The 55,862-nt window shown below is 70.5% G+C and carries 54 protein-coding genes (1 of these 54 running past the window's edge); 34 read left to right on the top strand and 20 right to left on the bottom strand.

Annotation, left to right across the window (positions count from 1 at the left end; all coding sequences use genetic code 11):
* Both folP and ACFU6I_RS13480 read right to left on the bottom strand, forming a co-directional pair.
* Positions 1-787: the 5' portion of a dihydropteroate synthase gene (folP, locus tag ACFU6I_RS13485; protein WP_384032964.1), read on the bottom strand. 11 nt of this gene lie to the left of the window's left edge; 787 of the gene's 798 nt are visible here — the first part of the coding sequence; it begins with the start codon at positions 785-787; its stop codon lies beyond the left edge, outside the window.
* 93 nt (positions 788-880) lie between these two features.
* Positions 881-2,722 (bottom strand): phosphatidylglycerol lysyltransferase domain-containing protein, encoded by a 1,842-nt coding sequence (locus ACFU6I_RS13480; RefSeq protein WP_384364940.1) that lies wholly within the window; start codon positions 2,720-2,722, stop codon positions 881-883.
* A gap of 140 nt (positions 2,723-2,862) precedes the next feature.
* Between ACFU6I_RS13480 and ACFU6I_RS13475 the strand changes: the two genes are divergently transcribed.
* The gene (locus tag ACFU6I_RS13475; protein ID WP_384364937.1) at positions 2,863-3,984 is read left to right on the top strand and encodes an alpha/beta hydrolase; all 1,122 of its coding nucleotides are present in this window, start codon (positions 2,863-2,865) and stop codon (positions 3,982-3,984) included.
* Between the two features lie 45 nt (positions 3,985-4,029).
* Here ACFU6I_RS13475 and ACFU6I_RS13470 read toward each other — a convergent pair whose 3' ends face one another.
* The gene (locus tag ACFU6I_RS13470) at positions 4,030-5,208 is read right to left on the bottom strand and encodes a betaine/proline/choline family ABC transporter ATP-binding protein (RefSeq protein ID WP_384364934.1); all 1,179 of its coding nucleotides are present in this window, start codon (positions 5,206-5,208) and stop codon (positions 4,030-4,032) included.
* A 130-nt stretch (positions 5,209-5,338) separates the two neighbouring features.
* Here ACFU6I_RS13470 and ACFU6I_RS13465 point away from each other — a divergent pair, with 130 nt between their 5' ends.
* The 4 genes from ACFU6I_RS13465 to ACFU6I_RS13450 all read left to right on the top strand — a co-directional run bounded on the left by ACFU6I_RS13465 (position 5,339) and on the right by ACFU6I_RS13450 (position 8,876).
* Positions 5,339-6,052, top strand: coding sequence for an ABC transporter permease (locus ACFU6I_RS13465; protein ID WP_384364931.1), 714 nt, complete (start codon positions 5,339-5,341; stop codon positions 6,050-6,052).
* A gap of 3 nt (positions 6,053-6,055) precedes the next feature.
* Positions 6,056-6,730 carry an ABC transporter permease gene (locus ACFU6I_RS13460; RefSeq protein ID WP_384364928.1) on the top strand — a complete coding sequence of 225 codons (675 nt, stop codon included), beginning with the start codon at positions 6,056-6,058 and terminating at the stop codon, positions 6,728-6,730.
* Positions 6,731-6,790: 60 nt separating this feature from the next.
* On the top strand, positions 6,791-7,768 hold the full coding sequence (locus tag ACFU6I_RS13455) for an ABC transporter substrate-binding protein (RefSeq protein WP_384364925.1): 978 nt from the start codon (positions 6,791-6,793) through the stop codon (positions 7,766-7,768).
* 106 nt (positions 7,769-7,874) lie between these two features.
* A complete protein-coding gene (locus ACFU6I_RS13450; RefSeq protein ID WP_384364922.1) occupies positions 7,875-8,876 on the top strand; it encodes a hypothetical protein in 1,002 nt (333 codons plus the stop codon).
* Between the two features lie 70 nt (positions 8,877-8,946).
* Here ACFU6I_RS13450 and ACFU6I_RS13445 read toward each other — a convergent pair whose 3' ends face one another.
* Positions 8,947-10,089 carry an NADH-quinone oxidoreductase subunit D gene (locus ACFU6I_RS13445; RefSeq protein WP_327245706.1) on the bottom strand — a complete coding sequence of 381 codons (1,143 nt, stop codon included), beginning with the start codon at positions 10,087-10,089 and terminating at the stop codon, positions 8,947-8,949.
* A gap of 115 nt (positions 10,090-10,204) precedes the next feature.
* Positions 10,205-11,212 carry an SAM-dependent methyltransferase gene (locus ACFU6I_RS13440; RefSeq protein ID WP_384364919.1) on the bottom strand — a complete coding sequence of 336 codons (1,008 nt, stop codon included), beginning with the start codon at positions 11,210-11,212 and terminating at the stop codon, positions 10,205-10,207.
* A 96-nt stretch (positions 11,213-11,308) separates the two neighbouring features.
* Between ACFU6I_RS13440 and ACFU6I_RS13435 the strand changes: the two genes are divergently transcribed.
* Both ACFU6I_RS13435 and ACFU6I_RS13430 read left to right on the top strand, forming a co-directional pair.
* The gene (locus ACFU6I_RS13435; protein WP_384364916.1) at positions 11,309-12,508 is read left to right on the top strand and encodes a sensor histidine kinase; all 1,200 of its coding nucleotides are present in this window, start codon (positions 11,309-11,311) and stop codon (positions 12,506-12,508) included.
* A gap of 43 nt (positions 12,509-12,551) precedes the next feature.
* Positions 12,552-13,229: a response regulator gene (locus tag ACFU6I_RS13430; RefSeq protein ID WP_384364913.1), complete on the top strand. Its 678-nt coding sequence runs from the start codon at positions 12,552-12,554 to the stop codon at positions 13,227-13,229.
* 83 nt (positions 13,230-13,312) lie between these two features.
* Here ACFU6I_RS13430 and ACFU6I_RS13425 read toward each other — a convergent pair whose 3' ends face one another.
* Positions 13,313-14,425: a DUF5937 family protein gene (locus tag ACFU6I_RS13425; RefSeq protein WP_384364911.1), complete on the bottom strand. Its 1,113-nt coding sequence runs from the start codon at positions 14,423-14,425 to the stop codon at positions 13,313-13,315.
* Positions 14,426-14,529: 104 nt separating this feature from the next.
* Between ACFU6I_RS13425 and ACFU6I_RS13420 the strand changes: the two genes are divergently transcribed.
* Positions 14,530-14,796, top strand: a complete 267-nt coding sequence (locus ACFU6I_RS13420) for a hypothetical protein (RefSeq protein ID WP_384364908.1) — start codon at positions 14,530-14,532, stop codon at positions 14,794-14,796.
* A gap of 125 nt (positions 14,797-14,921) precedes the next feature.
* On the opposite strand, the gene ACFU6I_RS13415 is transcribed toward ACFU6I_RS13420, so the two are convergent.
* Positions 14,922-16,121, bottom strand: coding sequence for a threonine aldolase family protein (locus ACFU6I_RS13415; RefSeq protein ID WP_384364905.1), 1,200 nt, complete (start codon positions 16,119-16,121; stop codon positions 14,922-14,924).
* A 183-nt stretch (positions 16,122-16,304) separates the two neighbouring features.
* Between ACFU6I_RS13415 and ACFU6I_RS13410 the strand changes: the two genes are divergently transcribed.
* The 10 genes from ACFU6I_RS13410 (at position 16,305) to ACFU6I_RS13365 (ending at position 24,406) form a co-directional block, all read left to right on the top strand.
* Positions 16,305-17,255, top strand: coding sequence for a Rossmann-like and DUF2520 domain-containing protein (locus ACFU6I_RS13410; protein WP_384364902.1), 951 nt, complete (start codon positions 16,305-16,307; stop codon positions 17,253-17,255).
* Positions 17,252-18,265, top strand: a complete 1,014-nt coding sequence (panC, locus tag ACFU6I_RS13405) for a pantoate--beta-alanine ligase (RefSeq protein ID WP_384364899.1) — start codon at positions 17,252-17,254, stop codon at positions 18,263-18,265. The genes ACFU6I_RS13410 and panC overlap by 4 nt, the downstream gene beginning before the upstream one ends.
* On the top strand, positions 18,262-20,013 hold the full coding sequence (locus tag ACFU6I_RS13400) for an L-aspartate oxidase (RefSeq protein WP_384364896.1): 1,752 nt from the start codon (positions 18,262-18,264) through the stop codon (positions 20,011-20,013). Before panC ends, ACFU6I_RS13400 begins: the two co-directional genes overlap by 4 nt.
* 2 nt (positions 20,014-20,015) lie before the next feature.
* Positions 20,016-21,062 carry a carboxylating nicotinate-nucleotide diphosphorylase gene (gene nadC / locus ACFU6I_RS13395; RefSeq protein WP_384364893.1) on the top strand — a complete coding sequence of 349 codons (1,047 nt, stop codon included), beginning with the start codon at positions 20,016-20,018 and terminating at the stop codon, positions 21,060-21,062.
* Positions 21,062-21,859 (top strand): type III pantothenate kinase, encoded by a 798-nt coding sequence (locus ACFU6I_RS13390; RefSeq protein WP_266984380.1) that lies wholly within the window; start codon positions 21,062-21,064, stop codon positions 21,857-21,859. The genes nadC and ACFU6I_RS13390 overlap by 1 nt, the downstream gene beginning before the upstream one ends.
* Positions 21,860-21,997: 138 nt before the next feature.
* Complete coding sequence (locus tag ACFU6I_RS13385; protein WP_384365036.1) at positions 21,998-22,579, top strand: hypothetical protein; 582 nt, start codon at positions 21,998-22,000, stop codon at positions 22,577-22,579.
* A gap of 61 nt (positions 22,580-22,640) precedes the next feature.
* On the top strand, positions 22,641-22,820 hold the full coding sequence (locus ACFU6I_RS13380; protein WP_327245717.1) for a hypothetical protein: 180 nt from the start codon (positions 22,641-22,643) through the stop codon (positions 22,818-22,820).
* A gap of 122 nt (positions 22,821-22,942) precedes the next feature.
* Positions 22,943-23,359 (top strand): BlaI/MecI/CopY family transcriptional regulator, encoded by a 417-nt coding sequence (locus ACFU6I_RS13375; RefSeq protein WP_384364890.1) that lies wholly within the window; start codon positions 22,943-22,945, stop codon positions 23,357-23,359.
* A gap of 9 nt (positions 23,360-23,368) precedes the next feature.
* Positions 23,369-23,926 (top strand): amino-acid N-acetyltransferase, encoded by a 558-nt coding sequence (locus ACFU6I_RS13370; protein WP_266984385.1) that lies wholly within the window; start codon positions 23,369-23,371, stop codon positions 23,924-23,926.
* A gap of 144 nt (positions 23,927-24,070) precedes the next feature.
* Positions 24,071-24,406 carry an Lsr2 family protein gene (locus ACFU6I_RS13365; RefSeq protein WP_327245719.1) on the top strand — a complete coding sequence of 112 codons (336 nt, stop codon included), beginning with the start codon at positions 24,071-24,073 and terminating at the stop codon, positions 24,404-24,406.
* On the opposite strand, the gene ACFU6I_RS13360 is transcribed toward ACFU6I_RS13365, so the two are convergent.
* A complete protein-coding gene (locus tag ACFU6I_RS13360; protein WP_384364887.1) occupies positions 24,385-25,023 on the bottom strand; it encodes an SCO3374 family protein in 639 nt (212 codons plus the stop codon). The two genes, ACFU6I_RS13365 and ACFU6I_RS13360, sit on opposite strands and share 22 nt — an antisense overlap.
* Positions 25,024-25,453: 430 nt before the next feature.
* On the opposite strand from ACFU6I_RS13360, the gene ACFU6I_RS13355 reads away from it, so the two are divergent.
* Positions 25,454-27,982 carry an ATP-dependent Clp protease ATP-binding subunit gene (locus tag ACFU6I_RS13355; protein ID WP_384364884.1) on the top strand — a complete coding sequence of 843 codons (2,529 nt, stop codon included), beginning with the start codon at positions 25,454-25,456 and terminating at the stop codon, positions 27,980-27,982.
* Positions 27,983-28,064: 82 nt separating this feature from the next.
* Here ACFU6I_RS13355 and ACFU6I_RS13350 read toward each other — a convergent pair whose 3' ends face one another.
* Complete coding sequence (locus ACFU6I_RS13350; protein ID WP_384364881.1) at positions 28,065-28,376, bottom strand: hypothetical protein; 312 nt, start codon at positions 28,374-28,376, stop codon at positions 28,065-28,067.
* Between the two features lie 539 nt (positions 28,377-28,915).
* Here ACFU6I_RS13350 and ACFU6I_RS13345 point away from each other — a divergent pair.
* The gene (locus ACFU6I_RS13345) at positions 28,916-29,614 is read left to right on the top strand and encodes a M23 family metallopeptidase (RefSeq protein ID WP_384364878.1); all 699 of its coding nucleotides are present in this window, start codon (positions 28,916-28,918) and stop codon (positions 29,612-29,614) included.
* Positions 29,615-29,706: 92 nt separating this feature from the next.
* Here the strand turns inward: ACFU6I_RS13345 and ACFU6I_RS13340 are convergent, their stop codons facing one another.
* A complete protein-coding gene (locus ACFU6I_RS13340) occupies positions 29,707-30,291 on the bottom strand; it encodes a TetR/AcrR family transcriptional regulator (RefSeq protein ID WP_384364875.1) in 585 nt (194 codons plus the stop codon).
* A 124-nt stretch (positions 30,292-30,415) separates the two neighbouring features.
* Here ACFU6I_RS13340 and ACFU6I_RS13335 point away from each other — a divergent pair, with 124 nt between their 5' ends.
* Positions 30,416-32,059 carry an MDR family MFS transporter gene (locus tag ACFU6I_RS13335; RefSeq protein ID WP_384364872.1) on the top strand — a complete coding sequence of 548 codons (1,644 nt, stop codon included), beginning with the start codon at positions 30,416-30,418 and terminating at the stop codon, positions 32,057-32,059.
* A 73-nt stretch (positions 32,060-32,132) separates the two neighbouring features.
* Here ACFU6I_RS13335 and cseC read toward each other — a convergent pair whose 3' ends face one another.
* The 6 genes from cseC to ACFU6I_RS13305 all read right to left on the bottom strand — a co-directional run bounded on the left by cseC (position 32,133) and on the right by ACFU6I_RS13305 (position 37,630).
* Positions 32,133-33,512, bottom strand: coding sequence for a two-component system sensor histidine kinase CseC (cseC, locus tag ACFU6I_RS13330; RefSeq protein ID WP_384364869.1), 1,380 nt, complete (start codon positions 33,510-33,512; stop codon positions 32,133-32,135).
* Entirely contained in the window at positions 33,509-34,213 is a 705-nt protein-coding gene (cseB, locus tag ACFU6I_RS13325) for a two-component system response regulator CseB (protein WP_384052225.1), read from the bottom strand. Before cseB ends, cseC begins: the two co-directional genes overlap by 4 nt.
* Before the next feature lie 9 nt (positions 34,214-34,222).
* Positions 34,223-34,981 carry a hypothetical protein gene (locus ACFU6I_RS13320; RefSeq protein ID WP_384364866.1) on the bottom strand — a complete coding sequence of 253 codons (759 nt, stop codon included), beginning with the start codon at positions 34,979-34,981 and terminating at the stop codon, positions 34,223-34,225.
* The gene (locus tag ACFU6I_RS13315) at positions 34,969-35,619 is read right to left on the bottom strand and encodes a SigE family RNA polymerase sigma factor (protein ID WP_384364863.1); all 651 of its coding nucleotides are present in this window, start codon (positions 35,617-35,619) and stop codon (positions 34,969-34,971) included. Before ACFU6I_RS13315 ends, ACFU6I_RS13320 begins: the two co-directional genes overlap by 13 nt.
* Before the next feature lie 297 nt (positions 35,620-35,916).
* The gene (locus ACFU6I_RS13310) at positions 35,917-36,819 is read right to left on the bottom strand and encodes an A/G-specific adenine glycosylase (RefSeq protein ID WP_384364859.1); all 903 of its coding nucleotides are present in this window, start codon (positions 36,817-36,819) and stop codon (positions 35,917-35,919) included.
* A gap of 169 nt (positions 36,820-36,988) precedes the next feature.
* Positions 36,989-37,630 carry a phosphatase PAP2 family protein gene (locus ACFU6I_RS13305; RefSeq protein WP_384364856.1) on the bottom strand — a complete coding sequence of 214 codons (642 nt, stop codon included), beginning with the start codon at positions 37,628-37,630 and terminating at the stop codon, positions 36,989-36,991.
* 175 nt (positions 37,631-37,805) lie between these two features.
* Here ACFU6I_RS13305 and ACFU6I_RS13300 point away from each other — a divergent pair, with 175 nt between their 5' ends.
* Positions 37,806-38,600 carry a hypothetical protein gene (locus ACFU6I_RS13300; protein WP_384364853.1) on the top strand — a complete coding sequence of 265 codons (795 nt, stop codon included), beginning with the start codon at positions 37,806-37,808 and terminating at the stop codon, positions 38,598-38,600.
* Positions 38,601-38,846: 246 nt separating this feature from the next.
* Here ACFU6I_RS13300 and disA read toward each other — a convergent pair whose 3' ends face one another.
* Together disA and radA are read right to left on the bottom strand one after the other, a co-directional pair.
* Complete coding sequence (disA, locus tag ACFU6I_RS13295) at positions 38,847-39,971, bottom strand: DNA integrity scanning diadenylate cyclase DisA (protein ID WP_384364850.1); 1,125 nt, start codon at positions 39,969-39,971, stop codon at positions 38,847-38,849.
* Between the two features lie 80 nt (positions 39,972-40,051).
* Positions 40,052-41,464, bottom strand: coding sequence for a DNA repair protein RadA (gene radA / locus ACFU6I_RS13290; RefSeq protein WP_384364847.1), 1,413 nt, complete (start codon positions 41,462-41,464; stop codon positions 40,052-40,054).
* 195 nt (positions 41,465-41,659) lie between these two features.
* Between radA and ACFU6I_RS13285 the strand changes: the two genes are divergently transcribed.
* A complete protein-coding gene (locus ACFU6I_RS13285) occupies positions 41,660-43,444 on the top strand; it encodes a hypothetical protein (protein WP_384364844.1) in 1,785 nt (594 codons plus the stop codon).
* A gap of 32 nt (positions 43,445-43,476) precedes the next feature.
* On the opposite strand, the gene ACFU6I_RS13280 is transcribed toward ACFU6I_RS13285, so the two are convergent.
* Positions 43,477-44,358 (bottom strand): hypothetical protein, encoded by an 882-nt coding sequence (locus tag ACFU6I_RS13280; RefSeq protein ID WP_384364840.1) that lies wholly within the window; start codon positions 44,356-44,358, stop codon positions 43,477-43,479.
* A 40-nt stretch (positions 44,359-44,398) separates the two neighbouring features.
* Between ACFU6I_RS13280 and ACFU6I_RS13275 the strand changes: the two genes are divergently transcribed.
* The 10 genes from ACFU6I_RS13275 to proC all read left to right on the top strand — a co-directional run bounded on the left by ACFU6I_RS13275 (position 44,399) and on the right by proC (position 53,772).
* Positions 44,399-45,349, top strand: coding sequence for a Ppx/GppA family phosphatase (locus ACFU6I_RS13275; protein WP_384364837.1), 951 nt, complete (start codon positions 44,399-44,401; stop codon positions 45,347-45,349).
* A gap of 126 nt (positions 45,350-45,475) precedes the next feature.
* Positions 45,476-46,303 (top strand): sugar phosphate isomerase/epimerase family protein, encoded by an 828-nt coding sequence (locus ACFU6I_RS13270; protein ID WP_384364834.1) that lies wholly within the window; start codon positions 45,476-45,478, stop codon positions 46,301-46,303.
* Positions 46,300-46,962, top strand: coding sequence for a TetR family transcriptional regulator (locus tag ACFU6I_RS13265; RefSeq protein WP_384364831.1), 663 nt, complete (start codon positions 46,300-46,302; stop codon positions 46,960-46,962). Before ACFU6I_RS13270 ends, ACFU6I_RS13265 begins: the two co-directional genes overlap by 4 nt.
* Positions 46,963-47,197: 235 nt before the next feature.
* Positions 47,198-49,048 (top strand): dihydroxy-acid dehydratase, encoded by a 1,851-nt coding sequence (gene ilvD, locus ACFU6I_RS13260; RefSeq protein WP_384364828.1) that lies wholly within the window; start codon positions 47,198-47,200, stop codon positions 49,046-49,048.
* 154 nt (positions 49,049-49,202) lie between these two features.
* Positions 49,203-49,673 (top strand): acetyltransferase, encoded by a 471-nt coding sequence (locus tag ACFU6I_RS13255; RefSeq protein WP_384364825.1) that lies wholly within the window; start codon positions 49,203-49,205, stop codon positions 49,671-49,673.
* Between the two features lie 76 nt (positions 49,674-49,749).
* Entirely contained in the window at positions 49,750-50,298 is a 549-nt protein-coding gene (locus tag ACFU6I_RS13250) for a hypothetical protein (protein WP_384364822.1), read from the top strand.
* Positions 50,299-50,314: 16 nt separating this feature from the next.
* Positions 50,315-51,088 (top strand): class I SAM-dependent methyltransferase, encoded by a 774-nt coding sequence (locus ACFU6I_RS13245; protein ID WP_384364819.1) that lies wholly within the window; start codon positions 50,315-50,317, stop codon positions 51,086-51,088.
* A gap of 212 nt (positions 51,089-51,300) precedes the next feature.
* Positions 51,301-52,068 carry an ABC transporter ATP-binding protein gene (locus ACFU6I_RS13240; RefSeq protein WP_384364816.1) on the top strand — a complete coding sequence of 256 codons (768 nt, stop codon included), beginning with the start codon at positions 51,301-51,303 and terminating at the stop codon, positions 52,066-52,068.
* Complete coding sequence (locus ACFU6I_RS13235; protein WP_384364813.1) at positions 52,065-52,886, top strand: ABC transporter permease; 822 nt, start codon at positions 52,065-52,067, stop codon at positions 52,884-52,886. The genes ACFU6I_RS13240 and ACFU6I_RS13235 overlap by 4 nt, the downstream gene beginning before the upstream one ends.
* A 76-nt stretch (positions 52,887-52,962) precedes the next feature.
* Positions 52,963-53,772, top strand: coding sequence for a pyrroline-5-carboxylate reductase (gene proC, locus ACFU6I_RS13230; RefSeq protein WP_384364810.1), 810 nt, complete (start codon positions 52,963-52,965; stop codon positions 53,770-53,772).
* 3 nt (positions 53,773-53,775) lie between these two features.
* Here proC and ACFU6I_RS13225 read toward each other — a convergent pair whose 3' ends face one another.
* The gene (locus ACFU6I_RS13225) at positions 53,776-54,363 is read right to left on the bottom strand and encodes a cysteine hydrolase family protein (protein ID WP_384364807.1); all 588 of its coding nucleotides are present in this window, start codon (positions 54,361-54,363) and stop codon (positions 53,776-53,778) included.
* Between the two features lie 74 nt (positions 54,364-54,437).
* On the opposite strand from ACFU6I_RS13225, the gene ACFU6I_RS13220 reads away from it, so the two are divergent.
* Positions 54,438-55,454, top strand: coding sequence for a GlxA family transcriptional regulator (locus ACFU6I_RS13220; RefSeq protein WP_384364804.1), 1,017 nt, complete (start codon positions 54,438-54,440; stop codon positions 55,452-55,454).
* The last annotated feature ends 408 nt before the right edge of the window (positions 55,455-55,862 follow it).

Genomic DNA, 55,862 nt, shown 5'->3' with positions numbered 1-55,862 from the left:
CCTCGACGGCGCGGGCGACCCGGACGGCGTCGGCGGTCGCCCGGACCTCGTGGACCCGGACGGCCCAGGCGCCCGCCTGGGCGGAGAGGGCGGAGATCGCGGCGGTGGCCGCGTCCCGTTCCCGTGCGGGCGGCGGTGCGGCGCCCTCCCCGGCCAGCACATGGCCGAGGAACCGTTTGCGGGAGGCGGCGACCAGCAGGGGGCGGCCCAGCGCGCGCAGCTCGTCGAGATGGGCGACGAGGGAGAGATCGTGGGCGGCGTCCTTGGCGAAGCCCAGGCCGGGGTCGACCACGATCCGTTCGGGGGCGACCCCGCCCGCGACCACCGCGTCCATCCGCGTCCGCAGCTCCGCGACGACCTCGGCGACGACGTCCTCGTACACCGCACGGCTGTTCATCGACTCGCTGAAGCCACGCCAGTGCATGACCACGAACGGCGCCCCGGCGGCGGCGACGACCGGGATCATGTCCGGGTCGGCGAGCCCGCCGCTCACATCGTTGACCAGGGCCGCACCTGCGGCGACGGACTGTTCGGCGACCCGGGCCCGCATGGTGTCCACGGAGACCGTGACGCCTTCCTGGGCCAGCCCCCGGACGACCGGGATCACGCGCCGCAGCTCCTCGGCCTCGTCCACCCGGCTGGCGCCGGGACGGGTCGACTCGCCGCCGACATCGACCAGGTCGGCGCCTGCGGCGACCAGGTCGAGGCCGTGCTTGATCGCAGCCGTGGTGTCGAACCAGCGGCCTCCGTCGGAGAAGGAGTCGGGGGTCACATTGACGACACCCATGACCGCACAGCGGTCCCACTCCGGCAGACCCTGGACCGTGCCTCGTCCACGCAACGTACTCATGCGACCAGCGTAGGCCCGTACGGAGCGGTGTTATGCCGCGCTGGGACCGTGCTCCGGTCCGGGACCCGTTGCGTGGGCGCAGGGACGGGGCCGGGAGGGCGGGAATCGGCGGGCGAACGGACGGGGCAGGCCGACGTTGACGAACCCCTCGGCCTGCATCGCGGCGAACGAGATGCGGGGCAGGTCGCGGCTGGTGCGATAGACGACGAAGCGGGGCTCCCAGCGGGGCCGGAACTTGGCGTTGAACTTGTACAGCGACTCGATCTGGAACCAGCGCGACAGGAAGATGAGCAGCCCGCGCCAGCCCCGCAGCACCGGGCCCGCGCCCAGTTTCTCGCCGCGGGCGAGCGCCGAGCGGAACATCGCGAAGTTCAGCGAGACACGTTCGATGCCGAGCCGGGGCGCGTCGTGCAGGGAGGCGACGATCAGCAGCTCGTTCATCCCGGGGTCGGCGGCGCGGTCGCGGCGCATGAGTTCCAGGGACATGCCGTCCGTGCCCCACGGAACGAAGTGGAGCACGGCCTTGAGATCGCCGTACGGGGAGTCGGCGGTGTGCTCGTCGGCCTTGTGGGCGGTGGCGATGATGCAGTCGCCGTCGGCCGGGTCGCCGATCCGGCCGAGCGCCATGGAGAAGCCGCGCTCGGTGTCGGTGCCGCGCCAGTCGGCGGCGGCCCGCCGGATGCGGGCCAGCTCGGTCTCGCCGATGTCGCGGACGCGTCGCACCCGGGTCTCGTAACCGTTGCGCTCAATGCGCTTCACCATCTGGCGCACGTTGCGCATGGCGCGCCCGGCGAGTGAGAAATCCGCGACATCCACCACCGCCTCGTCGCCGAGCTCCAGCGCGTCGAGCCCGGTCTCGCGGGTCCAGACCTCGCCGCCCGTCTCACTGCAGCCCATCACCGCGGGGGTCCAGGAGTGCGCCTTGGCCTCGTCCATGAAGCGTTCGATGGCGCCCGGCCAGGCCTCCACGTCGCCGATCGGGTCGCCGCTGGCCAGCATCACCCCGGACACCACGCGGTAGCAGACGGCGGCCTTGCCGCTGGGGGAGAAGACGACGCCCTTGTCGCGACGGAGCGCGAAGTGGCCGAGCGAGTCGCGGCCGCCGTGCCTGTCGAGGAGGGCCCGCAGCCGGACCTCGTCCTCCTCGGTGAGCCTGGCGGCCGGATGTTCGGGGCGGAACGCGAGGTAGATCGTGGTGACGGCGGTCAGCAGACCGAGTGCGCCGAGCGAGTACGCCACGGTCCAGGAGGTGACTCCGGCGTACTCGACGGGCCCCTCGAAGCCGAAGAGCCCGTACAGGACGTGCTGGAGACGGTCGGCGATGGAGGGGTTGCCGACGACGTGGCCGGGGTGAACGGAGACGATGATCAGTCCCAGACCGAGCGAACCCGCTCCGAGGAGAACGAAGTTGGCCAGCGCCCTCCATCGGCTGCGCGGGTCGGGGAGCGCGGCGAATTCACTCCGGTGACGGACCAGCAGATAGCAGAGCGTGAGGGAGACGAGGGCGCCGAGGATCGAGTGCCGGTAGACGAACTGCGCTGCCGCGCCCGCCGGCAGCAGGACCACGGCTGCACGCCAGGCCCGCCGTTTGTGCCGCTTGAGGCCGTGGGCGAGGAGCAGCAGCAGGACGCCTGCGCTCAGCGACAGCGCGGCGGCGAAGGGGCCGAGGGCTCCTGGAAGGACTTCGGCGAGCGTGTGCATCCGGCTGTGCCGGAAGCGCGGGAACACCCCTGCGGCGACGTCGATCAGACCGACGAGGGTGCAGGAGGCGCCGACGAGCGCCGGTACGGATTCGGGGCGCGGTCCGCGTACGAACTTGCGTACAGCATTCGGAACCGATCCTGATTTATCCCCATCTAGCGTGATAGACATCGCTTCCCGTGGCTCCGCGAGAGATTCCTGAGTCCGGCGGCCGAAGCGGTCCGGACGATGTGCGACCTCTAGGACGAGGCTTCCGGGCGGTGGGTTCACCCGCATCCCGGAAAATTCCTGACAAGAAAGCTCACTCAACCATGGGGCTCACCAGCAAGACGGTTCTGACGCTGTCCACTGTGCCGGCCGTCGTCCTGTTCGCTGCCACGGTCTGGATCTGGCCGAGACTGGCGCGCCGCAGTGTGCCCGCGGTGTTCGGCCGCGTCGGCCTGCTGTTGGCGACCCAGGTGATGGTCTTCACCTCGGTCGGCCTGATTGCCAACAACTCCTTCCTGTTCTACGGCTCCTGGGCCGATCTCTTCGGTGGGCAGCAGGAACTGGGCGTCGTCACGGACAAAGCGGCGGGGACCCTGGCATCGAAGAACATCGTCCGGGTCGGGATGCAGCAGCCGGACGTTCCCGGTGGTTCGCGCCCCACGGCGGGCGGCCGGATCGACAAGATCGTCATCGCGGGGCGGCGGTCGAAGATCGAGAGTTCGGCGTATGTGTATCTTCCGCCGGAGTACTTCCAGCCGGAGTACGCCCACCGGAAGTTCCCCGCGGTCGTCGTCCTCACCGGCTATCCGGGCACCGCGGAGAACCTCCTGAAGAGGCTTGAGTATCCACGCACCGCACTCGATCAGGTGAAAGCCGGACGGGCACAGCCGATGATCCTGGTGCTGCTGAGGCCCACGGTCGCCCCGCCGCGGGACACCGAGTGCGTGGACATAGCGGGCGGGCCGCAGACCGAGACGTTCTTCGCGAAGGACCTGCCCGAGGCGGTCTCGGACTCGTACCGGATCGGGCAGCGGGCACGGAACTGGGGCATCATGGGCAACTCGACCGGTGGGTACTGCGCACTGAAGATCGGCCTGCACCACCCTGACAGGTTCGCGGCGAGCGCCGGTCTGTCCGCGTACTACAAGGCGGCCGAGGACCCGACGACCGGTGATCTCTTCCACGGGAACCGGGCGGAGCGCGAGCGCGCGAACCTGCTGTGGAGCCTGGACCATCTGCCCCAGCCCGACTCGTCGTTCCTGGTGACGACGTCACGGCAGGGCGAGGGGAACTACAGGAGTACCCGGAAGTTCATGGCGAAGGTGAAGGCGCCCGCCCAGGTCTCCTCGATCGTGCTGGACAGCGGCGGGCACAACTTCAACACCTGGCGGCGGGAGATCCCTTCGGCGCTGGAGTGGATGAGCAGCCGGCTGAGCGAGAACTGACCGGGTGCGGCAGGCTCGTGGAGGTGCCGGGCGCGTGCCCCCGGTTCAGATGGAGCCCGCCCGGGCCACCGTCTCCACGTTCACGTCGGCGCGCGGCAGGTCCTGGGCGTCCGCGTCGATCGAGCGGCGCAGCGCCTCATGGAGGCGGGCAGGGGTGAGCACCCCGAGGAACCGGCCGGCGCTGTCCTTGTCGATGACCGCGATCCAGCCCGCGTCGTGCTGCAGCATCGTGGCGAACGCCTGCTTGAGCGGGGCGCCGACGGGGAGCCACGCCTCCATGCGGCGGGCGTGTTCGCGGACCGTGCCCTTGGCCTCGGTGAGGGCGGTGCCGGCCGGGATCCAGCCGTGCAGATGGTCGTCGGCGTCCAGGACGACGGCCCAGCGCGCACCCTGGGCACGCAGCCGCTCGGTCGCCCGGGAGAGCGGGTCGTCCAGATGGACGACGGGCGGCTGGTCGAGGTCGCTCTCCTCGATGGGGGTCACGGAGAGCCGCTTGAGGCCGCGGTCGGCGCCGACGAAGTCCGCGACGTACGGGGTGGCGGGGGCACCGAGCACGGTCGCGGGGGTGTCGAACTGCTCGATGGAGCCCTGCCCGTAGACGGCGATGCGGTCGCCGAGCCGGACGGCTTCCTCGATGTCGTGCGTGACGAACAACACGGTTTTCCGGACCTGGGCCTGGAGTTTGAGGAATTCGTTCTGCAGCCGTTCGCGGACCACCGGGTCGACCGCGCCGAAAGGCTCGTCCATCAGCAGTACCGGCGGATCAGCGGCCAGCGCCCTTGCCACTCCCACGCGTTGGCGTTGACCACCGGAGAGCTGGTCCGGATATCGGTCGCCATAAACGGAAGGGTCAAGTCCGACGAGATCCAGGAGTTCGACGGCGCGCTCACGGCCCTTTCCCCGCTTCCAGCCCAGGAGATGAGGAACCGTCGCGGTGTTCTCCAGCACCGTCTTGTGCGGAAAAAGTCCGACCTGCTGGATCACATAGCCGATACGGCGGCGGAGCCGGACGGGGTCGATGGCCGATATGTCGTCCCCGTCGAGGAATATCCGCCCCTCGGTCGGTTCGATCAGCCGGTTCACCATCTTCATGGTGGTGGTCTTGCCGCAGCCGGACGGCCCTACGAGCGTGACCAGTTCACCCTCGGCCACTTCGAAGGAAAGGTCGTCGACTGCGGTCGTGCCGTCGGCGTACCGCTTGGTGACGTGCTCGAAACGGATCATGGTTCCCCATTGTGGCGCGTGCTCTGTGAAGGACATGTTGCTGGAATACAACGGCCTCGGCGATTGTCAGTGGTCGGGGATAGGGTCGCCAGACATCGGCACGGACCGGCGAACGGGAGGTGGGGGACGGATGGCCGGACAGAACTGCCTGGTGACGAACGACTGGATCTGCGGTGAGTATCTCCGTTCCCGTAGCCAGGAGTTGACCGATGCGACCGTTCAGCACATCTGGATCACCGCTGTCTCGGTGGCGATCGGGCTCCTGGTGGCATTTCCGCTGGCGCTGCTCGCGCGCCGCAGCCGGCGCATCGCGGGACCGGTGCTCGGACTGACGACGGTGCTCTACACCGTGCCGTCGCTGGCGATGTTCTCGCTGCTGCTGCCGCTGTTCGGGCTCTCGGCCGCGCTGGTCGTCACCGGTCTGGTGCTGTATTCGCTGACCATTCTCGTACGGAACATCCTGGCCGGGCTCGAAGCCGTGCCCCAGGAGGCGAGGGACGCCGCGAAGGGCATGGGATACGGGCCGGGCCGACTCCTGTGGGAGGTCGAACTCCCGCTCGCCCTGCCCGCGGTGATGGCCGGGGTCCGGATCGCCACCGTCTCCACCGTCGCGCTCACCACGGTCGGCTCGATCGTCGGCAGGGGCGGCCTCGGCAACCTCATCGAGGACGCCCTGCCGAGCTTCTTCAAGGCGCAGGTGCTCACCGCTTCGGTGCTCTGCGTGCTGCTCGCGGTGGTCGCGGACCTGCTGCTGCTCGGGGTGCAACGGCTGCTGACCCCCTGGACCCGCATACGCACGACGCGCGACGCCGTGGGTGCGGTCGCCAAGGTGAAGGCGGTCTGACCCATGGGAGTACTCGGCGAGGCCTGGACCTGGCTGACCACCGGCGCCAACTGGTCGGGGGAGAGCGGGGCCGGGCACCGGCTCGGCGAGCATCTGTACGTCAGCGGGGTGTCGCTCGTGCTGGCCTGCGCGATCGCGCTGCCGGTCGCGCTGTACCTGGGGCACATCGGGAAGGGCGGCGCGGTGGCCGTGAACGTCTCCAATGTGGGGCGGGCGATCCCGGTCTTCGCGGTGCTGGCCCTGTTCATGGTGTCGCCGCTGCGCAACGCCGGTTATGTGCCGACGATCATCGCGCTGGTCCTGTTCGCCGTGCCGCCGCTGCTGACCAACGCCTATGTCGGGATGACGGAGGTGGACCGGTCGGTGGCCGAGGCGGCACGCGGCATGGGGATGTCGGGCGGCCAGCTCTTCGTGCGGGTCGAGCTCCCGCTCGCCTACCCGATGATCATGACCGGTCTGCGCTCGGCGGCGGTCCAGGTGATCGCCACGGCGACGATCGCCGCCATGGTCGGTCAGGGCGGGCTCGGCCGCATCATCACCGCCGGCTTCAACACGTACAACACACCGCAGGTGGTCGCCGGCGCGCTGCTCGTCGCCGTGCTCGCGCTGGCGGTGGAGGCCGTGCTGGTGGGGCTGGACCGGGCTCTGTCGCCGCTCCGCCGCCGCCGGACCGCCTGACCCATCCGATTTGCCCGACACGACTCGTAATCAGCCCTGTTGCTGTGGACGGAGAACATCATGAGCAAGACCTCGCGCATAGCGGGCGCGGTCATCGGCATGGTCGCACTGGCCGGCTCGCTCGCCGCCTGCGGCGGCGACAGCCTGGAGAAGGACAAGGGCGGCTCCGCCGCGTCCGGTGACCCGGGGAAGAAGGGCTCGCTCGTCGTCGGCGCCGCGGCCTTCACCGAGTCCAAGGTGCTCGCCGAGCTGTACGCACAGATCCTCGGCGACGCCGGATACAGCACCTCGGTCACCACGGTGAAGAACCGGGAACTGTACGAGCCGTCCCTGGAGAAGGGCGAGATCGACGTCGTCCCGGAATACGCCGCGACGATCGCCGAATTCCTCAACGCCAAGGCCAACGGCGCGAAGACGGCCGAGAAGAACCCGGTCGCCTCCGGTGACGCGGCGGCCACCACCGCCGCGTTGGAGAAGCTCGCCACCCCGCGCGGACTGAAGGTGCTCCCGTACGGCGAAGCGGTCGACCAGAACGCGTTCGCGGTGACCAAGGAATTCGCCGACAAGAACAAGCTCAAGACCCTTTCGGATCTGGGTGCGTCCAAGCTGAAGGTGAAGATCGCGGCGGGTGACGAGTGCGAGGTGCGGCCCTTCTGCGCACCGGGTCTGAAGAAGACGTACGGCATTGATGTCACCGGTATCGACCCGAAGGGAGTCGGCACCCCGCAGTCCAAGCAGGCCGTCAAGGACGGCAAGGACCAGCTGGTCCTCACCACCACCACCGACGCGGTGCTGGACAGCTTCGACCTGGTGTTCCTGGAGGACGACAAGAAGCTCCAGAATGCGGACAACATCGTTCCGGTCCTCAATGCCAAGGACGCCGGGGCGCAGGACATCGCCGATGCGCTCGGCAAGCTCACCAAGACGCTCACCACCGAGGACCTCGCGGAACTGAACCGCAAGGTCGACGCCGAGCGTGCCAAGCCGGCCGATGTGGCCAAGGACTATCTGCAGTCGAAAGGTCTGATCAAGAAGTAGGAAGGGGCCACTTCGGGGGCCGTCTGGTAACCCGTCAGGTAACCGGCGGGGAACAGATTGCCGGGCGGCCTCCCAACCGACCCGTACGCACGGTAAATTTCAGGCCATGCCACGTGGACGTCATCGCCATTCGCCACCTCTGCACAGAATCCTTCCGCCCTCGGTCGTCGCCGGAGCGTCGGTCGTCTGTGCTGGGGGCGCCTGGCTCCTCGCCGAGCCCCTGGTCCTGCGCGGACTGGTCGCCGCCGTTGCGGCCGCCGCCGTCACCGGTGCGTATCTGATGCGCTCCTGGGACCGGGAGGCCGGCCGTCGCGTCGCGGAGCTGATGCGTGCCCGCGCAAGCGACGAATGGAAGACCGAGGAGCGCATCGCGGAGCTCGAGGCCGACCTGGAGGAGTCGCGGGCCCTGCGCGTCCGGCTGGAGACGAAGCTGCGCCGCAAGCGTGTGGAGCTTGCCGGTCTGCGCGGCGAGCACGCCGCACTGCTGCGCCGTTACGCCAACGCCGAGACCGAGCGGGCCAGCGCGCTGGAGGGACGCAGGCAGCTCGCGCTCGAAGCCGCCTCGCCCCGGGAGCTGCCCGCCGCCCGCTCCACGCCGACACCTGCCGCGTATGCGCGCGCCGCCCAGGCCCTTCAGGACCTCACCCGCAACGCCGCGCTCCAGGAGGCCCGCCGCACCGCCGAGCAGGCCAGGAAGCGCGATCTCGCGGAGCGCGCCCAGGAGGCGGAGGAGCACAAGGGGAAGCACGCGGCGGCCGATGCCGAACAGCACCGCCGCCTGTCGGCCGCCCTGCCCCCGGCCCGCCCGTCCACCGCGCTCCCCGCGCCGCGCGCAGTCCCGGCCGCCAGCGCGGTCGTTCCGTACGCCGCGTCCCGCCGTCATTCGGTGCCGCAGGGCAGCTTCGACTTCTTCGGTACGCAGAAGGCGCACGCCGCGATCGAGTCCGTGCAGAACGAGGACCTCGCGGACGTGGTCGGCGAGGAGGCGCTGGCAGCGCACCGCACGGGGGCCGCGCAGAACCGGGCCGTCGGCAAGGTCATCGACCTGACCGCGCACGACGAGACGGAGCAACTGGACGTCGTGGAGCTGCGCAGCGCGATCTCCTGAGGGCTGTCCCGCCAGGGATGGCGGGGCAGCCCTCAGGGCCTGTCCTGCCGCGGGGCGTCGGCGGCAGGAGCTACTTGTCGATGTCGCCGACGACGAAGAACAGCGAGCCCAGGATCGCGACCATGTCGGCGACCAGCGTGCCCGGCAGCAGCTCGGTGAGCGCCTGGATGTTGTTGTACGAGGCGGAGCGGAGCTTCAGCCGGTACGGGGTCTTCTCGCCCTTGGACACCAGGTAGTAGCCGTTGATCCCGAGCGGGTTCTCGGTCCAGGCGTAGGTGTGGCCCTCGGGGGCCTTCAGCACCTTGGGCAGCCGCTGGTTGATCGGACCGGGCGCCAGCCCGGCCATCCGGTCCAGGCAGGCGTCCGCCAGGTCCAGCGCGTTGTGGGTCTGTTCCAGCAGGCACTCGAACCGGGCCAGGCAGTCGCCCTCGGTACGGGTGACGACCTTGAGGGTGTCCTGCAGCTCCCCGTACGCCAGATACGGCTCGTCGCGCCGCAGATCGAAGTCGACCCCGGAGGCGCGGGCGATCGGCCCGGACACCCCGTACGCGTGCACGGTCTCGGCGGACAGCACACCGACACCGCGGGTACGGCCCCGGAAGATCTCGTTGCCGAGCACCAGCCGGTCGTACACGTCCATCCGTGAGCGGACCGAGGCGACGGCGTCCCGGGCGCGGCCGAGCCAGCCGGCGGGGAGGTCCTCCTTGAGACCGCCGACCCGGTTGAACATGTAGTGCATCCGGCCGCCGGAGACCTCCTCCATCACGGCCTGCAGCTCCTCGCGTTCCCGGAAGGCGTAGAACACCGGGGTGATGCCGCCGAGTTCGAGCGGGTACGAGCCGAGGAACATCAGGTGGTTCAGCACCCGGTTCAGCTCGGCGAGGAGTGTCCGTGTCCAGACCGCGCGCTCCGGGACCTCCATGCCGAGCATCCGCTCGACAGCCATCACGACACCCAGCTCGTTGGAGAAGGCCGACAGCCAGTCGTGACGGTTGGCGAGCATCACGATCTGCCGGTAGTCGCGCGCCTCGAAAAGCTTTTCCGCACCGCGGTGCATATAGCCGATGACCGGCTCGGCGTGCTGGATCCGCTCGCCGTCGAGGACGATCCGCAGACGGAGCACGCCATGTGTCGAGGGGTGCTGCGGCCCGATGTTGAGCACCATGTCGGTGCTCTCCGCCGCGCCACCGATGCCGACCGTCGTCTCCGTCATACGGCCAGTATTCCCTGCGCGCCGCACAGCGTGCTCCGGGCCCCGGGCTTTCCGGCCCGTCCGCCCGGCACCCCGGACCGCGTTGCCTCCGGGGCGCTGCCGCGGAGCCCGCTCGTCAAACGCCGGAGGGGCTCGACGGGCTCGCCCCCACCCGTTGCATCAGCCATCCGAAATCGCCCAGTCCGCCCCGTGCGGTCAGCTCGGCCGCCTCGCCCGCCGACGCCAGGGCCCGCACATATGCCGCCGGGTCGGTCGATGCGAGTGCGAGCGACGGCCGCCCCCCGCTGACCCCGAGCCCGCGCAGCGCCTCCCGCTGATCCACCACCTCCGGCTCCGTCCCGCCCCCCGCACCCGCCGCCGCGCACGCGTCCAGCGCCACATGCGAGGTCAGGTCGCAGCTGCCGTCCGGCACCGGCCGCACCTCGCGCCCGGCCCGGAAACCGGTCAGCGTGCCGAACGGCGGCCGCGCCTCCCGTACGTGGGCGTAGTCGACCGCCACGGCGAGCCCCTCGGACAGGGTGGCGACCACCCGCGCCCACGCCTCGTCGCGCGGCCGCCCGATCTCCGCGCGGCTGCCAGGACCGGCCGACGGCCACCAGCGGCGCAGCCACTCGGCGTCCTCCCCGGTCACCGGTTCGCCCAGCCGTTCCGTGCCGTCCGTCGTCCGGACAAGCACATACCGGTCGACGCCGTCCGCGTCGGTCTCCGCGACCGGCGTCGGCACGTTGTCCAGCCACTCGTTGGCGAACAGCAGCCCCCGCACCCCCTGCGGCGGCTCGGCGCACCACTCGATCCGGGGGTCCAGACCCGGCGGCCGGGCGGCGATCTCCACCGCATACGCCCGTACCGCGAGCCCCGCCGGGGCGTTGTCCGGCAGCGCCGCCAGCACCCCCGTCAGCAGCTCGCCCCGCCCGGCCCCCAGGTCGACCAGATCGATCCGGTCCGTTCCCAGCTCCCGCGCCGTCCCGGCCAGCAGCCTGGCCACGGCGGCGGCGAACAGCGGCGAGGCATGCACGGAGGTACGGAAATGCCCGGCAGGCCCCTCGGGGCTCCGGTAGAACCCCCCGTCCCCGTACAAAGCGGTCTCTGCCGCCTCCTGCCACCCACGCCACTCATCCGTCACGGAGCCAAGTCTCCACCTTGGGGAGTACGGTCCCTGGAACCGGATCGGCCCTTCGGCTGACCCGGTCACCTGTCGGCCTTCCCTACGCTGGGTTACGTGCAGCGCCTCTACGACTTCATCCGCAGACACCCGACGGGCGTCGACACCTTCTGGGCTGTCGTCCTCCTCGGTCTCTCCGGCGTGTCCGTGGTGGCCGACCCGAGCCGTGGATCGGAGCGGCTCCCCGCCGTGCCGATCATCATCGGTCTCTGCCTGGTCGTCGCGCTGCGCCGCCGGGCACCGGAGAAGATGCTGCTGCTCGCCGTCGCGATGGGCGTCGCACAGCTGGTGTCCGGTGTCGGACCGAGCGTCGCGAACTTCGCCATGCTGGTGATCACCTTCACCGTGGCCACGGTCGGTGAGCGCTGGGCGTCCCGGCTCGCGCTGGGCTGCAGTCTCTGCGCGGCCGGTCTCTCGCAGCTGCGCTGGCCGAACGAGCCGCACGGCAACTGGGCGCAGGAGGTCTTCGTCGTCATCGTCATGACGGTGCCGTTCGTGCTCGCCTGGGTGCTCGGCGACTCGATGCGGACCCGACGGGCGTACTTCGATCAGTTGGAGGAGCGCGCCGCCCGTCTCGAGCGGGAGCGCGAGGCGCAGTCGAAGGTCGCGGTGGCCGCCGAGCGGGCCCGTATCGCCCGCGAACTGCACGATGTCGTCGCACACAACGTCTCCGTCATGGTGGTGCAGGCCGACGGTGCGGCCTATGTGATGGACGCGGCGCCCGACCAGGCCCGGCAGGCCCTGGAGACGATCTCCAGCACCGGCAGGCAGGCACTCGCCGAGATGCGCCGGCTGCTCGGCGTGCTGCGGACCGGCGACGCCCGGGAGAGCGGGGAGTACGTCCCGCAGCCCGACGTCGAGCAGATCGAGGACCTGATCGAGCAGGTCAGGCAGACCGGCCTGGCAGTGGACTTCAAGATCGAGGGAACCCCGCGCCCGCTCCCCAGTGGGGTCGAGCTGACCGCGTACCGCATCGTGCAGGAGGCCCTGACCAACACCCGCAAGCACGGTGGCCCGGACGCCGGTGCGAGTGTGCGGCTGGTCTACTTCGACGACGGGCTCGGGCTGCTGGTCGAGGACGACGGCCGGGGCGCCGCGCACGAACTGTACGAGGACGGCGGCGCCGACGGCGCGGGCCACGGGATGATCGGCATGCGGGAGCGGGTCGGCATGGTCGGCGGCACGCTCGACGCCGGGCCGCGCCCCGGCGGCGGTTTCCGGATCAGCGCGCTGCTGCCGCTCAAGCCCGCCCACTAGCCGACTGACCCTTGCCGGACAGGAACAGGAGACAAGAACCCTCATGGCGATCCGCGTGATGCTCGTCGACGACCAGGTGCTGCTGCGCACCGGTTTCCGGATGGTGCTCGCAGCCCAGCCGGACATGGAGGTCGTCGCCGAGGCCGGCGACGGCGCGGAGGCGATCGAGAACCTTCGTTCCACCGCCGTGGATGTGGTGCTGATGGATGTCCGCATGCCGAGGCTGGACGGCGTCGAGGCGACCCGGCGCATCTGTGCCGGGCCCGATGCGCCCAAGGTGCTCATCCTGACCACGTTCGACCTCGACGAGTACGCCTTCTCCGGACTGAAGGCGGGGGCCAGCGGCTTCATGCTCAAGGACGTGCCGCCGGGCGAGCTGCTCGCCGCGATCCGTTCGGTGCACAGCGGGGACGCGGTCGTCGCCCCGTCCACCACGCGACGACTGCTCGACCGCTTCTCGCCCTTGCTGCCGAGCAGCGGTGACGAACCGCAGCACAAGGACATCGGCAAGCTCACCGAACGCGAACGCGAGGTGATGCTGCTGGTGGCGCAGGGCATGTCGAACGGCGAGATCGCGGCACGCCTGGTGCTGTCCGAGGCGACGGTGAAGACGCACGTCGGCCGCATCCTCACCAAGCTGAACCTGCGCGACCGGGTGCAGGTCGTCGTCCTCGCGTACGAGACGGGGCTTGTGCGGGCCGGCGGGGGCGGGGCGGGCTGACCCCGCAACTCATCGCGGTCTCTTCGCGCGCCCCGTCCGGGCTCAGGCGCAACTGGACCGAGCCCACGGCCGCCCGGCGCCGCTCACCGCAGCACACCCTCCAGGAAGTCGCTGCCGAGCCTGGCCACCACGGTCAGGTCCAGCTGGTGCAGTACGTAGCGGCCGCGGCGTCGCGTGGTCACCAGGCCGGCCTTCTTGAGTACCGAGAGATGCCGGGAGACCTCGGGCGCCGTGATGCTGTGCGAGTCGGCGAGTTCACCGGTGGTGTACGGGGAACGGGCGAGGTTGCGGCACAGGCGCATCCGCATGGGGTGGGCCAGCGCCTCCATCCGCAGCTGGAGGATCTCGACCGAGGCGGGGGACGGCAGCTCCGGGCGGTGCACCGGGTAGTGGATCACCGGGCGCCAGCCGGGTGCGTGCAGCACCATCAGATGCGGCCAGCCGAAGCTGGACGGGATGAGCGTCAGCCCGGGGCCGATCGACGGGTCGGTCGCGGTGGTCGAGCCCTCGGTCATCTTGTCGACGCTGATCCGGCCGCGGCTCTCGTCGAGCGAGAGCGCTGCGGACACCGCGCCCAACGCCTCGTCGGCGCCCTTGCGGCGCAGCAGATCCGTCTTGTGCCGGGCGTCGGCGACCAGCTGGACCTGGACCCGGCGCCAGGTGTCCGCGAAGAACGCCTCGTCGCAGTCCTCGAGGAGGCGCCGGACCCAGCGGCGTACAGGGGCGGGGTCGGCCAGCAGCTGCTGGGTGAACTCCACCTGCCGCGGACCGCGCGCCGCCGCCATGTCCAGGGCGCGGGCGCGCATGCCCGGGTCGCCGAGCGGGGAAGGGGCGCCGATCCCGTACAGGCTGGCGCAGGTGAACTCCAGGGCGGCGGCGACGAACCGCTCGTCGTCCAGCCGGTCGAGGATGTCGAGGTCCTCGGCGAGCGTCGCCCCGGTCCTGCCGTCACCGCCGCGGACCCCGGCGAACGGCATGAAGACGTCCGAGAACGTGTTCCGCCACAGGAACTCGGCCTCGTGCAGCCGGTCGGCCAGGTCCGGCTCCAGCGCACTGCCGGTCGCCGTCGCCCAGCCGTGCAGGCCGGGGTGGTGCCCCGGCTCGGAGAGCGCATGCAGCGCGAGCCCCAGCTCGGCGAGGGGCGAGGTCTCGAAGACGATGCGTTCGGACGGCAGTCCCGCGATGTCGATGTTCACGCTCACCCCTCCATAGTGCGGGGCGCGGCGAGAGCGTCACGCGCCATTTGACGGTGGTCGTCAATCGACGGGCCGGACCCGCCGGAGCGGCCCACGCTGAGGTCATGGACGCGATGCAGCAACACATGATCGACAGCTACCGCGCGGCTCAGCACGGGGAAGCGCCGCCGCCGCTGCCCGGCCGGCACGACTGGGGGGTCGTGCGGGAGGCCCGTGACGCCCGCCGCTTCGCAGCGGTGATCGAAGGCCGCCCGGCGGACCGCCGCTGGAGAACGGCCCTACGAGAACGCCTCACCCACCGCCCGCCGGGGACCGTCGGCCGGTCCGGCGGCCCCGCCCGGCCCGGCACTTCCGGCCCGTCCGGCGGGTGAGGACGGAACACTTGCTCGGACGACCGGGGCGCCCGCCGACCGGGGCGGTGGCCCCGGCGCCACCGGCTTGCCCGTCCGGCGATCGAGGACGGAACGGCCCCGGACGCCCCGGCACCCGCCCTCCTCTAAGCCAGCCGCCGCACGAATTCCCCCACCGCTTCGCGCACATCGCGTTTCGTCCACTCCAGTCCCGCCTCCGCCACCGTGACCTCCGTGTACGACATCCCGGGCGGCCCCGCGGCGGCCGGGTGCCACCTGCGGAAGAGCGCCACACCCGTCTCCTCCGCCTGCCGCACTCCCGCCTCCGTCAGGACATCCGCCGGGTACGGCAGCCACACCTGGAACTGATGTGTGTGAGGCGGCTCCGGATGCACCCGGAACCACGGCACTGCGGACTCCGCGAACCTCTCTGCCAGCGCACCGGCCACCACCTTCGCCTGCGCCACGTACGAAGCCAGTTTCGGCAGCTCCCGTTCCAGACCGATCAGCGCGGCCAGCGCCGCCGGGAACTGCTGGAAGAGCTGCCCGCCGTACCGGTGGCGCCAGGTGCGCGCCTCCTCGATCAGGGACTCGGGACCGGCGAGCGCCGCCCCCGACAGCCCGCCGAGGGTCTTGTAGAACGACACGTACACGCTGTCCGCCAGCGCCGCGATCTCCGGCAGCCCGCGTCCGAACCGGGGGGCGCACTCCCACAGCCTCGCGCCGTCCATGTGCACCACTGCATCACGTTCGCGCGCGGCCGCCACCACGGCCTCCAGCTCCTCCCACTCCGGCAGGACGAAACCGGCGTCGCGCAGCGGAAGCTCCAGCATCAGCGTGCCGAACGGTTCGGCGAAGTCGCGGATCTCCTCCGCGGTGGGCAGCCGCGGCGCGGACGTCGGGTGGACGGTACGCAGCCCGCTCACCACCCCCAGCGCGCCGCGCTCGTGCACCTCGGGGTGGGCGAGCGGGTGCAGCGCCACGGTCGGATTGCCGGTGCGCCCCGCCCAGCAGCGCAGGGCGACCTGCTGCGCCATCGTCCCGGTCGGGAAGAACGCCGCCGCCTCCATGCCCAGCAGCCCGGCGATCCGCGTCTCCAGCTGGGCGACGACGCCGTCCCCGTAGATGTCCGCGGGCTGGTCCGGGTCGGCGACGGACGCGGCGTGCGCGGCGAGGTCGGCCAGTTGCTCCCCGAGGGTGCGGTCGACCTGCGGCCGCGCAAGGACCCGCTCGGCCCGCCGCCAGGCGCCGAGCCGGCGAAGGCGCTCCGCCTGTTCGTTGTCCGGGGAGTCACCCCGTACCTCGTCCCGCACCTGCACCTGCACCTGCTCATCCGTGTCTGCCATGGGACGATCATCACGCAGAACGCCGCCCCCGCCCACACCGCTGCGCGGCCCCTCCCCCGTCGGCGATCCACGCGTTCGTCCACAGCCTGTGGACGGCCGGGGGGCCCGGACGAAACGCTGGCGTAGCATGCAGAGAAATCGTCCGGTACCCCCCGCGGACTGGAACGGAAGGCCATCGCCCGCGTGAACGCAACAACACCCAGGGAGCCCCTCGACGCGAGGGACCGCCCCGCCCGCCTCACCGTCGGCGTCGTGGGCGCGGGCCGAGTCGGCCCCGCTCTCGCCGCATCCCTGCAGCTCGCCGGACACCGCCCGGTCGCCGTCTCGGGTGTTTCCGACGCGTCCGTGCGCCGCGCCGCCACGCTTCTGCCCGACGTCCCCCTCGTGCAGCCCGCAGAGGTGCTCGCCCGCGCCGAGCTGGTGCTGCTGACCGTCCCGGACGACGCCCTGCCCGGCCTGGTCGAGGGCCTCGCCGAGACGGGCGCGGTCCGCCCGGGACAGCTGATCGTCCACACGTCGGGGCGCTACGGGACCAGGGTCCTGGACCCCGCGCTGCGGGCCGGCGCCCTGCCGCTCGCCCTGCACCCGGCGATGACGTTCACCGGCACCGCTGTCGACGTACAGCGGCTGGCCGGCTGCTCCTTCGGAGTCACCGCCCCCGAGGAGCTGCGGCTTGCCGCCGAGGCGCTCGTCATCGAGATGGGCGGCGAGCCCGAATGGATCGCGGAGGAGTCCCGTCCGCTCTACCACGCGGCGCTCGCCCTCGGTGCGAACCACCTGGTCACCCTGGTCGCCCAGTCGATGGAGCTGCTGCGCACGGCGGGGGTCGCGGCCCCCGACCGGATGCTCGGCCCTCTCCTCGGCGCCGCACTCGACAACGCGCTGCGCTCCGGTGACAACGCGCTGACCGGCCCGGTGGCCCGCGGCGACGCGGGCACGGTCGCCGCGCACATCGGCGAGCTGCGCAGGCACGCCCCGCAGACCGTGGCCGGTTACCTCGCCATGGCCCGCGCGACCGCCGACCGGGCGCTCGCGCACGGCCTGCTCAAGCCGGAACTGGCGGAGGACCTGCTCGGCGTCCTTTCCGACGGTGCGACCGGTGCGGGCGGCACCGGACCGGGAGGGACCCGATGAATACCACCGGAGCAACCACGCTGCTGCGTACCGCGGCCGAACTCGACACGTTCGGCGCACGCAAGGGGCCGCGGGCCGTCGTCATGACGATGGGAGCCCTGCACGAGGGCCATGCCACCCTGATCCGTGCCGCACGCGCCGCCGCGGGCCCGGACGGCCAGGTCGTCGTCACCGTCTTCGTCAACCCGCTGCAGTTCGGTGAGGCGGCGGACCTCGACCGCTACCCCCGTACCCTCGACGCCGATCTCGCCGTCGCGGGCGCGGCCGGCGCCGACGCCGTCTTCGCCCCGTCCGTCGACGAGGTCTACCCCGGAGGCGAACCGCAGGTCAGGATTGACGCCGGCCCGATGGGCGAGCGGCTGGAAGGTGCGTCCCGCCCGGGACACTTCGACGGGATGCTGACCGTCGTCGCCAAGATGCTGCACCTCACCCGCCCCGATGCCGCGTTCTTCGGACAGAAGGACGCCCAGCAGCTGGCGCTGATCCGCCGCATGGTGCGCGATCTGAACTTCCCGGTGGAGATCGTCGGCGTGGAGACGGTCCGCGAGCCCGACGGACTCGCGCTCTCCAGCCGCAACCGTTTCCTCGACGCCGAGGAGCGCCGCACCGCCCTCGCTCTCTCCCGGGCCCTGTTCGCCGCCCGGGACCGGCTCGCCGCCCAGCAGGCGCTGCACGCCCGCGCGCAGACCACGACGGCGACGACGGGCCGGGCCGCCGCGCTCACCCGCCTCGGTGAGGTCCGCGCGGCCGCCGACACCCAGGCGGTGGCCTGGGCCCGGCCGGACGACGGACCCGCGGCGGTACGCGCCGCCGCGCGGACGATCCTCGACGACGCGGCCGCCGCGCAGCCCCCGCTCGCACTGGACTATCTGGCGCTCGTGGACCCGGCCGACTTCACCGAGATCCCCGATGACCGGACCACCGGTGACGCGATCCTCGCCGTTGCCGCGCGGGTGGGTGCCACCCGACTCATCGACAACATCCCGCTGACCTTCGGAGCCGACACGTGACCGGAATACGGCTGACCGCCCCCGCCCCCGGCTGGGCCATCGACGCGGATGTCGTGGTGGTCGGCTCCGGCGTCGCCGGCCTCACCACCGCGCTGCGCTGCGCGGCCGCGGGCCTCGCCACCGTCGTCGTCACCAAGGCCCGCCTCGACGACGGCTCCACCCGCTGGGCGCAGGGCGGCATCGCTGCGGCGCTCGGCGAGGGCGACACCCCCGAACAGCACCTGGCCGACACCCTGGTCGCGGGCGCGGGCCTGTGCGACGAGTCCGCGGTGCGGACCCTGGTCACCGAGGGCCCCGACGCCGTACGCCGCCTGATCGAGACCGGCGCGCACTTCGACACCACCGACACCGGCGACATCGCGCTCACCCGCGAGGGCGGCCACCACCGCCGCCGTATCGCCCACGCGGGCGGGGACGCGACGGGCGCAGAGATCTCCCGCACCCTGGTCGAGGCGGTCCGCTCCGCCGCCCTCCACACCGTGGAGAACGCCCTGGTGCTGGACCTGCTGACGGACGCCGAGGGGCATACCGCGGGCGTCACCCTGCACGTCATGGGCGAGGGCCAGCACGACGGCGTCGGCGCGGTCCACGCCCCCGCGGTGGTCCTTGCCACCGGCGGCATGGGCCAGGTCTTCTCCGCCACCACCAACCCGCCGGTCTCCACCGGCGACGGTGTCGCGCTCGCCCTGCGGGCCGGTGCGGAGGTCTCCGACCTCGAGTTCGTCCAGTTCCACCCGACGGTCCTCTTCCTCGGCTCGGACGCCGAGGGCCAGCAGCCCCTCGTATCGGAAGCGGTACGGGGCGAGGGCGCCCATCTCGTCGACGCGTCCGGTACGCGGTTCATGGTCGGACAGCACGAACTGGCGGAGCTGGCGCCCCGCGACATCGTCGCCAAGGCCATCACCCGCCAGATGCAGCTGCACGGCGCGGAGCACATGTACCTCGACGCCCGCCACTTCGGCGCCGAGATGTGGGAGCAGCGGTTCCCCACGATCCTGGCGGCCTGCCGCGCCAACGGCATCGACCCGATCACCGAACCCGTCCCGGTGGCCCCCGCCGCGCACTACGCCTCCGGCGGCATCCGCACCGACCTGCGCGGCCGGACGACGGTCCCGGGTCTGTACGCGTGCGGAGAAGTCGCCTGCACGGGTGTGCACGGCGCGAACCGGCTGGCGTCCAACTCGCTCCTGGAGGGGCTGGTCTTCGCCGAACGCATCGCTGCGGACATCGTCGCGAACGGGCCGCGCACCGTGCAGGCCCCGGCCTCCGAAATCCCGGCCGCCGGATCCCCCGCCCCCTCCCCGCTCCTTGCCCCCGAGGTGCGGCCGCAGATCCAGCGGATCATGACCCAGGGCGCCGGAGTCCTTCGTTCCGCCGCAAGCCTCGCCACCGCCGCCGACGAGCTGGAGGCCCTGCACCGCAGCGCCGCCGTCGACGCCGAGGCGGCCGAGCCCAAGGTCGCGGTGCCCGGCGTCGAGGCATGGGAGGCCACCAACCTCCTCCTCGTCTCGCGCGTCCTGGTCGCTGCAGCCCGGGAGCGCGAGGAGACCCGAGGCTGCCACTGGCGCGAGGACCGGCCCGAGCGCGACGACGAGACCTGGCGCCGCCACCTCGTCGTCCGGCTCACCCCCGACCGGCAGCTGGTCCTGGCCCGTACGGAGTCCGAGGCATTCCCGCCCGTACGCGCGACGGGGGCACCAGACTGCGCAGCAGCACCCACGAACCACCCCACTCCCGAGGAGCCGTAACCGTGAGCACGCCCGAAGAGAATCCGCGCCCCACACCCGTGGACGTACCGCTGATCCAGATCGGCGCGCCCGCACCGGCCGCGGGCGGCTGCGGGGACGCCTGCGGCTGCGGCGGCGGGGAGGAAGGCTATGAGCTGGACCCCCTGGAGTGCGGTCTCGACCCCGACCTCGCCCAGCTGCTCGCCGACGCGGGCCTCGACCCGGTCCAGGTCGAGGACGTCGCGCACGTCGCCATCGAGGAGGACCTCGACGGCGGTGTGGACGTCACGACCGTCGCCACGGTCTCCGAGGAGGCCATGGCCACCGGTGACTTCACCGCCCGCGAGGCCGGTGTCGTCGCGGGTCTGCGCGTCGCCGAGGCCGTCCTCTCCATCGTCTGCACGGCCGAGTTCGAGGTCGAGCGCCATGTCGAGGACGGCGACCGCGTCGCTCCCGGCCAGAAGCTGCTGACCGTCACCACCCGCACCCGTGACCTGCTCACCGGCGAGCGCAGCGCGCTCAACCTGCTCTGCAGGCTCTCCGGCATCGCGACCGCCACCCGCGCCTGGGCCGATGTGCTCGAAGGCACGAAGACGAAGGTCCGCGACACCCGCAAGACCACCCCGGGCCTGCGGGCCCTGGAGAAGTACGCGGTGCGCTGCGGCGGCGGCGTCAACCACCGGATGTCGCTCTCCGACGCCGCGCTGGTCAAGGACAACCACGTCATCGCGGCGGGCGGCGTCGCCGAGGCGTTCAAGCGGGTGCGGGACGAGTTCCCGGACGTACCGATCGAGGTCGAGGTCGACACCCTGGACCAGGTCCGCGAGGTCCTGGAGGCGGGCGCCGACCTGATCCTGCTGGACAACTTCACCCCGTCCCGGACCGAGGAGGCCGTCGCGCTCGTCGGCGGCCGCGCGGTCCTGGAGTCCTCCGGCCGGCTCACCCTCGACACCGCCGGTGCCTACGCCGCCGCAGGCGTCGACTACCTGGCCGTCGGCGCGCTCACCCACTCCTCGCCGATCCTCGACATCGGCCTGGACTTCCGCGACACCGACGGGGCCGGCGTCTGATGCTGCTCACCATCGACGTCGGCAACACCCACACCGTCCTGGGCCTGTTCGACGGGGAGGAGATCGTCGAGCACTGGCGGATCTCCACCGACGCCCGCCGCACCGCGGACGAGCTCGCGGTGCTGCTCAACGGCCTGATGGGCATGCACCCGCTGCTCGGCGAGGAGCTGGGCGACGGCATCGAGGGCATCGCGATCTGCTCCACGGTCCCGGCCGTCCTGCACGAGCTGCGCGAGGTCACCCGCCGCTACTACGGCGACGTGCCCGCCGTGCTCGTCGAGCCGGGCATCAAGACGGGCGTCCCGATCCTGATGGACAACCCGAAGGAGGTCGGCGCGGACCGCATCATCAATGCGGTCGCGGCCGTCGATCTCTACGGCGGCCCGGCGATCGTCGTCGACTTCGGCACGGCGACCACCTTCGACGCGGTCTCCGCCCGTGGCGAGTACGCGGGCGGGGTCATCGCGCCCGGCATCGAGATCTCGGTCGAGGCGCTCGGCGTGAAGGGCGCCCAGCTCCGCAAGATCGAGCTGGCCCGGCCGCGCAGCGTGATCGGCAAGAACACGGTCGAGGCCATGCAGGCGGGGATCGTGTACGGCTTCGCGGGCCAGGTCGACGGAGTCGTCGAGCGCATGAAGAAGGAGCTGGCGGCCGACCCGGACGACGTCACCGTCATCGCGACGGGCGGCCTTGCTCCGATGGTGTTGGGGGAGTCCTCCGTCATCGACGAGCACGAGCCCTGGCTCACGCTCATCGGGCTGCGACTGGTGTACGAGCGCAACATCGCCCGGATGTAGGGCACGCGCCGGGTACCTGCGGGAACGGCGCGGCGGTGCGAAGACCGCCGCCGCGCCGCCGTCGCCCAGCTAAACGGATTTTGTCCATTTAGCACGTATTGTCGCGTTATGCCCACGCCCTACGGATCACGCGGCGGTATGGCGTTCAGCGCGGACGAGCTGCGTGTGCTCCGACGCGCCCTCGCCAACGCCCTCCGCCCCGCGCCCCTGCCCGACGAGGACGTCCAGGACTGCCTGCGGCTCGCGGGCTCCCTGGACGAGGCGGTCGGGGAGGCGGGACGGCTGCGCGCGTTCCTCCTCGCCGACCTCGTCCGCTACCGCGACGCCCTGCCAGGCTCGGTCACCCGCTACCTGGAGCTGCTCCAGGATGCCCTGGCCGCCGGATACGACCCCCGTCCGGAGGATCTGGCCGCCCTGCGCACCCAGCGGGGCAGACCGGTTGCCGCAGTGCTCCTGGAGCGCTGCCACGTGCTCGCCGAGCGGTCGGTGCGGGCCCGTCTCGCCGGACGCGCCGTCCCCACGGCAGCGCCCGCGCAGCGCGGCCGCCTGCTCGCCCTGCCCGGCGGCCGGGCCGCGGCCGCGGAGCCCGAAAAGCCGAAGACCCCGGCAGCCCCGGCCCGTCCGGTGCCGCCGTCCGAGCGCCCCGCCCCGAAACCCTCGGAAGTCTTCCCGCCCCGCCGTCGGCCCGTCCCGCCCCCGCAGCAGCGCGCCGCGGGGTAGCCACGCCGGACGACGGAGGGGTCGCGCGGAAGTCCGTACCGGGATCGCTACTCTGGATCCCATGGACTACGTATCCGCGCTCGTGCCCCCCGTGGTGATGGCCGCCTTCTTCATCGGCCTCGTCGTGACGATCGTCAAGAGCCAGGGCGGCCCGAACAAGGCCAAGGAGGACGCGGCCGTGGACTCGGCGCTCAGCCGCGCCGAGGCGGCGCAGCAGACGCCGCGGACCGAGGGCGTCTGACCGGTACGGCGCGTAGCGCACCTCGCGTACCGCATGAAGGGCGTGCGGCTCATCAGGAGCCGCACGCCCTTTTGTTGCGTAAATAACCGGCCATTCCAGACATCTAGCACTAAGGTGACGCTGTGCCTCGCCAATTGGGAGAGCTGGAAGACGCCGTGATGACACGGGTCTGGCAATGGAACCGTCCGGTCACCGTGCGGGAAGTCCTTGAGGACCTTCAGAAGGAACGGTCCATCGCGTACACGACCGTCATGACGGTAATGGACAATCTCCATCAGAAGGGCTGGGTGCGCAGGGAAGTCGAAGGCCGCGCATATCGATATACGGCGGTCTCCACCCGCGCCGCCTACTCGGCCGCACTGATGAACGAAGCCTGGTCCCACAGCGACAACCCCGCCGCCGCACTTGTCGCCTTCTTCGGCATGATGTCCGCCGAGCAGCGGGAAGCTCTCAGTGACGCGATGCGGATCGTATCGCCGGAGCTGCCGGAGGCCGCCGATCGCCCGTCCGATGACGCGGACACGGAGTCCGGGCGATAGCGTCTGGGCATGTCCTCAGAGCTTCCGCATACCGATTTCCGTACCGAACCGTCGGTTATAAACGCAGCCATCACCGTCCGGCGTGCCCGGACGAGCGATGTGCCCTCGGTCCGCCGTCTCCTCGACGGGTACGTGCGCGAAGGCATCCTGCTCGACAAAGCAACGGTGACGCTTTACGAGGACATCCAGGAGTTCTGGATCGCGGAACGCGACGAGGACGCCCGGGTCATCGGCTGCGGCGCACTCCACGTGATGTGGGAAGACCTTGCCGAAGTCCGTACTCTCGCGGTCGATCACAGCATCAAGGGCGCCGGAGTGGGGCATCAAGTGCTGGACAAGCTGTTGCAGACCGCCCGCTGGCTGGGTGTGCGCCGGGTTTTCTGTCTCACCTTCGAAGTCGACTTCTTCGCCAAGCACGGCTTCGTGGAGATCGGAGAGACGCCGGTCGACACAGATGTCTACAGCGAGCTGCTGCGTTCCTATGACGAGGGCGTAGCAGAGTTCCTCGGTCTCGAACGAGTGAAGCCGAACACCTTGGGCAACAGCCGGATGCTTCTGCACCTGTGACCGTCGGAAGGCGCCGGAACCCTATGTCCGAATCGCGCATGTTTCCCGTGTTCTTGAGCTCCTGAACCTCTCCCAGGGGTTTGTGTTTTCCGGGGAAAAGCGGTTTCCTTTCCGCGTACTGCATTTTCGATGAAAGGAAATCCGGTGGCACAGAAGGTTCAGGTCCTTCTTGTCGATGACCTCGACGGTGGCGAGGCGGACGAGACGGTCACGTTCGCTCTGGATGGCAAGACGTACGAGATTGACCTCACCACGACCAACGCGGACAAGCTCCGTGGTCTTCTTGAGCCGTACACCAAGGGTGGCCGGCGTACCGGTGGCCGTGCCGGGGCGGGTCGTGGCAAGGGACGCGCCGTTACCGGTGGCAACAAGGACACTGCCGAGATCCGTAAGTGGGCGCGCGAGAACGGTCACAATGTGAATGACCGTGGTCGTGTTCCGGCAGAGATCCGCGAGGCTTACGAGAAGGCCAACGGCTGAACTGCCGACCGTCCCGTCGGCAGTCCCTTTGCCGACAGCTCCGCTGTCGGCTGCACAGTTGTCGTTCGCCCCGTCCGGGCATGCATCAACCGGGCCCGGTGGCATTCCGTTGCCACCGCGTCCACGAGCCGTACGAGATCGGGAGCATCCCCACCCCTGCTCCCGAGGCCGGCGAGGGCCGGGAGCTCAGGCTTCCCCTCGTGCCGCAGCTCGGGGGGCCGCAGCCATGCGGCGGCCCCCGGCGAGCCAGGAGCCCAGCCGGGCGGCGTCGGCGCGATGATCCGCCCGCCCGCGCCGACGGCGGTCAGCGCGAGGGAGACCCCGCCCCAGTCCAGCCAGTCGAGCAGCCCCGGCAGCTCGTCGGCGCTCCCCGCGGCCACCAGCAGCCCCATGGTCCGTCCCGTCAGCGCCACGGGCCCGGTGCGCCCCACTCGCCGCAGCGCCGCGTACCCCGCGGCCGCAGGCAGCTCCAGGACGTCGAACCGCAGCCCGGTCGGCAACCGCACCGGAGTGGTCCCTTCCGTCGGCCAGCCGAGTTCGTGCTCGTACCACCACGCACAGTCACCGTCGCGCTCGTCGGCGAGCGCTGCACGTGGGGGCGGGATGGGGAGGGCCATGTCCGAAGAACTGCCGAACCGCCCCAAGGGTTACGCAGAGTCGGCAGTCGTGTGCACAACGTGCTCATGACGGGGGCGTGCGAGTGCATTTCCGCGCGCAAGGATGTTCGCCCGTAGCGGAGGGAACCGGCGCGCGCCGCATGGACTGTCTGTAATTGCGGGTAAGAACATCCCTAGTGGGGAGGGGCGACACGCAGCTCGGCACGTCTCACGTTCGCCATCGGCGTACTGGCGATAGGGGTATCTGCCTGGCCTGCGGGAACATCGTCTCGCACCATCGGGTTGGAGCAGTTGTCGGCGTTCGGGGCAGGAGGCCAAGGACGGGTGTCGGCAGTTGGAATGAGCGGTCCCCGCTTGCGGGACTAAGCTGCGGAAGGACAGGGAGGGGACCGACCCCTTACTGCCTGACCGCTCTGAGGAGCGATTAACGATGTTCGAGAGGTTCACCGACCGCGCGCGGCGGGTTGTCGTCCTGGCTCAGGAAGAAGCCCGGATGCTCAACCACAACTACATCGGCACCGAGCACATCCTCCTGGGCCTTATCCATGAGGGTGAGGGTGTCGCCGCTAAGGCCCTGGAGAGCCTCGGGATTTCGCTCGAGGCGGTCCGCCAGCAGGTGGAGGAGATCATCGGTCAGGGCCAGCAGGCCCCGTCCGGGCACATCCCCTTCACTCCCCGAGCCAAGAAGGTCCTGGAGCTGTCGCTCCGCGAGGCTCTTCAGCTTGGCCACAACTACATCGGCACCGAGCACATCCTGCTCGGCCTGATCCGCGAGGGCGAGGGCGTCGCCGCCCAGGTCCTCGTGAAGCTGGGCGCCGACCTGAACCGGGTGCGGCAGCAGGTCATCCAGCTGCTCTCCGGGTACTCGGGAGGCAAGGAGGCGGCCACCGCGGGCGGCCCCGCGGAGGGCACACCCTCCACGTCCCTGGTGCTCGACCAGTTCGGCCGGAACCTCACCCAGGCCGCTCGCGAATCCAAGCTCGACCCGGTCATCGGGCGCGAGAAGGAGATCGAGCGGGTCATGCAGGTGCTGTCCCGCCGTACCAAGAACAACCCGGTCCTCATCGGCGAGCCCGGCGTCGGCAAGACGGCGGTCGTCGAGGGCCTGGCGCAGGCCATCGTCAAGGGCGAGGTGCCCGAGACCCTCAAGGACAAGCACCTCTACACCCTCGACCTCGGTGCACTCGTCGCCGGTTCCCGCTACCGCGGTGACTTCGAGGAGCGCCTGAAGAAGGTCCTCAAGGAGATCCGCACCCGCGGCGACATCATCCTGTTCATCGACGAGCTCCACACCCTCGTGGGTGCGGGCGCCGCCGAGGGCGCGATCGACGCCGCGAGCATCCTCAAGCCCATGCTGGCGCGAGGTGAGCTCCAGACGATCGGTGCGACGACGCTCGACGAGTACCGCAAGCACCTGGAGAAGGACGCCGCTCTTGAGCGCCGCTTCCAGCCCATCCAGGTCGCGGAGCCGTCGCTGCCGCACACCATCGAGATCCTCAAGGGTCTGCGCGACCGCTACGAGGCCCACCACCGCGTCTCCATCACGGACGAGGCGCTGGTCCAGGCCGCGACGCTGGCCGACCGCTACATCTCGGACCGCTTCCTGCCGGACAAGGCGATCGACCTGATCGACGAGGCCGGTTCCCGGATGCGTATCCGCCGGATGACCGCGCCGCCGGACCTCCGCGAGTTCGACGAGAAGATCGCGGGTGTCCGCCGCGACAAGGAGTCGGCCATCGACTCCCAGGACTTCGAGAAGGCGGCTTCCCTCCGCGACAAGGAGAAGCAGCTGCTGGCGGCGAAGGCCAAGCGGGAGAAGGAGTGGAAGGCCGGCGACATGGACGTCGTCGCCGAGGTCGACGGCGAGCTCATCGCCGAAGTCCTGGCCACCGCCACCGGCATCCCGGTCTTCAAGCTGACGGAGGAGGAGTCCTCCCGACTGCTGCGCATGGAGGACGAGCTCCACAAGCGCGTCATCGGCCAGAAGGACGCCATCAAGGCCCTCTCGCAGGCGATCCGCCGTACGCGAGCCGGCCTGAAGGACCCGAAGCGCCCCGGTGGCTCGTTCATCTTCGCCGGCCCGTCCGGTGTCGGTAAGACCGAGCTCTCCAAGACGCTCGCCGAATTCCTCTTCGGCGACGAGGACGCGCTGATCTCCCTCGACATGTCGGAGTTCAGCGAGAAGCACACGGTTTCCCGCCTCTTCGGTTCTCCCCCCGGTTACGTGGGTTACGAAGAGGGTGGCCAGCTCACCGAGAAGGTGCGCCGCAAGCCGTTCTCCGTCGTCCTCTTCGACGAGGTCGAGAAGGCCCATCCCGATATCTTCAATTCCCTGCTCCAGATTCTGGAAGACGGTCGCCTGACCGACTCCCAGGGCCGGGTCGTGGACTTCAAGAACACCGTCATCATCATGACGACCAACCTCGGGACCCGGGACATCTCCAAGGGCTTCAACCTGGGCTTCGCCGCCCAGGGCGACGTCAAGACCGGCTACGAGCGGATGAAGAACAAGGTCAACGAAGAGCTCAAGCAGCACTTCCGGCCGGAGTTCCTCAACCGTGTCGACGACACGGTCGTCTTCCACCAGCTCACCGAGGAAGACATCATCCAGATCGTCGACCTCATGATCGCCAAGGTGGACGAGCGCCTGAAGGACCGCGACATGGGCATCGAGCTCAGCGCGGAAGCCAAGTCGCTCCTGGCCAAGAAGGGCTACGACCCCGTGATGGGCGCCCGGCCGCTGCGCCGGACGATCCAGCGCGAGATCGAGGACGTCCTCTCCGAGAAGATCCTCTTCGGTGAGCTGCGCCCCGGTCACATCGTGGTCGTCGGCACCGAGGGCGAGGGTGACGAGAAGAAGTTCACCTTCCGCGGCGAGGAGAAGTCGGCGCTGCCCGACGTCCCGCCGATCGAGCAGGCGGCAGGCGGCGCCGGCCCGAACCTGACGAAGGACGTGTAAGGGCGCGCTGAGCGTCTGAGCATCCGAAGGGGCTGCCCCGGACCGTTTCGTACGGTTCCGGGGCAGCCCCTTCGCTGTGCCGTCACGTGTGCGCGATGAGCCCTTCGCCGCCGATGATCCGCGAACCGCCAATGACGTCCACCCGGAGGCCGGGCAGGGCTTCGGGCGGGGACGGATCGATGAGCCCCTCGCGTGCGGCCGGGGCGAGCAGGAGCGACTCCCATGCGGTAAAGGTGCTCGGCAGATCGGGGTGAGCGACGACGGCCCGGTTGCGGCCCTTGACCACGTGGGCGCAGGTCGGCACCAGCCGGTCGGTGAGCAGGGCTCCGCTGCCCTGGACGGACCCGGAGCCATGGACGGCGACCGTGCGGGCCGTGGGCCGCGTCGCGCTCACGGCTGCGCCGCACCGCGGCCGAAGTGCACCGTGCTGCCCGCATCCTCTTGCATGGTGCCCGCGTCAGCGCCGGCGCTGGTCGTCGCTGTCCCTCGGGAGCTGAGCGTCTGGCGTGACAGCGTGGGCGGGTTGCATGCCGAAGGACCCGAATCGGACGGTCTTCGGTCCCGGCGGCGGTGACAAGCAGCACACCCCCTTTCGGCCTTACTACGAGGCATAGGAGACGGAACCGTGATCGTTGACGGGGCCTTCGCCCCGCAGCGGAACGGGCCCTTCGGCGCGATGGGAGGGGAGGCCCGAAACACGGCAACATGTCCGTTTCGGGCGGTTTGGAGCTGGGGTTAAACCTGTCCGGCTGAGGAGATTCGGCCGAGTTGTGTGGCGGGGGTCCGGGGCCCGTGGTGGCAGGTTCCCTGGGTGCGGAATACGGCTTTTCTTCGTAGATGGGGTGTTTGGGTGCAGACGGGGTGGCGGGTTACCAAGGGATGGCCAGCCCGGCGGACAAGCCGGGTTCACTCACATCCGGAGGATCTCCGCATATGTCGAAGCGCGTTACGTTCCAGCACTCCCGCCGCCCGTCCATGTCCCGTGTCCGTGGCGCCGTGGTGGCAGCCGGCCTGGGGACGTCGATGGTTCTCGGCGCGGGCGCTGCGTTCGCGGCCGCCCCGGCGGGCTCCCCCGGCACCGCGACCCTGATCGGCACCACCGCGGCCGACTCGGTGGCCGCGCAGGCGGCCGCGCAGGGCAAGGCGGCCGAGAAGGCCGCTGCGGCGAAGCAGGCCGAGCGCAGCTCCGCCAAGGAAGCCGCCGGAAAGGCCGCCTCCTGGATGGCGCCGGTCCGTCACTACACGCTGAGCGCCACCTTCGGCACCGACGGCAGCCGCTGGGCTCACAAGCACTCCGGCCAGGACTTCGCCGTGCCGGTCGGGACCGCGGTCAAGGCCGCGCACTCCGGCACCGTCGTGAAGGCCGGCCCGAACGGTGGCGGCGACGGTCCCGCGTACGGCAACGCCATCGTGATCAAGCACGGCAACGGCACGTACTCGCAGTACGCGCACCTGTCGCGGATCGACGTGCGCATAGGCCAGACCGTGGCCACGGGCGAGAAGATCGCCCTCTCCGGCAACACCGGTAACTCCAGCGGCCCGCACCTGCACTTCGAGATCCGTCACACTGCCAACTACGGTTCGGCGATCAACCCGGTCTCGTTCCTGCGCCAGCAGGGCGTCGTGGTCTGACCCGACCCGGCGACCGCACCACGGTCCGGATCCCGCTCGCGCACCTCCCGGCCGGACGTTCCTGGACGGGGCAAACATTGCCGGTCAAGGCACTAGCTCGCGGGGGTCGGGCCGTGGGCCTGGGTTATCAGATCGAAGGCGACTTCGAGGACGGCTTTGCGCTTGTCCTCGGGGTCGCCGTCGAAGTCCTTGAGGGCGAACATGCCCGCGTGCAGTGTGAAGAGTGCGGTGAAGCAGCGCACCTGGTCGGTCAGGGGCGCGTCGGGCTCCTTGATCAGATCGACGAGAGCCACGACGCGGCCCTTGATGGTCTCCCCGATGCTGAGATCCCGTACGGTCGCCTGGTTCTCCTGCATGAACCGGAAGAGCGGCGCCGCCGCGGCCAGTGCGTCGCTGTAGCGGACCAGGAGCTCCTTCTTCGTCTCCAGGGTGCGCGGCTGTTCCTTGCCCCAGGCGATCAGCTCCTCGACGGGCCGATTGAGGTCCTCGAAGATGCTGATGAGAATGTCTTCCTTGGTCTTGAAGTGGTAGTACAGCGCCGCCTTGGTGACGTCCAGCTTCTCTGAGATCTCGCGCAGCGAGGTCTTCTCGTAGCCCTGCTCGGCGAAGAGCTCCAGGGCAACGTCCTGGATCCGCTGGCGCGTATTGCCCCGGCGTGGCTGCGGTGTGCTGCCCATGGTGAGCTCCCCAAAAAACTTACTTGACGCCCGGCTAGTTACGGGTCTACTTTGCCCAGTGTAGTCAACTAGCCGGGCGGCAAGTAAGGGCCCGGCTAACAGGGGATCAGGGGAGTTGGGAACCATGTCGGACCTGAAGAAGGCGGCGGACGGGAAGCCGGGCGGCAGAGCAGCCGAGAAGACTGCCGACGAGCCGCCCGCGCCCGAACCGCAGCAGCGCAGCGTCCGGGTGGTGATGCTCGCCCTGATGATCACCATGCTGCTGGCCATGCTCGACAACCTGATCGTCGGCACCGCCATGCCGACCATCGTCGGTGATCTCGGCGGCTTGGAGCATCTGTCCTGGGTCGTCACCGCGTACACCCTGGCCACCGCGGCCTCGACCCCGATCTGGGGCAAGCTCGGCGACATGTACGGACGCAAGGGCATCTTCCTCACGTCCATCGTGCTCTTCCTGATCGGCTCCGTACTGAGCGGCATGGCCCAGGACATGGGCCAGCTGATCGGCTTTCGCGCGATCCAGGGGCTCGGCGCGGGCGGCCTGATGGTCGGCGTCATGGCCATCATCGGCGACCTGGTGCCGCCCCGCGAGCGTGGCAAGTACCAGGGGCTGATGGCCGGTGTGATGGCGATCGCCATGATCGGCGGGCCGCTGGTCGGCGGCACCATCACGGACCACCTCGGCTGGCGCTGGAGCTTCTACATCAACCTGCCGCTGGGCGCCGTCGCCCTCGCCATGGTCACCGCCGTGCTGCACCTGCCGAACAAGAAGCGCACCAAGGCGAAGGTCGACTACCTCGGCGCCGGACTGCTGACCGTCGGCATCACCGCGATCGTGCTGGTCACCACCTGGGGCGGTTCGGAGTACGCCTGGGACTCCGCCGTGATCATGGAGCTCATCGCGATCGGTGTCGTCTCGCTCGTCGGCTTCCTCTTCGTCGAGACGAAGGCTGCAGAACCGATCATTCCGCTGCACATCTTCCGCAACCTCAACTTCACACTGATGTCGGTCGTCGGCTTCATGTCCGGCTTCGTGATGTTCGGAGCGGTGCTCTTCCTGCCGCTGTTCCAGCAGTCCGTCCAGGGTGCGTCCGCGACCAACTCCGGTCTGCTGCTCCTGCCGATGCTGCTGTCGATGATGGTCGTCTCGCTGATCGCCGGACGGGTCACCACCAGCAGCGGCAAGTACAAGATCTTCCCCATCATCGGCTCCATCCTGATGGTGGTCGGCCTGTTCCTGCTCTCGCAGATGGACACCGGCACCACCCGCCTCACCTCCGGCATCTACATGGCGGTCCTCGGCGCGGGCATGGGCTTCCTGATGCAGATCACGATGCTCGTCGCGCAGAACAGCGTCGAGCTGAAGGACATGGGCGTCGCCTCCTCCGCGACCACCCTCTTCCGTACGCTCGGCAGCTCCTTCGGCGTCGCGATCATGGGTGCGCTGTTCACCGGACGGGTGCAGGACGAAATGGTGGCCCGCGGCGGCGGAGCAGCCACCTCGAAGTCCGCGCAACTGGACGCGGCGAGCCTGGCGAAGCTGCCGGACGCGGTGCGTGAGGCGTACCAGTTCGCGGTGTCGTCCGGCACGCACATCGCCTTCCTGGTCGGCGCGTCGGTCGGTGTGATCGCGCTGGTGGCGGCGGTGTTCGTCAAGGAGGTACCGCTGCGGGGGGCGGGCCCGGAGGCCAAGCCCGAGCCCACCGCAGAGAGCGGCGTGGAGGCACCGGAGCCGGTGGCCGGCGCCAAGCAGAGCGAGAACGTCTGACCGGACAGTGACCAGGGGCCCTGGGGCGCGCGGACCACGCGCCCCAGGGCCCCTTCGTCGCTGCCCGGCCGGATCAGCTGCCGAACGGTGTGCCGTCCGACGGCGCGACCGCCCGCGAGCTCCCGGGCAGGCGCTGTTCGGCGAGGTGCAGGATCGGGAAGCTGCCGGTGTTCGTCGGGGCGTGCTCCGGCAGCCACAGCACGGCGATCGCCCCGCCGGTCCCCTCCGCCGCGCCCTGCGGCGCCGCGTTGCGGAACGTCAGCCGGGCGCCGAGCACCCGGGCCTGACCGGCCGCGATCGTCAGCCCCAGGCCGTGACCGTGCCCGGAGCGGTCGCTGCTTCCGGTACGGAACCGGCTCGGGCCCTCGCGCAGCAGCGCCTCCGGGAAACCGGGCCCGTGGTCGCGGATGCGCACCACCCGGCCCTCGACGGTGACCTCTACCGGAGTGGAGCCGTGCTTCGCTGCGTTCCCCAGCAGATTGCCGAGGATGCGCTCCAGTCGGCGTGGATCGGTGTTGACCCACGACTCGTGGACCACCTGGACCCGCACATCGGGGTCCAGCAGCGCGATCCGGCGGCTGACGAACTCACCGAGCGCGATCTCCTGCAGCTCGGCACGCTCCGACGCGCTGTCCAGCCTGGCCACCTCCAGCACGTCCTCGACGAGCGTGCGCATCGCCTGCGCCCTGTCCCGTACGAGCTCGGTGGGGCGGCCCGGCGGCAGCAGCTCGGCGGCGGTCAGCAGCCCGGTCACGGGAGTGCGCAGCTCGTGCGCGATGTCCGCGGTTACCCGGCGTTCCGCCTCGATCCGTTCGTTCAGCGCGTCCGTCAGGGCATCCACCGCGCGGGCCAGCTCGTCGGTCTCGTCCCGTATGACCCCGCCGATGGCCTCCCGGACCCGTACCTCCGTATGGCCCTGCGCGACCTTGCCGGCCGCGGCCGCCGCCTTGCGCAGCCTGCGCGACAGCTGTCCGCCGATCAGCACGCCCAGCGCGCAGCCACCGAAGACCACCGAGACGGAGCCGATGATCAACGCCCGGTCGAGATCGCCCATGATCGTGGCGGAACGGTCCGCGAAGCGGGTGTGCAGGGACAGCACGTCGCCATTGGCCAGTGGCACTGCGGCCCACACATCGGGCACCCCGTTCCCGTACTCGTCGACATGCGTGGCGCGCCGGTTCTTACGGACCTCGGCCCGCAGGCTCCGTGGCATCGTCGGGTCGTTGAGCTTGGCACCGAACTTGGGATCGGCCTTCTTCGTCTTCGTCGCCTCGTACAGCAGCTGCGCGTACGTCAGCCGCTCCAGCTGCACCTCACGGGCGTTCTCAAGCATCGAGACCCGGGCGGCGTTGTGGACGACGAGGCTCAGCGCCACGGCGATGAGCGCGCCCACTACGGCGATCGCGATACTGATCTTCCAGCGGACCCCCGTCCGCAGTGCCAGTCGCTTCATGGCTTGAGTTTGTAGCCGAAACCGCGGACCGTCTCGATCCGGTCCTGCCCGATCTTGGTACGCAGCCGCTGCACATGGACATCCACGACCCGGGTGTCTCCTCCCCAGCCGTAGTCCCAGACCCGTTCGAGCAGTTTGTCGCGCGAGAGCACCGTGCCGGGCGCGGACGAGAACTCCAGCAGCAGCCGCATCTCGGTCGGGGTCAGCGCCACGTGCGCTCCGCCCTTGCGTACTTCCATGCCCTCGGTGTCGACCTCCAGGTCGCCGAAGACCAGCACCCCGCCGACAGGCTCGGACTCCGCCGCCGCGCCGCCCGGCTGTCCGCCCGACGCATGGCCGAAGCGGCGCAGCACGGCTCGGATCCTGGCGACGAGAACAGCGCCGTCGAACGGCTTGGTGACGTAGTCGTCGGCGCCGGCCTCCAGGCCGAGCACCACGTCGATCGAATCGGCGCGGGCGGACAACATGATCACGGGCACGGTCGACTCGTCGCGAATACGACGGCACAGACTGACCCCGTCCAGGCCCGGCACCATCACGTCGAGCAGGGCGATGTCCGGCCGGTCGGCCCGGAACGCCTCCAGGCCGGAGAGGCCGTCGGGCATCGCGGTGACCGCGAAGCCGTCACGCTCCAGCGCCAGCTGGGTGGCCTCGCGGATGACATCGTCGTCCTCGACGAACAGGACGTGGGTCTCGGCCATCGACTGCTCTCAGTTCTTCGTCGGTTCCGTGGGCTCCGGGAATTCCCCTTCTCCGTTGCCGACGGCTCTGTTGAAGTCGTTGTGCACCCGGTCGTGCTCGGTGAACCGGTTGTCGGCCCAGCGGTACGTGACCACTTCCTCGCCCGACGGGTACGCGACCGAGTCCTTCTTCTCGTACACCTGGGTCGTCACGACCAGCTCGCCCCGGTCGATGGTGCCGTAGACCGCGGGCTGCTCGGTGGTGAAGATGTTCTTGTACGTGCCGTTGCTCTGCCGGTGGTACACGTAGGTGCCGACGCCCACCGAGTCGCCGCAGGTCATCACGTTCACCACGACGTCCGGCGCGGAGCCGCCCGTCAGCCTGCCGTACGAGGAGTCGACCGGGTACTCGCTGCCCGTGCAGGGCTTCAGGTCCGCCCTGACCCGCTCGCTCACCCGGGAGTCCCGCTTGACCAGCTGGACGGGATCGACCCGCGGGGAGGGCTTCGCCGTGGACGGCGCGGTGGCCGACGGCGTGACCTGGGCGACCGGCTGGGTGCCTGCCGGGCCCTCGTCACGGGTGCCCGTACCACCGGTGGAACAGCTGACGGTGAGCAGCGCCAGAACGGCGAGCCCGACCAGCGTCGTACCGCTCGCCGCCCACCGGGTCAGCCGGCGACCACCGCTGCGGGTCGCCCCGCATCGGCCGGTCGCCGTGTCCCCGGCGGTGGTACCACTGCTGCCGGTCGCCGTGTCCTCGCGTTCACCGCTGCCTGTCAGGCCGCGCACCGCTCCCGCCCCCGTTCGTCATGACGCCGGTCCGCCTGTCCGCGGAGCTGCGCCCCTGCCCGCCCACGCTGCGCGGCACCGGTGGCCGGAGCCCGGTCGCCCGCCGTGCGGCCCTGGGCCTCACGGATCCTGGCTTCCCTGCTCATGGCCTCGCGGCTCTCCAGTTCCTGGCGCAGCCGAGCCAACGCCCGGTGCAGCGTGCTCTTCACCGTACCGGCCGACATACCGAGCGCCGCGGCCGTCTCCTCCGTGCTCATCTGCTCCCAGTGTCGCAGCACGACGACGCTGCGCTGCTTGGGAGCCAGCACACCCAGGACGTCCATCAGAAGAGCACGGTCGGCGCGCTGCTCGGTGCCGTCCTCGATGCTGGCGTCGGGCAGCTGCTCGGTGGGCACCTCCTCCAGCTTGCGGGCCCGCCACCACTCCGTACGGGTGTTGATCATGACGCGGCGCAGGTAGGCATCGGCCAGGGACTTGTCGGCGATGCCGTCCCAGCGGCCGAAGGTACGGGCCAGGGCTGTCTGCAGCAGGTCCTGCGCGTCCACCGGGTCGGGGACCAGGCGGCGCGCACTGCGCAGCAGAGCGTCCTGCCGGGTGCGTACGTACTCTTCGAATTCGAGCACCTCGCCCTGCGCCATTCCAACCGCCTCCGTCCCCGTCGGTCCCCGTTTGACCTCTGTCAGCCACCGGTGTGTGGGCCGACGGTCGGAGACGTTACGGAGCGGTTGTCACGGCGTTGTGCGGAGCAGCCATACGCCGACGCACGGCTGTCCATCGGTTGTGTAACAGCGGTGGGGGAGGGCCTTGCTGCTCCGCTCCCAGGAGGTGTCCGGCGGATCAGGGCCGTGCCGGGCGTCGCGGCCCTGACCCGCCGGAAGCCCCCAAGGGGTGTCCCGTGATCCCTGACGGGCGCGCCAGGGATCACGGGACAGCCCTCAGCTCAGCGGAAGTCGGTACTGTCCGCCCGGGAGCGGTTCGACCAGGCCGTCGGCGACCAGGCCGTCCAGCGCCCGTGCCCGTTGCACCGGATCGTCCCACACGGTGTCCAGTGCCGCCTGCGACACCGGGGTCACTGCCTCACGCAGAACGGCGAGCAACCGTCCGCGCACCTGCCGGTCCGTACCGGCGTAGGTCTGACCGCGGCGCGGAGGCCCCTCGTGCGCGGGCTTCCCGGCCAGCCGCCAGGCGCACTGCGTCGCGATCGGGCATTGCGTGCAGTCCTCGTTCTTGGCGGTGCAGACGAGTGCACCGAGTTCCATCGTGGCTGCCGCCCAGCGGGCCGCTCGTTCGTCCTCGTCGGGGAGGAGCGCGCGGGCGAGTTTCCGCTCGGCGGCGGTGGTCGCGTTCGGCGGGTACTGAATGCCGGTCGCGGCCCGGGCGAACACCCGGCGGACGTTCGTATCGAGTACGGGATGCCGCTGCCCGTACGCGAACGAGGCCACGGCCGCCGCTGTGTACTCACCGATCCCGGGCAGTGCGAGCAGTTGGCCGTGCTCGCTCGGCACGTCGCCGCCGTGCCGTTCCGTTATTGCCTGCGCGGCGCCGTGCAACCGCAGCGCACGTCGCGGGTAACCGAGCCGGCCCCATGCCCGGACCGCTTCACCGGGCGGCTCGGCGGCCAGGTCGGCGGGGCGCGGCCAGCGGGCCAGCCACTGTTCGTACACCGGGATGACCCGGCTGACGGGGGTCTGCTGCAGCATGAACTCGCTCACCATCACACCCCAGGCGCCCGCCTCGGGGCGGCGCCAGGGAAGATCGCGGGCGTGCTGGTCGAACCACCCGATCACGGGAGCGTGGAGGGATGTGGGGGGCGTCTGTGTCGCAGTCATGGCAGTCATCGCATGTCGATCCTGACACGGAAGGGCAGGCGATGGTCATGGTCACGGTGGTGTCGCCCTGCTTGAGGGCTCTTGGGGTGATAACGCCACCCGTCTGTCCCCACGACGAGACCCGGTCAGCGTCTTCGCCCGGACTGCCGCCCGTGCTTTCGCCGAGGCCCCGACCCGATCAGTGACCTGTGTCGTGGCCCCGGTCCGGGCCGCCCGCCCCCGAGCCGGATATCCAGACCGCGACGGGTGCCCGGCTGTCCCGTACCGTCCGGGCGAGCGATCGCGTCGGACGGCACAGCAGGACGGTCACCAGCGCCGCCACGGATCCGCCCATCAGCAGCCCCACCGCGACATCGTGCGGATAGTGCACCCCGACAAAGACCCGGGAGAGCGCCATCAGCAGCGCCATCGGCACCGTGAACCAGGCCGTGCGCGGCCGGGCGTACGCCAGTGCGACGGCGGCGGCGCCGGCTATGGCCGCGTGATTGCTCGGGAACGACCAGTCGCCCGTCGACGGGCAGGGCACCAACGAGGCTGCCGCGCCGACGACCGCACGACAGGGGCGCTCCTCGTCCACGACTGCCTTGAGCACCTCACTGACGGCATAGCCGACCACCGTCGCGAGGGGCGCAAGCACCGACAGGGCGAGGGCTCCCGCATGCTCTCCGCGCGCCCGCCACCAGCCCACGACGAACAGGACGCCGAAGACCAGCAGCCCGAATTCCGTCCATACTTCGGCGAGATGCTGCACCCATGGCGGCGCGCCGTGCGCGAAGTCGGTGATGTCCCTGTACACAGCCTCAGTGACCGAACTCTTCATGTGACTGACCGTAGGCAATGGCGCGCGATCGTCACATTGCGCGATCGTCAGGGGCCGTACCCGACGAAAGTAGCGGTCGGAATCCAGCCGCCCCATGATGATGATCCGCAAAACTTGAGGTTTGGAGCGGCGGGTGGGGCGGGAGTTGGCGCCGATCTCTCGTACAGTTTGAGCCGTGGGATCTCTGCGCAATCCGATCGGGCCGCTTCCCTCCACCATCTACTGGCGACGGAGGGCCGTAGCGGCGACGCTGGTTGCGCTGCTCGCGCTGCTGATCGTATGGGCCGTCACCTCCGGTGGGAGCAAGGGCAACAAGGACGATTCCCGGCCCAACGGGTCCGCTCCCGCGCACTCCATCGGTCCTGGGCCTGCCAGTTCGGGGCCTGCCATCAGCCAACAGCCGGGCGGGCGCGACGAGTCGGGCACCGCCGACGGCAGCGGCGGCACCGACGCGGGCTCCGAGGGCACCACGGGCGGGACAGCCGATGGCAGCAACGGCGACTCCGGCACCGGATCGGATTCCGGCGGCGGAACCGAGGGCCGACAGGTCCCGGTCGGCTCCTCGATTCCCGACTGCGCCCCTTCCGCACTGCAGTTGACCCTGCGCACCGAGCTCAGCTACGGCCCAGGCGAGAAGCCGAAGTTCCGGTTGATCGCCAAGAACACCTCGTCCACCGCCTGCAAGGCCGACTTCGGACCGAAGAGCGCGGTGCTCACCGTCACCGAGGCCGGTGGCGACGACGCCGAGGTGTGGTCCTCGAAGGACTGCCCGCGCAACGCGGGCAGTGTGCTGCTGGAGGTCCCGGCGGGTGCGACCATCGTTCACACCGTGGAGTGGGACCGGAGGAAGAGCGCTCCGCAGTGCGCGACGCCACCCGCAGGATCAGCGGGGCCGGGTACGTACCTCGTCGAGGTGAAGACCTCCGGCGAGCCCGTGCAGCGCGCATCGTTCGTCCTCGCGAAGGACTGAAGCGAAAGGCCGGCCAGCGGAAGGCCGACCTGCGAAGTACCGGCGTGCGAAGGGCCGGTTCGAGAGGGACGAGTCCGCGAGGAGCCGAAGCGGACGACCGGCGCGAAAGACCGGCTCGCGCAGTACCGGCCCGCCGACGACCGGTCCGCGAAGTGCCGGTGTGCTGAGCGGAACGTGAACACCGCCCCGAACGCACGTCGGGGCCCGGTCCACCGACCGGGCCCCGAGCCGACGTGAGACCCGCGCCTACACGTACCGCTCAAGAATCGACGACTCGGCCAGCCGCGAGAGTCCTTCGCGCACGCTCCGCGCCCGCGCCTCGCCGACCCCGTCCACCGTCTGGAGATCGTCCACGCTCGCCGCGAGCAGCTTCTGCAGGCCTCCGAAGTGCTCCACGAGCCGGTCGATGATCGCTCCGGGCAGTCGTGGCACCTTCGCCAGCAGCCGGAAACCGCGCGGAGAGACCGCCGAGTCCAGGGTCTCGGGCGAGCCGCTGTACCCCAGGGCCCGTGCCACGACGGGGAGTTCGAGCAACTCGGTGTGAGAGAGCGCGTCCAGCTCGGTCAGCGCCTCCGCGACCGTACGTGACCGCTTCGCGGTCGGTTCCGGCACATAGTCGCGCACGACCAGCTCGCGCTCCGGCTCGACGCCCGCGATCAACTCGTCGAGCTGGAGCGAGAGAAGCCGGCCGTCGGTGCCCAGCTCCACCACGTACTCGGCGATCTCGGTCGCGATCCGGCGCACCATCTCCAGCCGCTGTGCGACAGCCGTCACATCGCGGACCGTCACCAGGTCCTCGATCTCCAGCGCGGAGAGCGTGCCCGCCACCTCGTCGAGCCGGAGCTTGTACCGCTCCAGGGTGGCGAGGGCCTGATTGGCGCGCGACAGGATCGCGGCGGACTCCTCCAGGACCCGGCGCTCCCCGTCCACGTACAGCGCGATCAGACGCATCGACTGCGAGACCGAGACGACAGGGAAGTTGCACTGCTTGGAGACCCGGTCGGCCGTGCGGTGGCGGGTGCCGGTCTCCTCGGTGGGGATGGAGGCGTCCGGGACCAGCTGCACGCCGGCCCGGAGGATCTTGCTCATGTCCTTGTCGAGGATCAGCGCCCCGTCGAGCTTGGCCAGCTCGCGCAGTCGCGTCGCGGTGAACTCGACATCCAGCACGAAGCCGCCGGTGCACATGGACTCGACGGTCTTGTCCATGCCCAGCACGATCAGCCCGCCGGTGTTGCCGCGGAGAATGCGCTCCAGGCCGTCCCGCAAGGCTGTTCCGGGCGCGACGGCGCTCAGCGAGGCGCGCATCAGCGCCTCGATACCGGTGCCTTGGCCGGACTTTCCGGGCGATGCTGCCCGGTCGTTGGCTGCCACTGCACTCCTCCGGTCACAGGTTTGCGGTGCCCTTACGTCCCTCGTACCGTTCGTACGGACGGGCGAGACCAGGGCAAAGTCTACCGGCGCGCGTTGTCCTCCCGTGGGGCCTCCGTACGAGACCGGCGCGGGAGTACTCTCAGCGCGTCGCCCATGTTGGCGACTTCCGTGACCTTCATACCGGCCGGGACCTTCCCAGGGTCGGCCGGGACCAGTGCGTGGGTGAAGCCCAGCCGGTGTGCCTCGGCCAGTCTGCGCTGCACCCCGGTGACCCGTCTGACCTCGCCCGCGAGGCCCACTTCGCCGATCGCCACCAGGTTCTTGGGCAGCGGTGTGTCGCTTGCCGCACTGGCCAGCGCCAGTGCGACCGCGAGGTCGGCGGCGGGCTCGGAGAGCTTCACACCGCCGACCGTCGCGCTGTAGATGTCCCGTTTTCCGAGCGAGCTGATCCGGCCGCGCTGTTCCAGAACGGCCAGCATCATCGAGACCCGGGACGTCTCGAGCCCGGAGGTGGTGCGCCGGGGCGACGGGATCTGCGAATCGACCGTCAGCGCCTGCACTTCGGCGACGAGCGGGCGCCGTCCCTCCAGGGTGACTGTCAGGCAGGTGCCGGGTACGGGTTCGTCGCGCCGGGTGAGGAAGAGCCCGGACGGGTCGGCGAGGCCGGTGATGCCCTCGTCGTGCAGTTCGAAACAGCCGACCTCGTCCGTCGCTCCGTACCGGTTCTTCACGCCGCGGACCAGCCGGAGGCGCGCATGGCGGTCGCCCTCGAAGGACAGCACCACGTCGACGAGATGTTCCAGCAGCCGCGGCCCGGCGATCGCGCCGTCCTTGGTGACGTGGCCGACCAGCAGCGTGGACATGCCGCGATCCTTCGAGGCGCGGATGAGCGCTCCGGCGACCTCGCGGACCTGAGCCATACCGCCGGGCGCACCGTCGATCTCGGGCGAGGCGACGGTCTGTACGGAGTCGAGGATGAGCAGGGACGGCTTGACCGCGTCCAGATGGCCGAGGACCGCGGAGAGGTCGGTCTCGGCCGCGAGATAGAGGTGGTCGTTGATCGCGCGGATCCGGTCGGCCCGCAGTCGCACCTGGCTCGCGGACTCCTCCGCGGTGACATAGAGAGTGCGGTGCTCGTCACTGGCGGCCTTGGCTGCCACGTCCAGCAGGAGCGTCGACTTGCCCACGCCCGGCTCGCCCGCGACCAGCACCACGGCGCCGGGGACCAGCCCGCCGCCGAGCACCCGGTCCAGCTCGTCGACACCGGTCGACCGGGCGGTGGCCTGCCGACTGTCGACCTGGCCGATGGGGAGAGCGGCGGTGCTCACGCGGCCGGCCGCCGTGGTCCGTACGGCAGGGACGCCGCCGAATTCCTCGACCGTCCCCCACGCCTGGCATTCGGGGCAACGGCCGAGCCACTTGGCGGTGGTCCAGCCGCATTCGGTGCAGCGATAGGACGGCCGGTCCTTCGCGGATTTCGTACGGGCAGCCATGGCGCCACCGTATAGGTGAGGACTGACAACACCGCCCGGCGCGGGTGCGCGGGCGGTCACGGTGACAGGGAACGGAGAGGAGGCTCCGGCGGAATCAGGGGCTCCTGTCCCCTTTTGAGCGATACGTTCACCCGTAAGGGTTAAAAGTGGGCAAGAGTCGCCAAGAACGTGCCTTGACCTGCCTACGGTCGCCGGGTGACGAGCAGCAGGCTGGAGACCCCGACACCCACCACCGGCGCACACCGGATGCAGCGCCGTGCGCCCCACTCGTCGCCGCAGCGACTGCCCGCTCGTTACGAGCCGCATCTCGACGGCCTGTTCACCTACTGCCTCTCCGCGCTCTGCGACCACGACGGCGCCGTGGAGGCGCTCGGGGGTGCGCTCGCCATCGCGGAACGGCAGGACGGGCGGTGTCCCGCAGGTGAGGAGGAACGTAAAACCTGGCTTTACGCGCTGGCCAGGTGGATGTGCCTGCGCAAGCTCGCCGAGCAGAAGCGGGGTCGGCAGGCGCATCGCCGGCAGCAGGGAAAACAGCCGGGCGGGAAGACCCCCAGGGGGGCGCGTTCGGAAAACAGTGCGCTCCCGGCCGTCACCCCACCGCCCGACACCACCAGTGGGGCGGGCCTCACGAACGTCCACGCCCCGATCCCCGATTCCGCCGCGGCCGCCGAAGCGCACCGCCGTGAACTCGCACAGCTCGCCTGGCCCGAAGCGGCCGGCACCACGCCCGAACAACGCGAAGCGCTCGAACTGGCCGTACGCCACCGCCTCGCCCCGCCTGCCGTGGCCGCCGTCCTCGGCCTCGAACCCGCGGCCGCCCGCGAGATCCTCGCCGCCGCGGCCTGCGAGGTGGAACGCACCCGCGCTGCCCTCGCCGTCGTCGAGACCTGCAACTGTCCCACCGTCGCCCGCCTCACCGGGGACCACCGCGTCCTGCTCTCCGCCGCCCTGCGCCGCGAACTCGTCCGTCACGTCGACGACTGCCCCCGCTGCCGTCGCGCCGCCGAACGGGCGGGCGCCGAGGGCCCCTGGCCGGGCGGCGCCCTGACCCCTGCGGCCGCGCTTCCGGTCGTCGAGGCGCCACGGCCGTCCGCATACGTCGCGATGATCCACGCCCAGAGGGATCGGTCCGGCAGTCCGCGCTTCGACCGGGCGGGCTTCCCGATGGACCCCAAGGACCACGCCGCGCGCCGGGACCGGCTCCGGGCGAGAGTCGTGACGACGACGGTGGTGGCGACGGTTGTCGCCGCCCCCGTGATTGCCCTGTGGTCCGCCTACAGGGGGGCGCCGCCGACCGGCGAGGGGCATGACGGAGCGTCGGTCACCGCGACCGGGACGGACGACCGGCGCGGTCTCGACGGCGACCCGCACGACCGCTACGAGAATGCGGGCAACGCCAGCCCCCAGCCAGGCGCCGGCTTCAAGGAAGGCAGCCGTACGCCGGATGTCTCCGCCGAGGTCATCAGCGCGGGGACAGGACAGCACGGCCCCGGCAGGGTCCTGGTCACGGCCCGTTCCTCCGGCGGCACGACGCTGATCACGCTGACCGCCTCGGGCAGCGCGCCCGTGGCCTGGTCGGCGCGGGCGAATGCGCCCTGGCTGCGGCTCAGCAGGTCCTCCGGCACCCTTGCCGCAGGTGAGAGCGTCACGATCCGCGTCTTCGTCGACCATGCGAGAGAACCGGCGGGTGTCTGGGGCGCCCGTGTCGGCCTCGCCCCGTCGGGCTCGGTGGTGGCGATCAGCGGGCGCGGAGCGACGCCGTCCGGCGGCCCGTCCGTCCCGCCGCCCTCACCCGGTCCCACGGCCCCGTCGCCGGACCCGACGGAGCCCACACCCTCGCCGACGGCCCCGTCGCCGGACCCGACGGAGCCCACGTCCTCGCCGACGGGCCCGACTCAGCCACCGTCACCGGACCCGTCGAACTCGCCCAGCCCGTCCGACCCAGGGACGAGCCCGTCCGACCCGGCGCCGACGGGCTGAGAGCCGACCTCAGCCCGTCGGCCCGTCGGCCCTCAGCCCAGCGGGCCACCGGGCTCCGGGGCCTTGGCGGGTCCTACCGGATCCGCCGGATGCGGCGCCATCGGCAGCAGCGAGGACAACCGCTCCTCGCACAGCTCGACCAGCCGCTCGTACGCCTCCTTGCCCATCAGCTCGGTGAGCTCGGGCCGGTACGAGACATACACCGGCTCCCCGGCCCCGTGCGCCGAGGTCGCCGACGTGCACCACCAGTGCAGGTCGTGACCGCCCGGACCCCAGCCCCGGCGGTCGTACTCGCCGATCGAGACCTGGAGCACGCGCGTGTCATCAGGGCGGTCGATCCAGTCGTACGTACGCCGGATCGGCAGCTGCCAGCACACGTCTGGCTTGGTCTCCAGGGGCTCCTTGCCCTCGCGCAGAGCCAGGATGTGCAGCGAACACCCGGCTCCGGCCGCGAATCCGGGCCGGTTCTGGAAGATGCAGGACCCCTTCCAGCGGCGCGTCTGGCGTTCGCCGTCGTCGTCGACCTCGACCCAGCCCGTCTCCGTGCCGACGTCGTGGAACTGCCACAGCTCCGGGGTCAGCCGGGAGACGTGGTCCGCCACCCGCTTCTCGTCGTCCTCGTCGGAGAAGTGCGCACCCAGCGTGCAGCATCCGTCGTCCGCACGGCCCGCCTGGATGCCCTGGCAGCCACTGCCGAAGATGCAGGTCCACCTGGAGGTCAGCCAGGTCAGGTCGCAGCGGAAGACCTGCTCGTCGTCCGCGGGGTCGGGGAACTCGACCCAGGCGCGTGCGAAGTCGATCCCCTTTTCGTCTTCGGACCGGTCGGGCCCGTTCGTTTCCGGCTGCTGCATCTCCTGCTTCGTTCTCTGCTTATTCGTGACTTTGCCCGGCTTCGCCTTTTTCGTCTTTGGCACGGGCCAAGAGTAAGTCCGCAGGAGCAGTAGCGTTCCGCGTATGAGACTCGGAGTCCTCGACGTGGGGTCGAACACTGTTCATCTGCTGGTGGTGGACGCACATCCCGGTGCCCGCCCGCTGCCCGCGCACTCGCACAAGGCGGAACTGCGCCTGGCCGAACTTCTCGATGCGGACGGAGCGATCGGCCCCGAGGGCGTGGACCGGCTCGTGTCGACGATCAACGGCGCGCTGCAGGCCGCCGAGGACAAGGGCTGCGAGGACGTGCTGCCGTTCGCCACGTCCGCGGTGCGGGAAGCGAGCAACGCCGACCAGGTGCTGACCCGGGTACGGGAGGCGACGGGCGTCGATCTCGCCGTCCTCAGCGGCGAGGAGGAGGCCCGGCTCACCTTCCTCGCGGCCCGCCGCTGGTTCGGCTGGTCGGCGGGGAAGCTGCTGGTCCTCGACATCGGCGGCGGCTCGCTGGAGATCGCGTACGGCATCGACGAGGAGCCCGACGCCGCCGTGTCGCTGCCGCTCGGGGCCGGGCGCCTCACCGCCGGCTGGCTGCTGCACGACCCGCCGGACGCGACGGAGGTGAAGGTGCTGCGCCGCCACGTGCGGGCCAGCATCGCCCGTACGGTCGGCGAGTTCAGCCGCTTCGGCCGCCCCGACCACGTCGTGGCGACCTCCAAGACGTTCAAGCAGCTCGCCAGGATCGCAGGCGCCGCGCGCTCCGCCGAGGGCCTCTACGTGCAGCGCGCCCTCACCCGGAAGGCGCTGGAGGAATGGGTGCCCAAGCTGGCGACCATGACAGCCGACCAGCGCGGACGGCTGTCCGGCGTCTCCGAGGGGCGGGCCGCGCAGCTGCTCGCCGGGGCGATGGTCGCCGAGGGGGCGATGGATCTGTTCGGCGTGGAGGAGCTGGAGATCTGCCCGTGGGCGCTGCGTGAGGGAGTGATCCTGCGCCGCCTGGACCACCTCCCGACGGGGGCGGCCGCCGCCCTGAACTGACCGCGCGTTCCGCCGGAGGACCGGAGCGACGGGGGAGTGGGGAACGCCGGGAGCGGAGTCATGTCCCTTCTCACTTTCCGCCCCGACGCCTCGGTGGGGCGCACACCTGCCCCGTACGCTGTCTGCGTGGCAGAACCAGTGGTGCGCATCCCGGATGCGAAGGTCGCCCTGTCGACGGCTTCCGTCTATCCGGAGTCGACGGCGACGGCCTTCGAGATTGCCGCGCGTCTGGGCTACGACGGTGTCGAGATCATGGTCTGGACCGATCCCGTCAGCCAGGACATCGAGGCGTTGCGACGGCTCTCGGACTACCACCAGGTGCCGATCCTCGCCGTTCACGCGCCCTGTCTGCTGATCACCCAGCGGGTCTGGTCCACCGATCCATGGGTGAAGCTCCAGCGGGCCCGCGCGGCCGCGGAGAAGCTCGGAGCGACGACCGTTGTGGTCCATCCGCCGTTCCGCTGGCAGCGTCAGTACGCGCGCGACTTCGTCACCGGTATCTGGCGGATGGCGGACGAGACGGATGTGCGCTTCGCCGTCGAGAACATGTACCCGTGGCGGTACCGGGACCGCGAGATGCTCGCGTACGCCCCCGAATGGGACGTCACCAACAACGACTACCGCCACTTCACCGTGGACCTCTCGCACACCGCGACCGCCCGCACCGACGGCATGGCCATGGTCGACCGGATGGGCGACCGGCTCGCCCACGTCCACCTCGCCGACGGCAAGGGCTCCAACAAGGACGAGCACCTGGTGCCCGGCCGCGGTGACCAGCCCTGCGCGGAACTGCTGGAGCGCCTGGCGCGTACGGGCTTCGACGGCCATGTCGTCATCGAGGTCAACACCCGCCGTGCCATGTCCGCAGCCGAACGTGAAGCCGACCTGGCGGAGGCGCTCGCCTTCACCCGGCTCCACCTGGCTTCCTCGTCGGCGCAGGTCCCGCGCTCATGACCCCCGGCAGGGCGGGCGGGAACACCGGCGGGGAGGGCGCGGCATACACACCCCCCGAGCGCCCGAAGCGCCGGGGCCGCCCCGCCCGTACGACGGCGGACACCGGCCCCGGCGCCCGCGAACGCATCCTGGAAGCGGCCCGTACCGAATTCGCCGAACGCGGCTACGACAAGACGTCGATCCGGGGCATCGCCAAGGCGGCAGGCGTCGACGCCGCACTCGTCCATCACTACTTCGGTACGAAGGACGAGGTCTTCGCGGCGGCGATCGAGGTCTCCTTCGAACCCGCCCTCGTGATCCCGTCCGTCCTGGGCATGGGCACGGACGGGCTGGGGGAGCGGCTGGCCCGCTACTTCATCGGCGTGTGGGAGAACCCGGCGTCCAGGGCTCCCCTGCTGGCGATCATGCGCTCCGCCCTGACGCACGAAGGGGCGGCGAAGGTGCTGCGCGGCTTCGTCCTGCGACGGCTGCTGGAGCGGGTCGCGGAGGCGCTCGACGTACCGGACGCGACGTTCCGCGCGGAACTGGCCGCGTCGCACATGCTCGGGATCGCGATGCTGCGGTACGTGATCCAGGCGGAGCCGCTGGCTTCGGCGGACCCCGAGAAGATCATCGCCATGATCGCGCCGACGCTCCAGCGTTACTTGACGGAGACCTGACCGCCCCCGGGTGGCCTTTCGATCCGTCCGGCGCTCGAGGCCCGGGGTCCGGGGTGGAGCCCCGGTTCGTGGAAGGGAGCGGGCGGGGGAACGGCCGCGCGGCGACCCCGACCCACCGAGCCGCACCCCTCCCACCCACTGAGCACCCCGTCCCGCATTCCGGACACGGTGTCCAGATCTTGGAGTCGAGGCGTAGGCTCGAAGACAGTCTTTTCTGTCGAAGGAGCGAGAGACGATGCCCCAGCTGAGGTCCCGCACTGTCACCCACGGCCGCAACATGGCGGGCGCCCGCGCCCTTATGCGGGCCTCGGGCGTAGCCGGCGAGGACATCGGCAAGCCGATCATCGCGGTCGCCAACTCGTTCACCGAGTTCGTTCCCGGCCACACCCACCTCGCCCCCGTGGGCAGGATCGTCTCCGACGCGGTCAAGGCCGCCGGCGCCGTCCCCCGTGAGTTCAACACGATCGCCGTCGACGACGGCATCGCGATGGGCCACGCCGGGATGCTCTACAGCCTCCCGTCCCGCGACCTGATCGCCGACTCCGTCGAGTACATGGTCGAGGCGCACTGCGCGGACGCGCTGATCTGCATCTCCAACTGCGACAAGATCACCCCCGGCATGCTGATGGCCGCAATGCGCCTCAACATCCCGACGGTCTTCGTCTCCGGCGGCCCGATGGAGGCAGGCAGGGCCACCCTCGTGGACGGCACGGTCCGCAAGCTCGACCTGATCAACGCGATCAGTGACGCCGTCAACGAGAACGTCTCGGACGAGGACATCCTCCGTATCGAGGAGAACGCCTGCCCCACCTGCGGCAGCTGTTCCGGCATGTTCACCGCCAACTCGATGAACTGCCTGACCGAGGTCCTCGGCCTCTCCCTCCCCGGCAACGGCTCCGTCCTCGCCACGCACACCGCCCGCAAGGCGCTGTACGAGGAGGCCGGCCGCACGGTCGTCGAGATCACCAAGCGCTACTACGAGCAGGACGATGCGACGGTCCTGCCGCGCTCCATCGGCACCCGCGCCGCGTTCGACAACGCGATGGCGCTGGACATCGCCATGGGCGGCTCCACCAACACGATCCTGCACCTGCTCGCCGCCGCGCAGGAGGCCGAGCTGGACTACAACCTCGACGACATCAACGAGGTCTCGCGCCGCGTCCCCTGCCTCTCCAAGGTCGCCCCCAACGTGGCCCCCGGCGGCACGTACTACATGGAGGACGTCCACCGGGCCGGCGGCATCCCCGCCATCCTCGGTGAGCTGCACCGCGGCGGCCTGCTCAACGAGGACGTGCACTCGGTCCACTCGGCCACCCTCGGCGAGTGGCTGAAGAACTGGGACGTCCGCGGCGGATCCCCGTCCCCCGAGGCCGTCGAGCTGTGGCACGCGGCCCCCGGGTGCGTGCGTTCCGCGACGGCCTTCTCGCAGTCCGAGCGCTGGGACACCCTCGACCTGGACGCGGCGGGCGGCTGCATCCGCGACCTGGAGCACGCGTACTCCAAGGACGGCGGCCTCGCGGTCCTGAAGGGAAACCTCGCCGAGGACGGCTGCGTCGTGAAGACGGCGGGCGTCGACGAGTCGATCTGGACCTTCGAGGGCCCGGCGGTCGTCTGCGAGTCGCAGGACGAGGCCGTCGACAAGATCCTCCGCAAGGAGATCAAGGAGGGCGACGTCGTCGTCATCCGTTACGAGGGTCCGCGCGGCGGCCCCGGCATGCAGGAGATGCTCTACCCCACCTCCTTCCTGAAGGGCCGCGGCCTCGGCAAGAGCTGTGCGCTCGTCACCGACGGCCGCTTCTCCGGCGGTACGTCGGGCCTGTCGATCGGCCACGCATCGCCGGAGGCGGCGTCAGGCGGCACGATCGCGCTGGTCGAGGACGGCGACCGGATCCGGATCGACATCCCGAACCGCTCGATCGAGCTCCTCGTCCCCGAGGCCGAGCTGGCCACCCGCCGTGAGGTGCTGAACGGCGTGTACGCGCCGAAGAACCGCGAGCGCAAGGTCTCGGCGGCGCTGCGCGCGTATGCGGCGATGGCGACGAGCGCGGACCGCGGCGCGGTGCGCGACGTCTCGAAGCTCGGCTGACCCGACATCAGATCCCGTACACGCAGTGGCCCCCGGCGTTCTCGTACGCCGGGGGCCACTGCGTGTGCCTGACGAGACCAACGGGTAGTCACTCCACGTATCGGGGCAAATGCCCTGAATTACGCCCATCATGTGTTTTCACGATTGGGGGAGCATGCACATCCCTGTCCGTACCGACGTCCGCATCCACCGCTCGGCGGTCATCGCCTCGACGATCGCCGCACTGGCCGCCCTCGGCGCCGTCCCGGCCCACGCGGCGTCCACGGAAGCCGCCGCCACTGCGGCCGGTATCTGCGGATCCGGCTACACCCAGATCGACTCGCACGCCTTCAGCAACTCCACCACCGAACTCGGCCGCGTCTATCTGCTCTACAACGCGAGCACCAAGTCCAACTGCGTGGTCACTCTCCATTCCTCCTCCACCAGCGGTTTCGCGCTGCCGACCGGCGCCTGGCTCGATGTGGACGGCGACGGCAAGGAGCAGACGAGTGCCCAGGGCACGTACTCCTCGTACGCCGGTCCGGTACGCCTCGCCGCAGGCGGCCGCTGCGTGAAGTGGGGCGGAATGATCGAGGCGGGTGTCGGCACGTACACGTACACGAGCCTGTGGGAGCACTGCGGCTGATGTCGGACGGCGCTGCTCCGTCCCGCGCAGGGGCAGCGCCGCCGCCGGTGCCGCCGCCCCGGGGATAATCGACCTCGTGAGCGAGAAAAGCGAAGCCTCCGACCGCACCGCGCCCAGCACCGCGAGCACCGGCACCGCGCCCGGCCCGCAGCCCGAGTCCATCCGATTCTTCGGCACGACCTGGGTCGAGCACGACGGCCGGTACGCGCTCCGCCGCGTCGGCGTCGCCCTCGGCTCCCTCGCCGCGGCCGTGGCGTCCTGCTTCGTGCTCCGCTTCGCCTACCAGGGTCTGGAGATCGCCGACGTCGGCAGCTTCGCCGGAATCCTGGTGGTCCTGATGTTCGGCATCTGCAGCGCCATCGCCTTCCGCAAGACCTGGGAGGGGTTCAGCCGTCGCCCCGCCGAGCCGGCCGGCGAGGACAACCTGCGCAGTCTGAAGACGATCGGTTTCATCGGCTCGCTGCTCGCGTACTTCGTCCGCTCGTTCCTGGAGGCGCCCGGCGAGAAGCTGCGGCGCACGGAGTACGAGGCGGCCGTCGCCCAGTACGCCAAGCGCCGCTCGGCCCGAACCGGAAACCCGGCAGGCCGCAAGACGCCCAAGGGCGGGAAACCCCGCCGCAAGTAATCCCACCCGGGCCAGGATGGCTCCCATGCCCCACGGAGACCCCACCACGCCTCGCTCCCGCGCCCTCTCCTTCGACCGCGTCGCCGGCCAGTACGCCGCGGCCCGCCCCGGCTATCCGCCCGCCCTCTTCGCCGCGGTCGAAGAGCTCACCGGCCACCCCCTGCGCGGTGCCCGCACCCTCGACGTCGGCGCGGGCACCGGCATCTCCACCCGGCTCCTGTCCGAGCGCGGGGCCCACGTCACTGCCGTCGAACCGGGCCCCGGGATGGCGGCGGAACTGCATCGCACACTCCCGCACGTGCCGATCGTGCGCGGCGACGGCAACCGTCTTCCCTTCGCCACTTCCTCGGCCGACCTGATCACGTACGCCCAGTCCTGGCACTGGACCGATCAGAGCCGATCCACGTCCGAGGCCCTTCGCGTCCTGCGCCCGGGCGGCGCGCTCGCGCTCTGGTGGAACGTCTCCGATCACGACGTCCCCTGGATCGCCGGGCAGGACGCCCGACTCCGCCGCTTCCTCGGCGCGGACGACAGCGCCCACGGTTCGCCCGTCCGCTCCCGCGACCTGCCGGCCGCACTCGGCTTCGTGCACCGCCTGGTGCCCTGGACCCGCCAGGTCTCCGTCGACACCCACCTCGCCAACCTCGGCAGCCACTCCGCCTTCCTCGTCCTCGGCGAGGAACCCACGCGCCGGTTCCTCGCCGAGGAGCGCGACTGCCTGGCGGAACTCTTTCCGGACGGCACGGTCGAGGAGAGCTACGTGGTCGACCTCGGCGTGGCAAGGCGCTGACCCGCACGCCGACCCGGCCCCACCCACCTCCACGCATTCCCACCGCTCTCGTGCCTCACGCGCCGCGGCCCACGCCTCCGGGGCCGCTGCCGATGCGCGGCCGGTGCGGTGCAGCCCGCTCCGCACCCGTACCGAGGGCGCCTCCGCGCCTTCGAGGGCTGCGCCACCCCGATCCCTTGACGGGCGACCGGCCGAGGATCAAAATTCATCGCATGCTGAATTATTCGGGTGCCGCCATCGAGGCCCGCGGCCTCACGGTCGTACGAGGCGGCCGTACCGTCCTGCGCGGTCTCGACTTCACCGTCGAGCCCGGCAGGATCACCGGCCTTCTGGGCCCCTCGGGCTGCGGCAAATCCACCCTGATGCGAGCTGTCGTGGGCACCCAGGCCAAGGTCACCGGCACCCTCGACGTCCTCGGCAACCCCGCCGGCCACCCCACCCTCCGCCCACGTATCGGGTACGTCACCCAGGCGCCGTCGGTCTACACCGACCTCAGCGTCAGGCAGAACCTCGACTACTTCGCGGCGATCCTTCAGCCGGGCCGCAGACACCGGGAAGCCCGCCGCGCCGCCGTCGCCCGCGCCCTCACCGATGTCGACCTGACCAGCCACGCGGACGCCCTCGCCGGCACCCTCTCCGGCGGCCAGCTGACCCGTGTCTCACTCGCCGCAGCCCTGCTCGGCACGCCCGAACTCCTCGTCCTCGACGAACCGACCGTCGGCCTCGACCCGGTGCTCCGCCGCGACCTGTGGAGCCTCTTCCACACCCTCGCCGCCGACCACGGCACCACGCTCCTCGTCTCCTCCCACGTCATGGACGAGGCCGAGCGCTGCCACCGCCTGCTCCTCATGCGCGAGGGCGCGATCCTCGCCGACGGCACCCCCGAGGCACTGCGCACCCACGCCCGGACCGCCACCGTCGAAGAAGCCTTCCTCCACCTGGTCGACGAGGCCGCCACTTCTCAGGAGAACGTCCGATGAGCACGGCCAACACGCCGCAGCAGGCCACCGTCATCCCGCAGGCCCCCACCGGCGGCCGCGACCGGCCCGGACCCCAGGCCCTCAGCCCCGCCCGCACCCTCGCCACCGCCGCCCGCGTCCTGCGCCAGCTGACCCATGACCCCCGCACCGTCGCGCTGCTGCTCCTCGTCCCGGTCGTGTTGATCACGCTGCTCCGGTACGTCTTCGACGGCAGCCCACGGACCTTCGATGCCATCGGTGCCTCGCTCCTCGGCATCTTCCCGCTGATCACGATGTTCCTGGTGACCTCGATCGCCACCCTCCGCGAACGCACCTCGGGCACCCTGGAACGCCTCCTCACCATGCCGCTCGGCAAGGGCGATCTGATCGCCGGCTACGCCCTCGCGTTCGGCGCCGTCGCGATCCTCCAGTCCCTCCTGGCCACCGCGCTCTCGGTGTGGGTGCTCGGTCTCGATGTGGTCGGCTCCCCCTGGCTACTGCTCCTCGTAGCCCTGCTCGACGCCCTGCTCGGCACGGCCCTCGGCCTCTTCGTCTCGGCCTTCGCCGCGTCCGAGTTCCAGGCCGTCCAGTTCATGCCGGCCGTGATCTTCCCGCAGCTCCTGCTCTGCGGACTGTTCATCGCGCGCGACCGGATGGCACCCGCCCTCGAAGCGATCTCGAACGTTCTGCCCATGTCGTACGCGGTCGACGGCATGAACGAAGTCCTCCACCACACCGAGGTCACCGGCAACTTCGTCCGCGACGTCCTGATCGTCTCGGGCTGCGCCCTCCTCGTGCTCGCCCTCGGCGCAGCCACCCTCCGCCGCCGCACCACCTGACGTGCCGGTGCGAGGATGGCGGCGACGACGCACCACCAGAACCGCGTACCACCGCACCGTCCGGAGGGTGAACCGCATGACCCAGACAGTCGCAGTCCTCGGCACCGGCAAGATCGGCGAGGCCCTGCTCAGCGGAATGATCCGGGCGGGCTGGCGCCCGGCCGATCTGCTGGTCACCGCCCGCCGCTCCGAGCGTGCCGAGGAACTCCGTACCCGTTACGGCGTCGAGTCCGTCACCAACGCCGAAGCCGCCAAGCGCGCCGACGTCCTCATCCTCGCGGTCAAGCCCCAGGACATGGGCCGGCTCCTCGACGAACTCACCCCCCATCTCACGGCCGACCGGCTGGTCATCAGCGCCGCCGCCGGTATCACCACCGCCTTCATCGAGGACCGCCTCGCCGCGAGGACTCCGGTCGTACGGGTCATGCCGAACACCCCTGTCCTCGTCGACGAGGGCATGTCCGTCATCTCGGCGGGCAGCCACGCCACCACCGAACATCTCGCCACCGCCGAGGCGATCTTCGGCGGTGTGGGCAAGACCCTCCGCGTCCCCGAGTCCCAGCAGGACGCCGCGACCGCACTGTCCGGCTCGGGACCCGCGTACTTCTACTTCCTCGTCGAGGCGATGACCGACGCGGGCATCCTGCTCGGCCTGCCGCGCGCCCAGGCCCACGACCTGATCGTGCAAGCCGCCATCGGTGCGGCGGTGATGCTCCGGGACAGTGGCGAACATCCGGTCAAGCTCCGCGAAGCCGTCACCAGCCCGGCCGGCACCACCATCAGTGCCATCCGGGAGCTGGAGAACCACGGCGTACGCGCCGCCCTGATCGCCGCCCTCGAAGCAGCCCGCGACCGCAGCCGCGAGCTGGCCTCGGGCAACGGCTGATCCTCACTTCCCGGCGGCAGCCACCAGCTCCGCGCTGGTCACGACCTTCGCGAACCCACCGCTGTGCAGCGACACAGCGGTGGCCCGCGCCAGCTCGTCCGCGCTCAGCGCCCACCCCCACGGCCCGACCCCGTCGAACGTGTACGTGGCATCGAACGCGAAGAACACCTCGTACCCGAGATTCCCGCCCATCCGCGCCGTCGTCTCCGCGCACATGTTCGTCTGGATCCCGGCCACCACGATCTGCCGCACCCCGCCCTCCCTGAGCCACGCCCCGAGATCGGGCGTGCCGTAGAAGGCGGAATTCACGGTCTTCGTCAGGAACAGCTCGGGCCCGCTGCCCTTCCCACGCCGCTCCTCCACATACCCCTTGAACGCGTTCCCCGAGCAGCCGGGCCGCAGCGGCGAGTCCGGCTTCGTCGAGTCATGCCGTACGAACACGACGGGCCGCCCGCTCGTCTGCCAGGCGTCGATGAGCTCCGCAATGTTCCGATCCGCCTCGGGATTGTTCCGCGGGCCCCAGTGAGCCTCCTCCTCAAAGCCTTCCTGCACGTCCACCACGACCAGCGCTGCGTTCTCTGCGATCTCCATACGAACGATGCTGCCGCCCCGGACCGGTATCACCCAGAGGTCGAAAAGCCATCGATCGATGCTTTACTGCCAACATGCCGCCCCGCCCCTCCTCCAGCCCCTCGCGCATCGCGCTGGTCGCGTTCCCGGGCATCCGCGCCTTCGACGTCTCGGTCATCACCGAGGTCTGGGGCGTGGACCGCACGGACCGCGGCGTCCCGCTCTTCGACCTGCGCCGCACCGCCGCCGACCAGGCACCCATCCCGCTGCGCGGCGGCCTCTCCCTCAACCCGGACCGCACCCTCGCCTGGCTGGCCGGCGCCGACCTGATCGTCGTCCCCGGCCTGGACGACCACCTGACCCCCGCTCCCGCGCCGGTCCTCGACGCCCTCCGCCGCGCCCACACCCGAGGTACCCCCATAGCCGCACTCTGCGGTGGCGCCTTCACTCTCGCCCAGGCCGGAATCCTCGACGGCCGCCAAGCCGTCACCCACTGGAACCTCACCGACCTCCTCCGCACCCACCACCCTCAGGTGACGGTCGTCCCGGATGCCCTCTTCCTCCAGGACGACAATGTCTGGACGTCAGCCGGCACCGCGGCCGGTATCGACCTCTGCCTCCATCTCGTCCGGACGGCCCATGGCGCCGAAGCCGCAGCGGCGATCGCCCGTTCGATGGTCACGGCCCCGTTCCGCACCGGCACCCAGGCCCAGTTCATCGAGCACCCCACCCCGCACACGGACCGGGACGCCGACACCCTTGCCGCGGTACGGGCCTTCGCTCTGACCCGACTGGCCGAACCCCACACGGTGGCCGACCTTGCCGCCCGCGCCGGCATGTCCCCCCGTTCCTTCGCCCGCCACTTCCAGGCGACCACGGGCACCACGCCGCTGCGCTGGCTGATCACTCAACGCATCGCCGCAGCCCAGAAGCTTCTGGAGCGGACCGACCTCCCGCTCCCCGAGGTGGCCCGCCGTACGGGTTTCGGCAGCGAGATCACCATGCGCCAGCACTTTGCGACTCACCTGGCCACCAGTCCCCGGGACTACCGCCTGGCCTTCCACCCCACCCCGGGTCAGCCGGAGGTTGACACGAGCCGCCCGCATCCGTAACGTTCTCCGGGTTGTCCGACGTGAGTGTCGACTCCGGTCGGTCCCCGGACAGCCATTCCGCAGGAACCACATCGAGCAAGCGACATCTGTCGCCCAGCTTTCTGTGCGCATTTGCGAAATGAGGAATCCGCGTTCGAAGGAGCGCGACCCCGATTAGCGTCGGGGCCCAGGATTCCGCTAAAGTCTCACTCGTCGGAACGGCCCAACAGCCGGGAAGACAAACCCCGCTGACTGGGAATCAGGCCCGAAAGGATCTGATAGAGTCGGACTCGCCGGAAAGGGAAACGCGAAAGCGAAGAACTGGAAAGCGGAACCCGCTTCGACCGGGAATCGGACACGAAAGAGTCTGATAGAGTCGGAAACGCAAGACCGAAGGGAAAGCCCGGAGGAAAGCCCGAGAGGGTGAGT

It is taken from the genome of Streptomyces sp. NPDC057486, assembly GCF_042802415.1.
Classification (GTDB): domain Bacteria; phylum Actinomycetota; class Actinomycetes; order Streptomycetales; family Streptomycetaceae; genus Streptomyces; species Streptomyces yanii.
Note: the sequence above shows the minus strand (reverse complement) of the source record. Positions and strands in the feature narration are given on the sequence as shown.

What these genes read in the sequence shown, in the direction of transcription:
- ACFU6I_RS13220 (WP_384364804.1), top strand. Translation starts at nt 54,438, where the DNA reads ATGCCGCCCCGCCCCTCCTCCAGCCCCTCGCGCATCGCGCTGGTCGCG.
- ACFU6I_RS13475 (WP_384364937.1), top strand. Translation starts at nt 2,863, where the DNA reads ATGGGGCTCACCAGCAAGACGGTTCTGACGCTGTCCACTGTGCCGGCC.
- ACFU6I_RS13415 (WP_384364905.1), bottom strand. Translation starts at nt 16,121, where the DNA reads ATGGCAGACACGGATGAGCAGGTGCAGGTGCAGGTGCGGGACGAGGTA.
- proC (WP_384364810.1), top strand. Translation starts at nt 52,963, where the DNA reads ATGACCCAGACAGTCGCAGTCCTCGGCACCGGCAAGATCGGCGAGGCC.
- ACFU6I_RS13225 (WP_384364807.1), bottom strand. Translation starts at nt 54,363, where the DNA reads ATGGAGATCGCAGAGAACGCAGCGCTGGTCGTGGTGGACGTGCAGGAA.
- ACFU6I_RS13455 (WP_384364925.1), top strand. Translation starts at nt 6,791, where the DNA reads ATGAGCAAGACCTCGCGCATAGCGGGCGCGGTCATCGGCATGGTCGCA.
- ACFU6I_RS13420 (WP_384364908.1), top strand. Translation starts at nt 14,530, where the DNA reads ATGGACGCGATGCAGCAACACATGATCGACAGCTACCGCGCGGCTCAG.
- ACFU6I_RS13240 (WP_384364816.1), top strand. Translation starts at nt 51,301, where the DNA reads ATGCTGAATTATTCGGGTGCCGCCATCGAGGCCCGCGGCCTCACGGTC.
- ACFU6I_RS13480 (WP_384364940.1), bottom strand. Translation starts at nt 2,722, where the DNA reads ATGTCTATCACGCTAGATGGGGATAAATCAGGATCGGTTCCGAATGCT.
- ACFU6I_RS13470 (WP_384364934.1), bottom strand. Translation starts at nt 5,208, where the DNA reads ATGATCCGTTTCGAGCACGTCACCAAGCGGTACGCCGACGGCACGACC.
- ACFU6I_RS13305 (WP_384364856.1), bottom strand. Translation starts at nt 37,630, where the DNA reads ATGAAGAGTTCGGTCACTGAGGCTGTGTACAGGGACATCACCGACTTC.
- panC (WP_384364899.1), top strand. Translation starts at nt 17,252, where the DNA reads ATGAATACCACCGGAGCAACCACGCTGCTGCGTACCGCGGCCGAACTC.
- ACFU6I_RS13265 (WP_384364831.1), top strand. Translation starts at nt 46,300, where the DNA reads ATGACCCCCGGCAGGGCGGGCGGGAACACCGGCGGGGAGGGCGCGGCA.
- ACFU6I_RS13430 (WP_384364913.1), top strand. Translation starts at nt 12,552, where the DNA reads ATGGCGATCCGCGTGATGCTCGTCGACGACCAGGTGCTGCTGCGCACC.
- ACFU6I_RS13445 (WP_327245706.1), bottom strand. Translation starts at nt 10,089, where the DNA reads ATGACGGAGACGACGGTCGGCATCGGTGGCGCGGCGGAGAGCACCGAC.
- ACFU6I_RS13255 (WP_384364825.1), top strand. Translation starts at nt 49,203, where the DNA reads ATGCACATCCCTGTCCGTACCGACGTCCGCATCCACCGCTCGGCGGTC.
- ACFU6I_RS13245 (WP_384364819.1), top strand. Translation starts at nt 50,315, where the DNA reads ATGGCTCCCATGCCCCACGGAGACCCCACCACGCCTCGCTCCCGCGCC.
- ACFU6I_RS13465 (WP_384364931.1), top strand. Translation starts at nt 5,339, where the DNA reads ATGGCCGGACAGAACTGCCTGGTGACGAACGACTGGATCTGCGGTGAG.
- ACFU6I_RS13335 (WP_384364872.1), top strand. Translation starts at nt 30,416, where the DNA reads ATGTCGGACCTGAAGAAGGCGGCGGACGGGAAGCCGGGCGGCAGAGCA.
- ACFU6I_RS13345 (WP_384364878.1), top strand. Translation starts at nt 28,916, where the DNA reads ATGTCGAAGCGCGTTACGTTCCAGCACTCCCGCCGCCCGTCCATGTCC.
- ACFU6I_RS13340 (WP_384364875.1), bottom strand. Translation starts at nt 30,291, where the DNA reads ATGGGCAGCACACCGCAGCCACGCCGGGGCAATACGCGCCAGCGGATC.
- ACFU6I_RS13450 (WP_384364922.1), top strand. Translation starts at nt 7,875, where the DNA reads ATGCCACGTGGACGTCATCGCCATTCGCCACCTCTGCACAGAATCCTT.
- ACFU6I_RS13385 (WP_384365036.1), top strand. Translation starts at nt 21,998, where the DNA reads ATGGCGTTCAGCGCGGACGAGCTGCGTGTGCTCCGACGCGCCCTCGCC.
- cseB (WP_384052225.1), bottom strand. Translation starts at nt 34,213, where the DNA reads ATGGCCGAGACCCACGTCCTGTTCGTCGAGGACGACGATGTCATCCGC.
- ACFU6I_RS13275 (WP_384364837.1), top strand. Translation starts at nt 44,399, where the DNA reads ATGAGACTCGGAGTCCTCGACGTGGGGTCGAACACTGTTCATCTGCTG.
- ACFU6I_RS13380 (WP_327245717.1), top strand. Translation starts at nt 22,641, where the DNA reads ATGGACTACGTATCCGCGCTCGTGCCCCCCGTGGTGATGGCCGCCTTC.
- ilvD (WP_384364828.1), top strand. Translation starts at nt 47,198, where the DNA reads ATGCCCCAGCTGAGGTCCCGCACTGTCACCCACGGCCGCAACATGGCG.
- ACFU6I_RS13460 (WP_384364928.1), top strand. Translation starts at nt 6,056, where the DNA reads ATGGGAGTACTCGGCGAGGCCTGGACCTGGCTGACCACCGGCGCCAAC.
- ACFU6I_RS13235 (WP_384364813.1), top strand. Translation starts at nt 52,065, where the DNA reads ATGAGCACGGCCAACACGCCGCAGCAGGCCACCGTCATCCCGCAGGCC.
- ACFU6I_RS13310 (WP_384364859.1), bottom strand. Translation starts at nt 36,819, where the DNA reads ATGACTGCCATGACTGCGACACAGACGCCCCCCACATCCCTCCACGCT.
- ACFU6I_RS13360 (WP_384364887.1), bottom strand. Translation starts at nt 25,023, where the DNA reads ATGGCCCTCCCCATCCCGCCCCCACGTGCAGCGCTCGCCGACGAGCGC.
- ACFU6I_RS13355 (WP_384364884.1), top strand. Translation starts at nt 25,454, where the DNA reads ATGTTCGAGAGGTTCACCGACCGCGCGCGGCGGGTTGTCGTCCTGGCT.
- ACFU6I_RS13370 (WP_266984385.1), top strand. Translation starts at nt 23,369, where the DNA reads ATGTCCTCAGAGCTTCCGCATACCGATTTCCGTACCGAACCGTCGGTT.
- ACFU6I_RS13315 (WP_384364863.1), bottom strand. Translation starts at nt 35,619, where the DNA reads ATGGCGCAGGGCGAGGTGCTCGAATTCGAAGAGTACGTACGCACCCGG.
- cseC (WP_384364869.1), bottom strand. Translation starts at nt 33,512, where the DNA reads ATGAAGCGACTGGCACTGCGGACGGGGGTCCGCTGGAAGATCAGTATC.
- radA (WP_384364847.1), bottom strand. Translation starts at nt 41,464, where the DNA reads ATGGCTGCCCGTACGAAATCCGCGAAGGACCGGCCGTCCTATCGCTGC.
- ACFU6I_RS13390 (WP_266984380.1), top strand. Translation starts at nt 21,062, where the DNA reads ATGCTGCTCACCATCGACGTCGGCAACACCCACACCGTCCTGGGCCTG.